Here is a 57,671-nt window from a genome sequence, read left to right on the forward strand (position 1 = left end):
AGGATCTTTGATATATTCAGACTTTTCGGGAAGAATTGACGTAAAAAATTGCCTAAGACTTTTACTATTCAGGGAATCGATCTTTTCTGATGTTTCGACATTCATCAACAGGTGGCCTTTCGATTCAAGGACATCGCTGATTCGGACTTGTTTATCTACGATTTCGCACATAGGTATGTGGAGAATATAATAGCCAATAACCGGATGGATCTTTATGGCGTATCCCAAACATTTACCCCTCTGTTCCAATTCAAGGGCACCCTCTGAAAATAGACCGGAAATATAGAGTTTGTTCGTGGTAGCCCATGTGTTGTCGTAATTGACAATCCTGTTCTTAAAACTGTTTCCCATATAAAGATTCAGAACGAGATCCCCGCTACGCGGAAAAATACTTTTGTGCGTACCAAAAATATGCATACCAACAAGGCCGTAAGGTATCCGGTAGTCCCTTACTTTAAACAATCCAAAATGGAAATCTAAATCAGGTGTGGAAGACACTATGGTTTTTTCGTCTCGAGGGTTCATATAACCTAACTATTTGAAACCGTTATTCAACTTCGATTGAAGGCAAATCCAAGGATTCAATGCCATTCGTTTATTTAAGATACGCTTTTAATTCGAATTGGAACTTTTCGGCGGTAATCCAATATCCGAAAACCCTACCTTATCATACAGTTCTTTGTATCTGGCATCGTTTCTTATCGGGGTCAAAAGAGGTTCTTCCCGTAGCCAAGTCATTTCTACTTCGTGTCTGTCGTACGACTTTTGTAGCCACTCAAAAGCTTTTTCGTAATCTTTTATATGAGAATAGTAAAGTGCGATGAACCAAGCTGGACTGCCCGAAGTGCCCTTTACATACCTTTGGTGTAGTTCGGCCAAATGATCTGCGGCTTCATCATGATTTCCATCCATCTTGGCGTATATCGCATTAAACCAAACTAAAATGGGAGGATAATCGGGGAATCTGGTCAATATTCTATTCAGTTGTTGTCTTGATTTTTGATACTCTGCTAGATAGTAATACAATTTTACGGATTCTCTCAAATAGAACCAGTTATCGCTATACAAGGGATCCACGCTTTCCAACAAGTCTTTTATTTCGTCTGTTTTACCAAGTAACATGAGAGCCTCTGCCTTAAACAGAAAATAAATTCCTACGGTAGGGTCAGCCGAAATTTGTGTGTCCAATGCCGCTATGGCCTCTTTATATCTTCCCGTTTTGATGGGATAGTCTGCTTTGATTGCAGGTGTTTTATCGACATAAGATTGCTTTGATATTCTTTGGTAGTAAGGCTCCACCAATTCAAAATTCCAGTCATAATAAAAATAGCCCGTATATAATTCTTCTTCAATACCTAGGTTGGTGCTATCGATTGTTAAGGCCTTTTTCAATAGTTTTTTGGCTTTTTCCCAGGCTTCTTGTTCGTCATGGATGCCCCAAACCAATCCGCCAAAACTCCAAATACTAGCCAAACCAACATAGGCTTCCACAAAATTGGAATCTTGTGCAATGGCTTTTTCATACAAGGGAATTGCGTGTGCATAGGCCGTTTTGCTGGCCTTGTTTCTTTGAAATTCTGCTTGTAGATAAAGGGTATAGGCATGTTTGTTCGCGGTGGGCACTTTTTGTATGGCGTCAAATTCGTTATCCGAAATGGCCACATTCATATTATTGGCGATACCCTCGACCACATCGGCCTGTATCTTGAAAATCTCGTCGCTTTTCCATTCTTTGATGTACTCTTCCGACCAGAGATGGTCGTTCGAGTGGCCATCGATCAGTTGTAGGTTTATTTTGATTTGGTTGCCTGAAATTTGAAGATTGCCCTGCAACATTCTTGCTACCCCTAATTCAGTTGCAATTTCTTTAGTCGTATTATCGGTTTCCTTATAGTTTAGTATAGACATGAATGGAATTACCTTTTCTAGTGAACTGATTTTGGCAAGCCTTGAAATAATGGCATCCGTCATACCATCAGAGATATAATCCAAATCAGGATTTCCCGTCAAGTTTTTAAGGGGCATTACGGCAATCGACTTCTCGCCTTCAGTGGGTTGGATCTGGCCTATCTGTTCATTTTCCTTAAAAGTTGTGCTGTACAAATATGCGGCTACAGATATCATTGCTATAATAACCAAGGCAATCCAAAGCGTTCTTTTTTTTGTTCCCGTTTTTTCGGTCGCAGCACTTGCACCTTGTATAAGCCCTTCGATTTCCACGTTATTTCTCAATTTGACTTCCCCTGGAGTAAAGCCATAAAATTTATGGAAACAAGTATTGAAATAGGTGGGGCTACTGAAGCCCACCCGATAGGCCGTTTCGGATGCCGTTACCTCCTCTCGCTTAAGAATATCCAAAGCTCTTTTTAATCGGTATTCCCTTATAAATTGGCTTGTAGAAATGCCAAGGTGTTTGTGTAGTTTCCGATGAAGGCTCGATCGGCTCATTCCCATCGATTGGGCAAGACTGTCGATCCCGAATTGTTCATTGTTCAGATTAGCCTCGATTTCATCCTTTAGCTTTTCGACCAACATATCTTGAGAGGATTTTTCCTTAAATCTTATAGATAAATTGCTGCCCGTACTCATAACCGTGTAGAATTGTATTATTGGGGACAGTTCAAGGTAAGAAAATTAATTTTATAGTTCGGCAAAAGACAGTTGAGTGCCACAAAAATCAAATGCCATTACCAAATTTTAATTCATCGATAATTAGAAATGTATCAATGTAAATTTGTGAAGTCCTTCGAGAAGTATGTGCGAAAATTGACCCTGCCAAGTAGGTTCGCGGTAGAAATGAAAAGAAGTTTTTTGTTGCTTTATAGGAGAAAGCCAGCATGGCAAGAGAAATTGTGGGTTTCTACGTACCCACCTCATGCTCTGGGCAATCAATGCGTATGTCTTTGGAATAAAGCGGCTTTTTAAGCAAACCGCAGTGATCACTGTCAGGGCCCTCTTGGTAAAACCTGCAGGAAAAACACATCCGCTGCACCGTAATAATACCTGCCTTGTTCAATTTCTCGATAAGCTCCAATAAGCTTTGGAACATTATTTCTTTTTGTTCTTTGGAAAAGGTATGGATCGGTTTTTCTATGGCGCCGGCAAACGAACTGGTCTTAGATACGATTTCTCTTCCTTTTTCGGTGAGATAAATGGAATAGCTTCGGGTATCGGAAGCATCCGTTTCCTTAAAAATGAGCTGTTTTTTGGTCAAGAGGCGTACCGTCTCACTGATGGTGGCCTTGTTGACATTGAACTCACGGGCTAAATAGTTCACCTTGCATTGTTCAGGGGAATGAAATTTTAAGAACAGCAAAAGTTGCAATTGCAGAGGGGTAAGGGCATTCTCCTTGCCTTCTTGCCAAAGGAGTACCCTGAAAGCTTCTGAAATGCGTTCGAGGGCGACTACGATCTTGCCTTCTATGCTCTTACTTTGGTAACCAGGGTCAAAGGTGTCCATAATTCAAAATTAACCCCAAACGATTAGTTTACCTAACTATTTGGGGTAAAAAATAGATTGTAATTAAGGGCAGGGTGTAATTAGCCTTTAACTTGCTCCATGGTCGCTCCGTGGTTGATATGCAAGACACTGCCATTGTCCAATACCAATGCGGGGACAGATTTAACTCCGGCATTTTCTGCGTTGGAAATACGATCGGACTGTTCACCTAAATGAACGATTTCAACGTTTACTTTTGAGGTGTCCACTAAATTTAATAATTCTTGTTCGGCGTTTACACATACAGGGCAACCTGCATGATAGAATGTTGCTTTTTTCATAATTGTCTAATTTATTTCTATTCTCGTCTTGACGAGAATCAGATGGATTATGGCACTATTGCCTAAACAAATATAGTTAGTTTAACTAACTATATAAAATATAGAGGTATATTTTTTAATTTATCAGGCAAAATCATGGGGTGGGATTATCTATTGGAAACCTTGAACCTTAAAACTGTCTTTAGTTTTTCGGGCGCTACTTTACGAAAATCCGAGAGGTAAATTTCACGATGTATTTTTGATGGTCTGCAAAGGGATTCCTTTGCTGCAAAAGCTTCCATGACTTTAAAACTATCAGCTTCATTGTCGTAGCTTCCCAGATGCAGCATTTGAATACAATTGCCATCGGTTATTTTTTCAAACTTGATTTTCTCCAGTAGGTTGTGAGGTTTCTTTTTCTTTGTCAAGACCATCATTTCTTCGACAAAGGATTCATTTACAAAATCAGGTTGTCGGATCATTAATTTAAAGACCAGGTCATTTTTGTCGATGGTTCCTTGATATCGTTTCTTGGCTTCTTCGGTAATGTCCCAAATACCTTCAAGGGGGTAGACTGTATAGTCCATATAATCTGCAACCTTGTTCCCTTTCTTTAATGTCATTTTAATGGCATACGACAAGGCATACAAAACACCGATGTATTCTGGAAAAAATTTACTGTTGGGGTTGCCCTCGCCTTCAATAGTCAAAAATTGTTGTTCCGGAACATTGATAAGTTCGGGTTTGTTTTTAGGCAGATATAGTTTTTTTTCCTTCTTTCGCCATTCGTGTTTCATGTCTAGGTTCCTTTAATGATGATATTTAGGATTAAAGGTACGGGGTAGTGCTGACAACCTTGTGTCAGCATGAACCTTAATTTTTCTTTTCATGAAATGAGTTGCACCAATCGGCACATAGCATTTCACACCGAAAGGCTTTTATGGCCTTTAAGAATTAAAGTAGTGTATTCTTTGAAGCCCCATTTTTCAACAGGAGCATAGTGTCATGTTTCAGTTAGGATCTTTTAATTTACTGCACTGCTACCGTTATCGGCCAACCCTCAAATTGCTCGGCATTTTCTTTGGTTACATCGGCATTTCTTGGCCAACATTCGAAAGTAGCTTCTTTTGCATTCTTGTTAAAGCGAATCAATCCATAACCTCCACCTTTTGACGGACTTTCAGGATTCACGTAGGCCATCATGGTAATTTTGTTATTAAAACCGTCGAGATAATCCCCGGTCCAGGGCAAGGTCGTATTCTTATTCGAATGTGGTCCCGCCTTTTCATCTTCTGGCCACCACCAACGGCTGTAATAATCATTAACAATGGCCGGTACAATAAACGACCAGGGTCCGTCTCCGAAAGTATCGATTCCTTGTTTGATTACTGTGGCCAAATGTTGGTCGCCGGCAATATGTACGGCTCCGGCTTTTTTGATAAGTTTCAAAGCCTTGTTACGCCCGGTTTGAGGCCAACCGTTGGAGTCGAGGTCGGCATGCAGACGATTTTCTTTTTGCCCATGTATGTGTGCTCCACCGCAAAACCCGGTTTGAGAGAGCACAACTTTAAGTGCATCGGTATTGGTGCTGCCCCAAGTTTCTAAAAAGGTGAGTTGGCGGTCTCCTAGAAGTTTTAGCCCTGGTAAATCAATGGAATTGGGGTCGTATTCAGGATTGCGAATGTGGTCTGGGCGCGGCCCTTGTTGCGGAATTTTTCCGTTCGGTCCAGATTTGAATTTTCGGTCTTCAAGGATTGCAAAGTCCACTCCTCCTAGCTCAAGATTGGTGTAATAGACACCGATGCCCTGTTCAACCGGTGTAGGGTCGAAAGGGTCGGGCAAATTCGCCGTTTGACAGCGCTCGACCATTTTAACATATTCTGGGTGATAGGTGTAGCCACCATCGTTGGAGCCCTTTTCTATCGATTTTTTACCGTTTTCGCCCCATAGGTTGCCTTGACCGATATCATGATCATCAGGAATTGAAATGGCAGGACGGTTTCTAAAGGTCTCTTTAAATTGTAGACCGAATTTGAGCCAAGCTGCAGTGTGTTCTGTATGATCGTACGACTGGTCACCTGCAAAGAACATAAGGTCGGGGTCTTGAAAGTTAATATTACGTACGTAATTCTCTCGAAGTCCGCGATCTTGGTTCGAGTTGCAAGAGAGTGCCGCCAAGACGATTTGGTCTTTTTCTTTCGGGTTTTTTCTAATCAACCCTTCGAAACTCGCTTTTTCACCATGCAAGATTCGGTATTTCGTATCTTGGGTATCATCCCAATTTTTTATTCGAAAGAGGGCCGACCAGCCCAGGTCGTTTACATTTTGTCGTTGTACTTCTTCCCAGTTACCGTTTTTTTCGATTTCCAAGCGCACTTCGCGAGTTTCTTCCGGGTAGAGTGGGTATAACTGCGCACTTAATTTTAGTGTTTGGTTTGATACGGTGTAAATGCCGAAGGCGACAACGCTATCTCTGCTCACTTTTAAATTGATGATTGGATTGTCATTGCGATTCCACCAATCGTTGACCGCCAATGTGTCAAGATTGGTAAAGGGGGCGATTACCGGCGGTACGCGTTCCGTAATCTTATCTTTTTTATTTTCTTCACATCCGATAAACACTAGGCATAGCCATAGAAACGCAACTATTCTCTTCATTTTTGATAAATAAATAAAATGTAAATATTATTAACTGTAAGTGAAGGTCTGGTTTACAGACTAAACACAAACTTTAAAAGTACTATTTTGCAGTTGTTATGAAAAATGGAAATCCACAAAAATTAGTTTTTATCTACAATGCGAACTCGGGCCTTCGTAATAGCGTAATGGATATCGCGCATAAACTATTAAGTCCGAATACCTATGAATGTAGTCTTTGCGACCTTACTCATGGTGTATTTAAAGAGCATCAGTTATGGAAGTCTTTTCGGGAGGGGAGTACAACGGAAATGGAGTTTTTCCATAAAGACGAGTTTGAAAAACTGTATGGCTCTAAATTTGGCCACAAATTTACTTTTCCGGTGATATTGTCAGCAGAAAATCAAGAACTACAGCTAATGGTATCTACTCAAGAATTGAATGGTTTGGTGGCGTTGGAGGAATTGATTGCCCTTTTGCAAAATCGCTTGCTAAAGTTGGAGTCTAAGTAATAGTATCGGTTCGGTGCTTATGCCTTTTGTTGTTCAAAGAAGCCCAGGTTAATATTGTCGATATAATGCAAAACCTCGTCTCTACCGATGCCATGCGCTGATGATGTAATAAAATAAGGAGGTACTTCTTCCCACATATCGTCCAACAGTTTTTGAACATACACGTCGACCTGGCGCTCTATAACTTTTGGTTTTAATTTGTCTGCTTTTGTAAATATGATGCTAAAAGGAATACCGTTTTCACCCATCCATTGCATGAACTCGAGGTCTATTTTTTGGGGTTCGTGACGAATGTCGACCAGAATAAATGCCGAAAGCAACTGTTCACGTTTCAAAAAATAATTTGTGATGTATTTTTGAAAAGTCCGCTTGTCTTTTTTAGAGGTTCGGGCATAACCGTACCCGGGTAAATCGACCAAGAACCAGTTGCCGTTAATCTTGAAATGATTGATAAGTTGCGTCTTTCCAGGTCTCCCAGAAGTCTTGGCAAGGCTTTTTCGTTCGGTAAGCATATTGATCAATGTCGATTTACCTACATTTGAACGGCCAATAAATGCATATTCGGGCAAGGGCTCATTAGGGCATTTGTCCACATCTGAATTGCTTATTACAAAGTTGGCAGTTTTGATTTTCACTAGTTGTGTTTAAAAGTGCAAGCGCACATGATGATGATTTTTTATAATTGTATACCACGAGTGCACCGATGGGTGCATGGGAATGAAGGGGTCTTTTGTTCGGGCTATCCCAATTAAAAAGGAAATGGTCGTTTATAATTTCTCAATTTCCTCCTTTTTGAGAATTAAAATCCTCGTTTTTCCAACCACGTAGCCAATACCTGATTGAATTCTTCAGGGTGTTCCATCATGGGCGCATGGCCACATTCCTTAATCCAAAAAAGATCTGAATCAGGAAGTAATTCGTGGAATAATTTTGCTACATCAGGAGGTGTCACACCATCATTTTCACCCCAAATAATACATGTGGGCGTGCGCATTTTTGGTAGGTCTTTTGACATATTGTGACGAATGGCGCTTTTGGCAATGGCTAAGGTTTTTACAATTTTATTACGGTCATTGACCGTTGCGAAAACCTCGTCTACGATTTCTTTGGTAGCTATAGCTGGATCATAGAAAACGTTCTCGGCCTTCTTTTTGATAAACTCGTAATCTCCACGTCTGGGATACCCGTCACCCATGGCGCTTTCGTAAAGTCCTGAACTTCCCGTAATAACCAGGGCGCGTACCATTTCAGGGTATAATTTGGTGTGTAAAAGTCCAATATGGCCACCCAATGAATTGCCTAAAAGAATGACATCGGTTAGTCCTTTGAACTCGATAAATCGCTCTAAAAACTTTGCGAACTGCTTTACATTCGTCTTTAACATGGGTAGGGAATAGATAGGGAGTTCGGGAACCAATACCTTGTAACCCTTTTTCGGAAAATAATTGGTCACACCCTGAAAGTTGCTCAACCCGCCCATAAGACCATGTAAAATAATAATGGGAGTACCCTCCCCAATCTCGATATACCTAAATTTTCCTTCGGTAATAATCTGTTTTTCCATTCAAAATACTTCTGGTCTTCACTGACAAATATAGGCATTTACTTATTACACAATGGAGACTGTTCAAAGTTGCGTGAAAATATCGCTGAAGTTTTTCTGTATATAGAAAACGTGCCTATGTATGTGCCCTTATTGTTTATCGGCGCAAATGGGTGTTTTGACCCCGAAACGGACGGAATTTATTAACAATGTGGTAATTTGTGGTAAATAGTGGTAATAAATTTGATATATTTGAGTTATTAAAAGAAAAACCAGCCAGTTACGTGATTAATTTCATTGGAACATATGATTGTAAGGCAGATACCAAAGGTAGGGTAATGTTACCCGTTGCCTTAAAAAATCAGATGTCGCCCATTTTGAACGATGGTTTTGTAATTAAGCGATCGGTTTTTCAACCTTGTTTGGAATTATATCCCATGGCAGAGTGGAATCTGTTAATGCAGAAAATGAACAAGAAAAATCGCTTTGTGAAAAAGAACAACGACTTTATTCGCCGTTTTTCGGCAGGGGTGAAGGTGGTGGAAATTGATTCTACCGGAAGACTGTTGATTCCTAAAAACTTGGTGTCTATCGCTGGGATTTCAAAGGAAGTGGTGCTGAGTTCGGCAATTAACATTGTTGAAATCTGGGATAAGGACAGTTATGAAAATGTGTTGGACGAGACTGCGGAAGATTTTGCGGCCTTGGCGGAAGAAGTAATGGGTGATGATGGGGACGATGTATCATAATCCGGTGTTGCTGCAGGAGTCCGTGAAAGGGCTGGTCATCAAGGAAGATGGCGTATATGTAGATGTTACCTTCGGTGGAGGTGGGCATTCTAAGGAAATACTCAAGCACTTGGGCGATAAAGGCAAATTATTCGCTTTTGATCAAGATGAAGATGCGATAGGTAATGTAATCGATGATAAGCGGTTTTCGTTGATCAATGAGAATTTTCGTTACATCAAGCAGTTTTTGAAGTTCTATGGCATTCGGAAGGTAGATGGTATACTCGCAGATTTCGGTGTTTCCTCGCATCAGTTCGATAAAGCGGAACGTGGGTTTTCAACCCGCTTCGATGCAGATCTTGATATGCGTATGAGTCGGCGTAATGCAATATCTGCCTATGAGGTGGTCAATGATTATGTGTATGATGATTTGAGACGGGTCTTGTTCCAGTATGGTGATTTGCGAAATGCGAATGCCATGGCAAAAACGATTTTGGAGCAGCGAGAACTGGCGCCCATACGAACAACGGATCGTTTGAAGGAAGTCTTGCGTCAATTTCTTCCCAAAGGAAGGGAGCATAAGATATTGGCACAGATTTATCAGGCCATTCGTATTGAGGTGAACCAAGAGATTCAGGTTATTAAGGAGTTTTTGGAGCAAACCTCTGATTTATTGGATGAGGGAGGCCGGCTGAGTATTATTAGTTATCATTCTTTGGAGGATCGACTGGTTAAACGCTTTATTCGCGCAGGTCAATTTGAAGGGGAGCCGGAAAAGGATTTCTATGGGAATATCGACGTTCCCTTTAAAAAAGTAGGACCGTTGATCGTTCCGTCGAGAGAAGAAATAAAAAAGAACAATAGGGCACGTAGTGCCAAGTTGCGAATTGCCGCGCGAATTTGATGAAGATAAAGCAGTAGTTGTGAGAAAAGGGTTGTTAGACATACTAAAAGGAAAATTTTTGGTCAGTGGTGATGCGCCGAAGAATTGGTTGTTCATCATATTTGCTTCCTTTTTGGCAACGGTGATGATCGGTAGTTCGCATAGTGCCGATAGAAAAGTGCATCAAATTGCAGCATTAAACGAAAAGATAAAGGAGTTGAGAAGTGAGTTTGTAGATGTGCGATCGAGCGTTCAGCGTTTGAAATTAGAATCTAAGATTGCCCAGTCGCTTGAGGTGCGAGGATTATATCCCTCGGAAACACCTCCAAAAAAAATCATGGTAAAAGCATCCGAAAAGGAATGATCGAATGGCCGTAACGGACAAAAACATATTGACCCGATTGTATGTCGTAGCAGGTTTTCTCTTCTTGTTCGCAGCTACTGTATTGTTCAAGCTGGTGAGCATTCAGCTGATAGATGGGGAGAAGTACCAAAAGTTGGCGTTAAAGCGAACGGAAAAGATGTTTACGATCGAGCCCAACCGTGGCGATTTGATATCTGACGATGGAAGCTTATTGGCTACTTCGGTGTCTCGATATACTATTCGTTTCGATGCGGTGACGGTCAGTGATCGCAACTTCAAAGAGAATATCAGACCCCTATCGGAAGCATTGTCGAAATTGTTGGGAAAATCTTCTTCGCACTACCAACAATTGTTGCGCAAGGCAAAAACGAATAAGAATAGGTATGCCTTGGTAGCCCGAAATCTTGATTATTCCGATTACATGGCGGTCAAAGATTTTCCATTGTTTAATAAAGGGCCATATAAAGGTGGTTTAATTGTCGAGCAGAAAACAGTTCGCGAGCATCCGCTAGGTAAGATTGCCGAGCGCAGTGTGGGTTATGAACGAGTCGATGAAAACGGATACTATACCCGTGTGGGGCTTGAAGGTGCTTTTGGCGAGTATTTACGTGGAGTTGAGGGAAAGCGCCTAAAACAGAAAATAGCCAATGGCCAATGGAAGCCGATAGGGTTGGACAATATTGTTGAGCCTAAAGATGGGTACGATGTTATTTCGACCATCGACATTAATATTCAAGACATCGCGCATCACGGTCTTTTGGCACAACTTGAAAAGTATAAGGCCGACCATGGATGTGTTATTGTGATGGAGACCAAAACAGGAGAGGTCAAAGCCATTTCCAATCTAGGTAGAACTCCCGAAGGTAAATATTATGAACGTTTGAATTATGCTATCGGCGAGTCTCATGAGCCAGGATCTACTTTTAAGTTGATGAGTATGGTGGCTGCCTTGGAAGATAAGGTTATTGATACCAGTAGCGTTTTCGATACCGAAAAAGGAACTTGGCGCATTTATAAGAATACCGTTAGAGACTCTAAATATGGTGGATATGGGAAAATTACTGCAGCAAAAGCTTTTGAGGTTTCTTCCAATACGGCATTTGCCAAAATGATCCATAACAATTATAAGGATAACCCAGAGCGTTTTGTGAATCGGTTGATGAGTATGGGGTTGAATAAAGAACTAGGTCTTCCTGTAAAAGGAGAGGGCAAACCTGTAATTAGGTACCCCGGCGACAAAGGTTGGTCTGGCATATCATTGGCATGGATGTCACATGGATATGAAGTTTCTTTGACTCCCTTACAAACCCTCACCTTTTATAACGCTATCGCCAATGATGGTGAAATGGTAAAGCCAAGGTTGATCAAAGAAGTTAGGGAGCTCAATACAACCATTCAAAAATTTGACAAAGAAGTGATGAATTCGGCTATCTGCTCAAAGGAGACCGCACTGCAAATGAAGACTTTGTTGAAAAATGTAGTAGAGCAACCCTGGGGTACAGGGAATCGGTTGTATTCCCCAAATTTTTCGATGGCCGGAAAAACGGGTACTGCGCAGAAGAATTATGTTTCCAAAGACCCTGACAAGCTCAAATATATTTCAACTTTTGCAGGGTATTTTCCGGCAGATGAGCCTAAATATTCTTGTATAGTGGTCATTCACGAGCCTGATCGAAATGTGGGATTTTATGGAGCCGATGTTTCGGGGCCCGTTTTTAAATCCATAGCCCAAAAAATTTATGCGACCTCGCCATTGGTCGATGAGGTCGATATGCGCGAGGCAAAAGATATGGATGCTGACCGTTCCTTTCAGAAGTATTATGCCCAAGCACAAAAAAAGTACAATAAGGTTCCCAATGTAAAAGGCATGAGCGGAATGGATGCCATTTCCATATTGGAAAATCTAGGTTTAGAGGTAGAGGTAAGGGGTAATGGAAGCGTAAAGCGACAATCCATTTCCCAAGGAACCGATTTGAAACAAGTGAAAAAAATAGTATTGGAACTTTCATGAAGCTACTCAAAGACATATTATATGGAGTGGGGCTTACAGCGGTAAGCGGAACGACTTCGGTTATGGTAAACGCCATCTGTTTCGACTCGAGAAAGGTACGTCTTGATGATGTCTTTGTGGCTATCAGGGGAACAATTACCGATGGGCACCAGTATATTGAGAAAGCCGTTGATTTGGGGGCAAGGGCTATTGTTTGTGAAGAACTGCCCAAGCAGATGGTAGATGGTGTCACTTATTTGGAGGTCAAGAACGGCCATGCCGCATTGGCGATAATGGCATCTAACTTTTATGAAAATCCATCAAAAAATTTGAAGCTTGTCGGAGTGACCGGTACGAATGGCAAAACTACTATTACTAGCCTATTGTACCAGTTGTTTAAAAAGGCAGGCTATAAGGTAGGTTTGATTTCTACCATTAAGATTATGGTCGATAATAAGAAATATGCTACCAGTCATACCACTCCCGATGCCTTGACAATCAATGAACATTTGGCCCTGATGAACGATGAAGGAGTTGAATTTTGTTTTATGGAGGTAAGTTCCCACGGTATCGCCCAAAAGAGAACGGAAGGGTTGGTGTTCGAAGGAGCGGTGTTCACTAATCTCTCACACGATCATTTAGATTATCACAAGACGTTTGCCGAATATCGAGATATCAAAAAAGAGCTTTTTGACAACCTTTCAAAAAAGGCCTTTGCTTTGACCAATATTGATGATAAGAACGGGCTCGTGATGCTACAGAATACGAAGGCAAGAAAGTACACGTATGCCCTCCGGACATTTGCCAATTACAGGGCTCAAATTTTGGAAAACCAGTTTGATGGACAGCTACTGAAAATTGACGACAATGACTTGTGGTCTAAGTTGATCGGGCATTTCAATGCCTATAATATGTTGTCTATTTACGCTACGGCAGATTTATTGGGGCTAGAGAAGTTGGAGACTTTACGTCTGATGAGTGAACTTGAAAATGTCGATGGTCGGTTTCAATACTATATTTCCAAAGATAAAATCACAGCGATTGTTGACTACGCCCATACCCCGGATGCACTAAAAAATGTTCTTGAGACTATCAAGTCATTGCGAACTGGAAATGAAAGCGTCATTACCGTTGTGGGATGTGGTGGCGACAGAGACAGGTCAAAGCGCCCGGTGATGGGCTCCATCGCTTCTGAAATGAGTGATAAGGTCATTTTTACATCCGATAACCCGCGCTCTGAATCTCCGACCACCATCATAGAAGAGATGGAGAAAGGGGTTGGGCCTCAAAATACGAGAAAGATTTTAGCGATAGAAAATCGCGGGCAGGCCATAAAGGCGGCCTGTCAATTGGCTTCGGCCAATGATATTATTCTAATTGCCGGAAAAGGACATGAGACCTATCAAGAAACCAATGGCGTACGCATTGATTTTGACGATTTTGAAATTGTCACAAATGTGTTGAAAGACTTGAACAAATAAGAAAACTAATTAACACACCACAAAATGTTGTATTACCTGTTTGATTTTTTGGAAAAAGAATACCAATTGCCCGGGGCTGGTCTGTTTCAGTTTATAACCTTTAGGGCTGTTATGGCAATTCTTTTTGCGTTGGTCTTGGCCACAGCATATGGAAAGCGGGTAATTCTTTTTCTACAACGTAAGCAAATCGGGGAATCCATTCGGGACTTGGGTCTAGAAGGGCAGAAGCAAAAGGCGGGTACCCCGACCATGGGAGGGTTGATTATAATTCTGTCAACGTTGATTCCTGTTTTACTTTTCGCACGATGGTTAGATAATATTTATGTGATTTTATTGATTATCACTACGATTTGGATGGGACTGATCGGCTTCGCGGATGATTATATCAAAATTTTCAAAAAAGATAAAAAGGGACTTAAAGGGCGGTTTAAGATAATGGGCCAGGTTATTTTGGGGCTTTTTGTCGGATCGGTGCTGTATTTTCATCCTGATGTGACCATGAAGGAAGAAGGACGGACTATAATTACCGAATCTTTTACAGTTGAGAAAGTAGAAGGAAAAGAAATTAAGTCGACGATGACAACCGTGCCCTTCTTTAAGAACAATGAATTCGACTATAGTAGTTTCATTACTTGGGCCGGTGGGGAAGCGGAAAAATATGCTTGGTTGATTTTTATTCCTGTGGTTATTTTGATAGTCACGGCCGTTTCGAACGGGGCCAATCTTACAGATGGCATTGACGGACTCGCTGCGGGTACCTCGGCTATAATCGTTTTCACACTGGGTATTTTTACGTGGGTTTCGGGTAATTATATTTTCTCCAATTACCTCGATATCATGTTTATTCCCTTGGCCGGTGAACTTGTAGTTTTCATTACTGCATTTCTTGGGGCGCTGGTCGGGTTCTTGTGGTACAATACGTTTCCTGCACAAGTATTTATGGGAGATACCGGAAGTCTAACTATTGGAGGTATCATTGCCGTAATTGCCATAATTATCCGTAAAGAATTATTGATTCCCGTGCTCTGCGGAATCTTCTTTGCAGAATCGCTCTCGGTAATGATGCAGGTAAGCTACTTTAAATATACGAAACGAAAACTCGGTGAAGGAAAACGCATTTTTTTAATGGCGCCACTACATCATCATTATCAGAAAAAAGGTTATCACGAAAGTAAGATTGTGACCCGTTTCTGGATTATAGGAATTCTATTGGCCATTGTAACTATAGTTACTTTAAAAGTACGATAACGATGAAGCGATTGGTGGCGTTGGGTGGAGGTGAAAGTGGTGTAGGTACGGCCATTTTGGCAAAACAAAAGGGATACGATGTATTTGTATCGGATAAGGGTTCGATTCAACAGAAGTATAAAGACGTTCTTGAAAATTTTGGGATTGATTGGGAAGAGAACAAGCACACGGAGCGACTTATTCTAAATGCTGATGTCGTTATGAAGAGTCCTGGAATACCCGATACGGTAGCTTTGGTGGTCAAGTTACGTGAACAAGGTATCGCTGTTATTTCTGAAATCGAATTTGCGGCACGATATACCGATGCCACGATAATTGGTATTACCGGAAGTAACGGGAAGACCACGACGACCATGCTTGTATATCAGCTGTTGAAACAGGGCGGGTTGCACGTGGGCGTGGCAGGAAATATCGGTGATAGCTTCGCAAGAATGGTGGCGGAGCATCATTTTGATTACTACGTATTGGAAATCAGTAGTTTTCAATTGGACGGTATTCAGGGTTTTAGGCCACATATAGCGATACTAACGAATATTACCCCAGATCATTTGGATCGATATGCCTATACGTTTGAGAATTACATCGCATCAAAATTTCGAATAGTCGAAAATCAAACGCCTGAGGATTACCTGATTTATGATGCCGATGATGAAGTCGTGGTAGCATGGTTAAAAGATCATCCGGTCAAATCCAAGGCATTGCCTTTTTCAATAGAAAAAATCGTTGAGGAAGGCGCATATATTGAAAATGAAGAAATAAAAATTAACACTCATAACAAAGAAATTACAATGAAATCGAACACTCTGGCATTGGAAGGAAAGCATAATCTTAAAAACACCATGGCAGCGTCGACTGCTGCCAAATTGGTAAGCATACGAAAGGAGACGATCCGCAATTGCATCGAGAATTTTCAAGGAGCACCACATCGATTGGAGAAAGTACTTAAAATTCATCATGTTCAATATATAAACGACTCAAAGGCAACGAATATCAATGCTACCTATTATGCACTTGATAGTATGAGTTCGCCTACCGTGTGGATCGTAGGAGGCACTGATAAGGGCAACGATTATAGGGCGTTGATGCCTTTGGTTAGGGAGAAGGTAAAGGCTATTGTTTGTTTAGGACTTGATAATTCCAAAATAAAGGATGCTTTTGGTAATGTTGTGGATCTTATGGTAGAGACTTTCGCTATGGATGAAGCGGTTAAAGTGGCCTATAAAATTGCAGAGCGCGGTGATACAGTTTTGCTGTCGCCCGCCTGCGCCAGTTTTGACCTTTTCGAAAATTATGAAGATCGAGGGAATCAATTTAAAGAAGCCATCAAAAACCTGTAAGTGAGAACAGTATTTGAAAATATAAAAGGAGATAAAGCTATTTGGGCCGTTGTGGCCCTTTTGGCCCTTTTTTCATTTTTACCGGTTTATAGTGCCAGTAGCAATTTAGAGTATGTTGTCGGCACAGGAACCACTATGGGGCATTTGGTCAAACACGCCATGTTGCTGATTTTGGGTTTTGGAATTATTTACGGTGTTCATCGTATTCCGACTCATTTTTTTAAGGGGTTGTCTTTGATTGCATTGCCAATTGTTTTGGTTTTGTTAGGCTTTACCTTGGCGCAGGGCACAACGAGTGAAGGTGCAAATGCGAGTAGGTGGATTCAGTTGCCGTTGGTCGGAATAAAATTTCAGACCTCCAACTTGGCTGCGGTAGTATTGATGGTGTACGTGGCGAGATATTTGACCAAGATCAAGGATAAAAAAATCACGTTCTCTGAGAGTATTCTTCCCCTTTGGTTGCCCGTATTTCTTGTTGTTGTTTTGATATTGCCAGCCAACTTGTCAACGGCCGCGATTATTTTTTCGATGGTTTTGATGTTGTGTTTTTTGGGAGGATACCCTATCAAATATTTATTAGGTATTGTGGGTAGCGGAATTTTATGCCTTACACTATTCGTTCTCTTGGCCAAAGCCGTACCCAATATTTTTCCACACCGTGTCGATACATGGATGAGTAGGATTGAAAATTTTAGAAACCCAGCGGATACCGAAGCCGATTATCAGATAGAAAAGGCGAAAATTGCGATTGCTACTGGAGGAATCGTCGGTAAAGGTGCAGGGAAAAGTATACAAAAGAACTTTCTGCCAGAGAGTTATTCTGACTTTATCTATGCAATTATTATTGAGGAATACGGCCTGATTGGCGGTTTTACTTTGATGTTTTTTTACTTGCTGCTTTTGTTTCGTATTGTGGTGGTCGCCAATGGTAACCAAACGATTTTTGGAAAATTACTGGTACTTGGGGTCGGACTCCCGATTGTGTTTCAGGCTTTGGTCAATATGGCGGTCGCGGTCGAACTTTTTCCTGTAACTGGGCAAACACTTCCTTTAATAAGTAGGGGGGGGACCTCTAGCTGGATGACCTGTCTGGCCATTGGTATAATTTTAAGTGCGAGTGTGAAAGAACAAGTGAAGAAAACAAGCAGGTCGAAAATTGATGATACGAACCCTTTAGAAGTGTTGAGTGGGCAGTTATAGATTTATATTATCTGGAGGTGGTACCGGGGGGCATATTTACCCTGCGATTGCTATTGCGAACGAATTAAAAAGAAGACATCCAGATGCGGAATTTTTGTTCGTTGGCGCCAAAGATCGTATGGAAATGGAGAAAGTTCCCCAAGCGGGATACCGAATAGAAGGTTTATGGATTTCGGGGTTACAACGGAAACTGACCCTTAAAAATTTGATGTTTCCTTTTAAATTGATAAATAGTTTGTTGAAAGCGGGTAAAATAGTAACGAAGTTTAAACCTGATGCCGTTGTGGGCACTGGGGGGTTTGCTAGTGGCCCACTTTTAAAGGTGGCTTCTAGTCGCGGTATCCCATGTGTATTACAAGAACAAAATTCCTTTGCCGGAATTACGAATAAGCTATTAAAAAATAAAGTCGCAAAAATCTGTGTCGCCTATGATGGTATGGAGCGGTTTTTCCCAAAAGAAAAAATCGTAAAGACGGGTAACCCGGTAAGGGGTGATCTAGTTGAAGCCCATAGCAGTCGTGGTGAAGCTATTAATTTTTTTGGATTGAAAAACGATAGCCCTGTCATCTTGGTGTTGGGCGGAAGTCTGGGCGCTAGGCGTATCAATCAATTGATTGAACAGCACTTGCCTTTTTTTAAAGCGTTGGGGGCCCAAGTGATTTGGCAGTGTGGTAAGCTCTATTTTGATGAATATAAAAAGTATGAATCGGAAGATGTGAAGGTGTTTGATTTCTTGAATAACATGAATTACGCCTATTCGGCTGCCGATATAATCATATCAAGGGCCGGAGCGGGATCGGTATCTGAATTGTGTATTGTGGGGAAGCCCGTAGTTTTTATACCATCGCCGAATGTAGCGGAAGATCACCAAACCAAAAATGCCGAGGCTTTATTGGCCGAAGATGCCGCTTTGATGATAAAGGAAAAAGGTCTTGATGCCCAATTTGAACCGATTTTCAAGGAATTGTACGAGTCAAAAGAAAAGCAGTTACAATTGGGAGAAAACATAAAACGCATGGCCTTGCCACATGCTACCAGTCAAATTGTGGATGAGATTGAAAAGTTGCTGATAAAAAAATAATCCAAAAGGTGTTGAGCAGTTGAAATGAATTTAGAAAAGATACATAACGTTTATTTTATTGGAATCGGAGGCATAGGTATGTCTGCTTTGGCCCGATATTTTAAACTGATCGGAAAAAATGTATCGGGATACGACAAAACCGAAAGTCCCCTTACCAAGGAATTGGTTGCTGCCGGCATCGAAATTCATTATGAAGACGATTTGAAAATGGTTTCTGAAACGTATTTTGATTCAGAAAGCACATTAATTGTCTATACGCCTGCCGTACCGACAGATCACTCGGAATATCAATATTTTTTGTCAAACGATTTTGAAGTGAAAAAGCGGTCCGAAGTATTAGGGCTTATTACCAAAGATACATTTTGCCTGGCCGTTGCGGGAACTCATGGTAAAACAACAACCTCTAGCATATTGGCGCATTTGTTAAAAGAGGCGGAAGTTCCGATGACTGCTTTTTTAGGTGGAATATCTGAAGACTTTAATAGTAACTTTTTCTTCCAGGGGAATGAGTACTCTGTTGTAGAGGCCGATGAGTTCGATCGTTCTTTTTTACGTTTGTATCCCGATGTAGCCTGCGTTACCTCTATGGATGCCGACCATTTGGATATTTATGGGGATACGAATGAACTTCAAAAATCATTTAAATCATTTGCAGATAAAATCAAGCCCGAAGGAACGTTGTTTGTCCGCAACGGCCTGCCTTTGAAGGGGCTGACTTATGGTATTGACGACGATGCTGATTATTGTATTCGAAACGTTCGAGTCGAGCAGGGGGCTTATGTGTTTGATTTGCATACGCCAAAAACTACTTTGTTAGATGCGAAATTTAATAAACCGGGCCGGCACAATTTGCTGAATGCTTTGGTGGCTTTTGCCATGGCAGAACAAACGGGAGCCTCGATAGATAGCTTGGTAGGTGCCTTAAACACTTTTAAAGGAGTACAACGTCGATTTTCCTATAAGATAAAATCAGATGATTTTGTATTTATTGATGACTATGCGCATCATCCTACAGAAATTAATGCGGTCTATGAAGCTGTTCTAGAAATGCATCCGAATAAAAAAACTTTGGCTGTTTTTCAACCGCATTTGTTTTCACGAACTAAAGATTTTGCCGATGATTTTGCCGAAAGTCTATCTAAATTCGATAGCGTACTCTTGCTGCCGATTTATCCCGCGCGGGAAGAACCGATGGTGGGCATCACCGCACAATGGTTGTCTGATAAAATTAAAAATCCGAATAAAAAAGTAATCGATAAAATAGCGATTATTAAAGAAATAAAAGAGCAAAAACCGGAGGTGGTCATCACTATGGGGGCAGGCGATATCGGTCTGGAAGTATCTGCTATACAAAAAGAATTTGAATATGCGAATTAATTGGAACTACATAAAGTTCGTGGTTTTGCTGCTGATTTTGGTGGGGATTTTCGCATTTTCGAACCACAGAAACAAGTTGAAAATGGTCAATGTGGCGAATATTGAATTCGTTGGAGATCAGAACCTTTACATAACAGAAAGCACGGTTAATAAATTGTTAATACAAAAATATGGGGGGCTTACAAATGTGCCCAAAGAAAAATTAGCTTTGAATACGATAGAGAAGGTCATTGAGGCCAATGAAATGGTCAAAGAAGCCCAAGTTTATCTTTCAATTGATGGTGAGCTTACGTCCAAAATAGTGCAACGCAAACCAATTGGACGTATTGAGGGTAATCCGAAATTTTATTTAGATGATGAAGGAAAGCGCATGCCGCTATCCAAAAGTCACTCGGCTCGGGTGCCTATAATCACAGGTAAGATTTCAGGAAAGGGCTTAAACGATATATATGAAATTTTAAAATATATCAATAAAGATGATTTTCTCTATAAGAATGTGATTGGAATCGATATTGAAGATGGGCAGAAATACCAATTGAAGTTTCGCACTGAACAGTTTGTAGTGAATTTAGGAAGGGTTGATAATCTCGAAAAGAAGTTTAGCAATTTGAAAGCATTCTACGTCAAAGCACACAGAGATAAAACTTTGGATGATTTTACGGTAGTAAGTTTAGAATTCAACAATCAAGTAGTGTGTACGAAAATTTAAATTAAAGCAATGGAACAAGGTAATTATTCAGTTGGGCTAGATATAGGAACCACAAAGATCGTGGCTATCATCGGAAAGGAAAACGAATATGGTAAAATCGAGGTCAAAGGTATTGGTAGGTCCAAAAGCTTGGGCGTACACCGTGGCGTGGTCAACAATATTACCCAAACCATAAAATCGATTCAGCAGGCTGTTGAAGAGGCAGAGGCCAATGCGGGATTAAAAATCAGTTCCGTCGTGGTCGGTATCGCAGGTCAGCACATTCGAAGTTTACAACACAGCGATTATATTATTAGATCAGATTCTGAGGAAGTGATCAATGAAGAAGATCTTGATAAATTATGTAATCAAGTGTATAAGTTGATTATGTTGCCGGGCGAAGAGATTATTCATGTTTTGCCCCAAGAATATAAAGTTGACGGGCAAGCAGAAGTAAAAGAACCTATGGGCATGTATGGTGGTCGGTTGGAAGCTAATTTTCATGTGGTTGTAGGCCAGGTGACTTCGATCAAGAATGTCGGGAAGTGTATTAAGAGTGCAGGATTGGATTTGGGCAATATTACTTTAGAGCCATTGGCTTCTTCCGATGCGGTGCTTAGTCAAGAAGAAAAAGAGGCTGGTGTGGCCCTTATCGATATAGGAGGCGGTACGACAGATCTTGCCATTTTTAAAGATGGAATCATACGGCATACGGCGGTCATTCCTTTTGGTGGTGGTGTGATTACCGAAGATATTAAAGAAGGCTGTTCTATAATTGAAAAGCAAGCCGAACTTTTAAAAATAAAGTTCGGCTCTGCATGGCCAGGTGAAAACCGGGACAACGAAATTGTTTCTATTCCCGGGTTACGTGGAAGAGAGCCTAAAGAGATAACCCTGAAGAACCTTTCAAAGATCATTCATGCACGGGTCGTTGAAATCATAGAACAGGTATACGTAGAGATAAAAAACTACGGTCATGAAGAACAGAAGAAGAAATTGATTGCGGGTATTGTGCTTACAGGTGGCGGTAGCCAATTGAAACACTTAAAACAGTTAACGGAATACATAACAGGTATGGATACGCGAATAGGGTACCCCAATGAGCATCTGGCCGGTGATTCCGACGATGAAATTGCAAGTCCTTTATATGCGACTGCCGTAGGTCTATTGATGAATGCAGTGAAAAACGAAGGCAAAAAGATAACAGAAAAGGAAAAGGAAAAGGAGCGGACTCCAACGGAAGAGGAACTTGTCATGGCTGGCGATGAAAAGCAAGCAGTTGGAGAAGGGGCCCCGAGAAGAGAGCGAAGATCCGTATTTGACAAATGGTCTGAGAAGTTGAAAGACTTTTTAGACAATGCGGAGTAATTTAAATTGAAAACATTAACCAGTAAATATAGAGTATGAGCAGCAACAGCGAATTTGAAAGTATAGGTTTTGATTTGCCTAAGAATCAAAGCAATGTGATAAAGGTCATCGGCGTGGGAGGCGGTGGCAGTAACGCGATTAATCACATGTTCCAGGCCGGAATAAATGGGGTCGATTTCGTAATTCTTAATACCGATCAACAGGCTTTGGATAATAGTCCGGTACCACATAAGATCCAATTGGGTGTATCCCTTACCGAAGGTCTAGGGGCGGGCGCAAATCCTGAAGTCGGTGAGCAGGCTGCCTTAGAGAGCATGGAGGAAATAAAGGCTATGCTTAATACCACAACAAAAATGATTTTTATCACCGCTGGTATGGGTGGGGGAACAGGTACTGGTGCTGCCCCTATTATAGCCAAACAAGCAAAGGAAATGGATGTTCTGACCGTAGGAATCGTGACCATGCCCTTTCTTTTTGAAGGTAAAATGAGATGCCAACAGGCTCAGTTGGGTATCGAAAAATTACGTTCCAATGTTGATTCGCTGATCGTTATAAATAATAATAAACTTAGGGAAGTTTATGGAAACTTAGGCTTTAAAGCAGGTTTCTCAAAGGCAGATGAAGTCTTGGCTACTGCTGCTCGAGGTATTGCAGAGGTAATTACCCATCACTATACACAAAATATTGACTTACGCGATGCGAAGACGGTGCTTTCGAATAGTGGCACAGCTATTATGGGTTCTTCGATTGCTACGGGTTCCGCGAGAGCGAACGAGGCGATAATGAAAGCGTTAGATTCCCCATTATTGAACGATAACAAAATAAAAGGTGCCAAAAACGTATTGTTGCTTATCGTTTCTGGTTCACAAGAAATTACTATTGATGAGATTGGTGAGATCAATGATCATATTCAAGCTGAAGCGGGTCATGGTGCCAATATTATTATGGGTGTTGGTGAAGATGAAGATTTAGGCGAGGCTATTGCAGTCACGGTGATCGCCACTGGTTTTAATGTAGACCAACAAGATAATATCGTAAATACTGAATCCAAGAAAATTATCCATACGCTTGAAGATGGTCAAAAGGCAGAACAAGACCTGACACCTAAAAACGTAGTGCACCAGTTAACGGAAGAGGAACCACCCGCGAAGCCTACGCCAAAAAGTGATTTTTTAAACAATGATGAAGAATTGGGTATGGACTTGATTCCGACATCTACATACATCAAGAACTTCAACGTATTTTATGAAGAAGTGGTAGATGAAGTAGTTGCCAAAGATGTTAAAGAAGAAGATTTTATAATCATCGACTCACGTGATACCTTGAGCGATATTGAAGTGGTGGATCCGCAAGTGGTTTCTTCAAAAAGTTTTGAAGATGATCAGTTTGCCATGAGTTTTGACCTTCCCCTTGCCAATATAGACGAAGAGGAGGAAGAAAAAGAGAATGTTATAACTTTTAGTCTAGACGAAGATGTAAAGGATATTGATGTCAACGAACATATTGAGGTTATTCCCGTATTGGAATATAATAAAGAAGGAGAAACCCGCTATAGTTTGGATGATTACATGGAATTGGAAAAGAAATTGACCGGCGCCAAGTCAAAAGGGGAAAATTATGAGCAAAAAGTAGCCGAGGAAGAGTTGGTTTTTGAAAGAAAGCGAGTAGAACGCGAAACGGAAACGATTCAAGAAAAAACTAAGGAAGAAGAGGCGAAGAGGGTTGACCCTATGGATAGCCCAATAGAAGAATTGTTGAAAGAAAGGGCCGATGAACGCAGAAGAAAATTAAAGGATTTTAATTATAAGTTTCAAAACAACACTATTGCCAACATCGACGAAATAGAAAAAGAACCAGCGTATAAACGTCAAAGAATCGATTTGAATGAAAATAATAATGAAGGTCGAATTTCAAGAACTACGTTGAGTGAAGATAGTAATGACGAAATGCGATTGCGATCGAACAATTCTTTTTTACATGATAATGTAGATTAGCAAGAATTTGGTATAGTGCGTTTCTTTAATAATTTTAAACCCGAAAATAGGTGATATTTTCGGGTTTATATTTATATTCGCAGTCCAAAATAAAATCGATGGCCTTACAGGACAAAGTGATGGAACAAATGAAAGTGGCGATGAAGGCCAAGGACAAAGTTGCCTTGGAATCTCTTCGTGCCATTAAGTCCGCACTTTTGTTGGCCCAAACAGAGGCTAGTTCAGATAATGGGTTGAATGAAGCTTCAGAAATACAACTGGTACAGAAGTTGGTTAAACAACGTAAAGATAGTGCCGCTATATTTCAAGAGCAAGGTAGAGACGATTTGGCCGAACCCGAGTTGGCACAAGTCGCTATTATCGAGCAATTTTTACCTGAGCAATTAAGCGAAGAAGAAATTGAGAAAGTTGTTGTTCAGACCATTGAAGCCATAGGTGCTTCAGGAATGAAGGACATGGGTAAAGTAATGGGAATGGTTTCTAAGGAATTGGCGGGTCAGGCCGACGGAAAGACCATTTCCACAATAGTAAAAAATAAACTGGCATAATATTAGGCCGCGTGGCGCAACTGAATAGCGCATCAGATTTCGGCTCTGAGGGTTGCAGGTTTGAATCCTGCCGCGGTCACGAATAAACCACAAAAAGTGGAAATGCAAGCGAGTTTCGAAATGAAGCTCGCTTCTTTTTTGAAACAAAGTGAAGTGTTTTCTTTTGTGGTTTTCAAAGCGGAGCTTTGTCAGGAAAGGCGAGGCCAATCCTGCCGCGGTCACTAAAGGGGATTTTCTGCAAATCGAGCAGGAAGTCTCCTTTTTTTGTTTCCTTCAAATTTTCGGAAAATGAACAGATCGCACTAAATATCTCATTGATTCGAAAAGTTTGAACTAGCTTGTTTTTGAAGTCATACCCAATCCCGTCGGGGAATACCATATATTGCATGGCCTTTTTAGTTTCCTAATCACCTTTATCAATGAAGCATTGCATTCGCAAACAACGATGCAGGCGGTCTGTTTTGATGCCATTTCCATATTCTCCGGCGATGATGCCTCGTCGATCGTGTTGGAAAAGCTTTGGTGTCTTGGCGTAGGGTACATTAGCTTGCGTTCACCAGGTTACAATAACATCCGCCTTAAGAGGCCGCTTGGAATTTGATAAGGTAGCGAATGCGTCTGAATATTCCACACATGCGATTGCCGAAGACTCTGTAGCCCTTTTACAGACATTCAACCGAAAGATCATAAAATTTTCTATCGACTTCCGACATATATATCTTTTGTAGTCTCAGATACTGCCGTGTCTGTTCAACATACTTTTCTTTTCGAAGGTATTCTGAGCTTATTATCTCTAGCTAATTTATATAGTATTTTATACATCAGCTTACTGTAAGTGTTTGTAAGAAATATTTTGCTACAAATTATCGTAATATATTACTTTATGATTTAGGTACAATTCATATCAAATTAATTCTTATATTAGTTTATTCCCTCAAGAAACTTCAAATCACGATCATGCCCGGAGAGATACCGATACTTACAGCTATGCCTGAAACCGTAGGAATTGTGGAGCATGACCTTGTCTACAACAATTTTGGTGTACGGGTAATCGCGAACATTTCTAGAAAACAAATAGCGTATTGTAGTGCGACCATCGAACAACTTACAGGCTATACGCAGGCTTTTGTGATGCGTACTAGTTTGCACAAGCTCTTCCAGATAATCCATCCTAAAGATAGGTTCGATTACCAACTTTATCTACACCGGTTTTGTAAGCATACCGACGAACAATCACATGAGCGCAACATTGGTAAGCGGTTTAAAATTGTACTTAAAAACGGACGCCATCTAAAATTGTGGCAAATGACCGAGGTTTTTAAGCATGAAGGTCAGAATATGCTTTTGATTCATCTTAAAGAAAATAAGCCAAGGCTAAATTCGGCTACAAGACATAGGGCTTCTGTTTCAGAAAGGGAATTGGAGGTCTTACGCCTTTTAGGCTCGGGGTTTTCTTCAAAAGAGATTGCCGATAAGCTTTGCATAAGTGATCATACCGCCGTTTCGCACCGTAAGAATTTGATTGAAAAATTTCGTGCTCGTAATACCGCTCATTTGATTCGCGAGGCATCAAGGCTTTTGGAGCTTTAAACTCCACTGTTTTTAAATATCCCCTAAAAAGGGGATTGAGATTTATTTGTACCTACAGTAATTTCATAGACTAACAATCAGGTAAGTTATGAAAGATTAAATATTTGTTCCTGAAAGAACAACCTATGATCGAACTGGGCGCAGTTTATTTTTGAACCGGCATGCTTTTTAATAAGTATTGCAAACGATCCATGATAATATGAAATCAATAGTATTAGTGGTGATTACTTTTTCTATTGCCATTAATATTTGGCAATGCAAAACGGCAGAGAATAGTTTTTGTGAAATTTTTGGTAAATCTCAAGAAGACCTACGAACAAATGCAAATCACCTATTCAATCAATTTAATAGCATTCAAGATAACGAAATGCGTTTTTTGAAAATTAAGGATTTTTTGTACCAACAAGATTGTGTAGATAATGTAGAAATCGGTAAAGGTTACTTAAGAACACAGCCTCCAATGAAACAGATTTTCATTACAACCTTTGTTAATGAAACATTAAGTAGATACATAATAAATGTGTCTTTAGGTACAAATCGAGGTTTAGTAGTTGAAAGTATGTCTAAACAAGAAGAGCAATGAAAACACGGGCTGAACGTCTTAAAATTCAAAACAAATTGTCAGCACTTTTAGAAGAAGCTAAGGTCGAGGTGGGGCATCTACCAAATGTTGTTGATGTTGCAATAGGCTTAAAGGAGACCTCGGGGGAATTGACTGAAGAGATCGTGTTTCAAATATTTGTTAAAGAGAAGTTGGGTGATAGTGATCTAAAGGCTTCTGAAGTAATTCCGAAAACTATTAAAGGGCATAAAACAGATGTTGTAATAGTTCCAAAAGCTAAGAAAAGAGACGATACGAGTGAGCATAGACCTATAAAAGGTGGTATACAAATTTCAAACGGAAAAGGTCATGTAGGAACCTTGGGATGTTTTGGTCGTTTAAAATCAGATAACTCACTTGTATTATTAAGTAACGAGCATGTTTTATATAGTGATGGTGCGGTAGCGGGTGAAAAGATCGGTCAACCCAATGTAGTTAAAAATTGTTGCTGCTGTTGTGCTTATGTAGAAGGAGAGATAGGTACTATTTTAAGTCCATCATTTAATAATTCAACTGTAGATTGTGCTATTGCAAGTATTGATGCTGGCATTGCTACAGATATTATCTTGAATAACAGTATGACTACCACCGAAATAGAAATGGATGGCACGGACACCGCTGTAGTAGGAGATCTGGTTCGTAAAATAGGCAGAACATCAGGGTTCACAAATGGTATTGTTAATTCAATAAATGGCGTGACCAGTAGTATGACCGGACAAATATTTATTCGCCCTGTTGCTTCAGAAACGTTTACTGAAGGCACAAATGGTAAACGAGCCTTTTCAGATGGAGGCGATTCAGGGTCAATTATTGTCGATGAATCTAATAACATCATTGGATTGCTTTGGGGTGGGGATCCTAATTCTTTTACCGTTGATGAAACCTATGCCTGTCATATAAATGATGTTTTAAATGCTTTTAGAAATGGCGGTTCGGAGATAGACCTTGTATTTACACCTGCTGATAGAACTAAAACTGCATTGAGGGAATCATTTAAACCCAGAAAGTTGAATATAGACCTAAGAGATCAGCTTCTTGAATCTGAAAGAGGAAAAGAATTGGTGTTTCTTTTTGAAATGCACCAAAAAGAGGTGCTGCAACTAATCAATACGAATCGAGAGGTTAAGGTTACATGGCATAGAAACCAGGGGCCAGCGTATGTAGCGCATATTGCTAATAGTTATAAAGATAAAAATTATCGTATTCCTACTCAAGTCAAAAGCATTGCTTTGCAGGAATTACTCATAAAAATGACAAGAATACTCAAAGAAAACGGAAGTATTGGCTTGCAACAAGCTATAGAGCAGCAAGCCCTAGATATTATCCATGATAGTTATGGAATAGATAGGTTACAAACGTTTATAGATAAAATGAAAATGGCAGCAGTTTTCGACTAATTCCAAAATAAGATAAACGAAAATCTCAAAAATGGGGAGAGAGCAATATACAGATCAAGAATTAAACCAGCTTTACAGAAAAGCCGAATCTCATTTTAAGAAGATTCCTGGTGTAATAGGTGTTGGTTTTGGTCTCAAAGAAACAAATGGTAAGCTTACCGATGAGTTATCGTTTAGGGTTTATGTTGCGCAAAAGATTGCTCTTTCCGACTTGCCTACTGAACAGAAAATCCCTTCAAGCTTCAAAGGTATTAAAACAGATGTAATTCTTTCTTTTAACGATGACCCATTGGATTGCCAAGATACTACTCACTATGACCCGATTGTAGGGGGCATTACCATAACAATGGATAGTCTATTTATAGACGGAGGCACCTTGGGTTGTTTAACAACATTAAATGGTACTAGCACTAAAGATAATGTAGGACTGTTGAGTAACAGGCATGTACTTACAGGTGCTCTAAATAGACCAATTTACCATCCATTTTTCAATGAATCAGGAACTTCTATTTTAGACGTTAAAAGTAGCAATGAAGGCGTAATAGCAAATTTACACCATATCGGTACCCAGAGTAATACCAATTTTCATTACCCCGAAGATTTAGATCCTACTGCGCATCCTTATTACTTAGACTGTGCTCTAGGAAAGGTTACCACTAGTCATTCATCATGTTGTCCTACCAACTGCGGTACAAAATATAATGCCATAATTCAAGATTTAGGACCTATTAGTGGTGTAAGACGTATACAAGCAAGCGATATAGATCCTGCAACTCCTATGATTGTTAGAAAAAGAGGCAGAAGAACGGGACTAACCCAAGGCAGGGTGGTAGAGGCCAATGCTACATACGATACAAATAACCCTAAACACGGTGCTATACTTATTGCACCTATCGAAGATAATTGTGAAGGTTTAAGAAAATTTGCAGACCATGGAGATTCTGGTTCTGTTATAATGAATGCCCAAGATGAGGTCATTGGATTATTGTTCAGTATGCCCGATGTACCAGCTTCATCTCCTTTTTTTGGTTATGGAATTGCTTGCCATATTCACCCAGTATTAGATTTACTCAATACCAGTATAATAACCACACCCCTACCCAATGCGGATCAGCGTAAAATTAATATTGCCGCAGAAAAAGAAAATCGATTAAAGTCTCTGGAAAATTTAAAAAATACCTTCAAAAGCACAAGTGAATACAATAAGAAATTGTACCAGATTTTCGAAAGATATAGAGGTGAAATAGTCCGTTTAGTCAACAATGTTCGGCCAGTAACGGTCACTTGGCACAGATACAAAGGACCAGTATTTGTAGCACAATTTGTAAAGAATTTTAATGACCCTGATTATAAGGTACCCTTAATAATAAATCGCGTTTCTCTCAAAGAATTATTTATGGCAATGAAGTTAGTCTTGCAAGAGCATGGCTCTGAACGACTCAAAGAGGTGCTTGATAAATACGCAGATACCATCATCAATAAAACTGAGGATTGCGCAGATCTCGAAACAATGCTATCAAGATTATCAAAAAACGAACACCAGACATCATATCATGGAAGGAACGATTGAGATTATAGCACAGGAGCTAACCAAGCTCATAAGGCCTCTTAAAGATGATTTGCACCCAAAACGTGCAAGATTTCTTTTTGCAGAGTTAGGGTTCAATCTATCCGAGAGTCAGGTAAATAGTCTAAGTGCACCATTTAATACAACAATAACGAACACAGAAACCCTTATTGATGAATCCCAAGCATTAGTTGCGGCTATAGAAGCAGAAGACTTAAACGAGATTATCCAAAAAGGAACAAAAGTAGTGAATGCGGCCAAAGTTACCATAGATGGGTTTATCGACCTAAAGAATGGAATTAATGGGCTAGGGCTCTCTGGGGTATCTTCACAAATGATTAATGCTATTCCAGAAAAATTATTCAATTATCTATTTGTTAGGTATTTGGATCGTCTAAAGGGCATCACGCCAATCATTTCCTTTTTGGGAATACTTGAACAGATTGAAGAAAATGTTGGGTCTGCCAACCCCGATCAACCACAATTTACACGTTCTGAATTTCATTTTGATAAAATAACCAATTGGTTGAGTAATCCAGGGGAAGAGTTAAAAACTCTTTACAAGTGGAACGATAATGCTTTTAATGGGCTCGATCTATTTAGAAAATTAGAAGATATACTCTCACGGCAAGGTTTACCGGTAATATTAGACGAATCTGGACCTCTGCCTAAACTCGATTTAATCTTAATACAAGCTGAACCCAATGTAAACGTTACGCCCAAAGGCGTTCTTTTAAAGTTAAAGCATGAATGGGATACAGCTTTTAATATTTCTGGGGATAATTTTGATATGGGATTTGATGTGGATTTCAATATGCCATTGAACACAGAATTATTAATCCAGCCCAATGGTATTTCAATAACACCGCCGCCTTCAAGCCCCAATATTTCGGGTAAAGCCTTAATGAATCTAGTAGTAAAAGAAAAAATATCACCTGCTCCTTTCGTTATATTAGGTCAGGCGGGAGGAAGCCGATTCGAGGTAGAAGAATTTATTTTAAAAGTGGGGTCCGAACTTTCTTGGAATACAAATAAGGCCGAAGGTGAATTCTTTTTTGATTCGGAGCTAAACGGCGGTAAAATCGTCATAGAACTTGGAGAAGCTGACGGTTTCTTACAAAATATTATGCCCGAAGGTGGCATTGAGGGTAATTTTGATCTTGCGATCGGGTGGTCGTCAGAGCATGGGGTCTATTTTAAAGGAGGTGGCGGCCTAGAAATTGATTTGTCCACACATATTACTTTGGGTCCGGTTGAAATTAATGGTCTTCAAATTGGTATAAACCTTTCATCGGAAGGTATTCCTATAAATCTCAGTACAAGCATAACAGCAAATTTAGGACCGTTTGTAGCAGTGATAGAAAAAATGGGAATTACGGCTAATTTCGATTTTGCTGAAAGTAATAATGGAAATCTTGGTCCAATTGATTTTGGTATGGGCTTCAAACCACCCAATGGGATAGGGCTCTCTTTAGATGCCGGTGTCGTTAAAGGTGGCGGTTACCTCTATTTCGATTTTGAAAAAGAAGAGTATGCAGGAGCTCTAGAGCTCGCTATTCAAGATACATTGGTGGTCACCGCAATTGGTGTAGTGACCACACGCATGCCTGATGGTTCAAAAGGATTCTCCCTTCTTTTAATGATAAGTGTACAGTTTTCTCCCGGCATTGCTTTGGGCTTTGGTTTCTTCTTAACAGGCCTTGGAGGTCTCATTGGTTTAAACCGTACTGTAAATGTAGAAGCTTTGCGTCTTGGTGTGAAATCAGGTACACTTGATAATATTCTTTTCCCAGAGGATGTCGTTAAGAATATCAGTAAAATTATCAGTGACATCCGGGAAATATTCCCACCTAAACAAGATCAATTTATATTGGGTCTGATGGCCCAGATCACTTGGGGTGTTCCTAAACTCATAACTGTTGAGTTCGGTGTTCTTATCGAGTTTCAAAGCCCTGTTCGCATTGCCATTCTTGGTGTGCTAAAATGTATTTTGCCAACGGAAGATCAAGATCTCATCCGTATTCAGGTCGCCTTCTTGGGTATCATCGATTTTGACAATAAATACCTGTCTTTCGACGCCAGCATTTTCAATTCGAAAATATTGACCTTTACTTTAGAAGGTGATATGGCGCTTCGCATCAATTGGGGAGACAAACCAGACTTCTTAATGTCAGTAGGTGGTTTTCACCCTAGCTTCAAACCTGAAGCTAGTTTGGGCGTATCGAACATGAAACGGCTTACGCTCAATTTGCTTAGTGGAAATCCACGTTTGACCCTGACCACCTATTTTGCCATTACATCGAACACGGTTCAATTTGGCGCCAACATTGACTTCTTGTTCAAGGTTTCCAAATTTAAGGTAATCGGTTATTTTGGTTTTGATGTGCTGTTTCAGTTCTCACCATTCAAATTCATTGCCAACATTCGTGCGGGTATCGAAATCAAACTGGGCAGTACTACGCTCTTCTCTATCAGTCTTGAATTCGAGTTGCAAGGTCCGACGCCATGGATTGCCAGTGGTACCGCATCCTTCAAAATTCTATTCTTTACCATTAAGGTGAAGTTCAAAAAGACTTTCGGAGAAAAGAAAAATTCAACATTACCCGCAGTTGCGGTCATGCCGCAGGTGCTCGAAGCACTAAATGCCCAACCCAACTGGATTTCGGTAATTCCAAAAAACCGATACTCACTTGTCAGCATGAGAGAAGATGGCGAACTGGAAGGCGAAATCGTGCTCAATCCGTTCGGGACACTTACGGTAAGCCAAAGTGTGTTGCCGCTGGGTCTTGATATTTCTAAATTTGGTAATTTCAGACCACAAGACCTCTCTAAACTTAGCGTGGCCGAAGCGCGAATAGGATCATTGTCAGTACCCTTTACCTCGGTCAAGGATAATTTCGCACCTGCGAACTTCAAAGAAATGGAAGACAATGACAAACTAAAATCTCCCTCGTTTGTCAAAGAAGATAGCGGAGTCAAATTGACGGGCACCGAAGAGTTGCATATGAATTACCATATCAACCGCCCTGTGCAATATGAGGTGATCACCTCGGATCACAAACCAGAGTCTGCGACCCCATTCACTTTCATACGGTTCGATCAGTTATTGGGTGCCAATATGGATGCCTTTAAACTTTCGGCTAAAGGAGGTGCAATCGCACATGCCGCACTTTCCCAAGAAAACAAGCTTAAGCAGAGCATCAAAAAGTCGAAACCCGTCAGCTTAGTGGAGGATGAATTCAAAGTGGTCAGCGCTGTAGATCTTACGCAAATTGCAGGTATTGATTTTGCAGGAGGAAGCAAAGCACAGGCAACCGATGCCTTACGTAGTTTCGTTAAAGCGAATCCTGAGATGAAAGATAAAGTACAAATGGTACCCAGTTACCAATTACAAGACTAGATATTATGGCAGGTGAGTTAGCAAATTATTCGTTTTTACCTTGGCTGCGCCAAGGTGTTGCCTCGCAAATTGTGGAGAAAGACACCCTGGGCGCTAATGACGGAACCGTGAAAGAACGGGCCGAATTATTGGTGACCTTAGCGTTGGAACAAACGGACGCTGGGGAGAATCCTCTGGTATCGGAAACAAACGTTACCAAAACGGTCAAAATATTGGGCCCGGGAGATGTCATTGGGGTTAGTGATCGTGCGATTGTAACCATCGAACCTAAAAAGGGAGTTCACAATTATGAGTCCAATGGGCTCCCGTATATCGAATTTTATGAAGAGGATTTCCCTTGGAGATACACGCCGGCAAGTCCCGCAAATAGTGGTCAAAATTCAAGAAGATTACGTCCTTGGCTTGCCCTCGTTGTGCTCAAAGCCGGTGAATATACGGTAACAGAAGCCAAACAGGGTTTGGCCAGTGTCAAAATAGATGAAAACCAGATAGAAGCGGCACTACATGATGAGAAAAATACGTGGGCATGGGCACATGTTCATATGAACCATAAAATGGCGGCTACTACGGCCGAGGCCAGAGTCAATGAGGTGACCTCAGAACTCGAGAGCGAACCCGATGAAGGTGTCTCGCGATTGCTGTGCCCAAGAAAACTTTTGAAGGAGACCAACTATGAGGCTTTTTTGATTCCCGCATTCGAAACAGGCAGGTTAGCCGGACTGGGTGAAGATCCAGCGGGGGTTGACGCACAAAAACCATCATGGAAAAAAGGTAGCATACATGACGGAGTTCCACGGCCTTTTGAGTTTCCGGTTTATTTCCGATGGAAATTCAGCACGGGGCGATTCGGTGATTTTGAGAGTCTGGTCGCCATGCTGAAACCGGTAATCACAAAACCGGAATTAGGTAAACGAGCCATGGATATTCAATCTCCTGGGTTTGGACTCAATGGTGTCGCCCAATCCAAAACACTAGGTATGGAAGGTGCTCTTAAACCGCCTTCGTTCGAACCTGACCCCTGGCCTGCAACCAATACCGGAGGAGATGCAACCTTTAAAGAAAAGTTACGTGAGGTACTCAATCTTTCACATGATATGCAAGATGAGGCCACCCCGGTAGATGCCACTCCCAACCCTTTCTTTAATGCAAATATTGGAAAAGATCCTATCGTCACCCCACCACTTTACGGCCAATGGCATGCATTGGTCAATCACTTGGCGGCTACTGGCGGTAGAAAGTGGTTGCGCAGTCTCAATCTCGATCCGCGAAATAGGGGTGCTGCTGGTCTTGGAACTAAATCTGTTCAGAAACATCAGGAAAAATTAATGCACAAAGCTTGGTTGCAAGTGGGAGAAATCAACGCTGCAAACCAAAAAATTCGTGAGGCACAACTGGCAAAACGCATAAATAAATGTGTTTTTGTCAAGCATTTGTCACGAGCCAATGCTGATTTTCTGGTCAACAAAACAGCAGCAATGCATGGCATATTGAAATTAGGAAGTCCACAGACCCTGAAGCAGAACATCCTAAAATCACGAGTTCCCCTGGCTGCTAATAGTGCTGCTTTTCAACGTGTAGTCAGGCCCGGAAAGAAATCAAACAAAGCTATAAACCGTCAGGGTGCAGCTAATAAAAAAATCCAGAATCAACTGTTGACAAATTTCAATTTAGATGGAACCCTACCTTTAACAGCGGCCAAATTGAAAAAACCGCCCATCGCAGCGGTAGGTTTTGGTGATGCAACCGCCTCACTTGACAATATCATAAGTGAATATTCGGCTGATCCCATACATGTTGCCAAGGAAGTATTCTTCACTATTCTTCAGCCGAATGCAGGGGCTACATCGGTTCCAAACGATACCCAACTAAAGAACAAAGTCAACGCAACACAATTTAACGGGGCACCCATAACCGCAGCTGCTAAGACTAAAGCTAATGAACTGGTAGATGCCATTACAGCACGCCAAATCGCAAATGGCAAAGTTGAGGTAACAATCAACGAAGGTAAATTCGTGGAGTTTTTCGGTAGTGTTCCCAGAAAGTTTCTGGGCAATGTTACTTTGATAAATGGAGGAACCGTGCCTGCTGACGTAGCAGACGCACCGACGGTGACGTTATCGGCATTACAAGGATTAAAGACGAATTTTGAGGCATTTACCTTAGTTACGTCCAAACCTAGCTTTGTTACACCAACATTTAAGCCAACGTTACAATCTATAAATACTGTAGCTAGCAATTTAGCAGTAAAACTGGATCCATTGGTTACCATAAAAGCAAGGGCCTTGCACAACATCAAAATATGGAATCCTCAATCATTACAGATGGAGGCAATCCAAATATTGAAACCCATAATGGCCTATCCGAAATTCGCCGAACCCGTTTTTCGTTATTTGAAGAAAATCTCTCAAGATTACATATTACCCAATATTGATAAGGTTGAGAAAAACAGTATTACCATAGTCCAAACGAATCAAAAGTTCATAGAATCGTACATGGCTGGCCTCAACCATGAAATGTCTCGAGAATTGTTGTGGAGAGAATACCCGACAGATCAACGGGGTACCTACTTCAGGCAGTTTTGGGATGTTACCGACAACATTCTAGAAGATGATCCTGAAAAAAAACTGGATATTAAGGAAATGCATACTTGGAACAAAGATCTAGGTCAACACCATAACCGAAAGGCAGCGACCAATGCCACGGAAGATGATGACGGTTATCTTGTGTTACTCATCAGGGGAGATGTCTTTAAAAAATACCCCAATACCATGGTATATGCACAAAAGGCTATTTATGACCCAGCGAACAAAACCGCACAACGTTTGCTGCCCAAAGATTTGGACAAAGATGTGATGTATCCTATTTTTCAGGCCGAATTAGAGCCTGACGTGTATCTCTTCGGTTTTGATCTGGACATTGATACCGCTAGAGGCCATCGAGGTGATGAGAATCCCGCTACTAATCCTGGTTATTTCTTTGTGCTTAGAGAACGTCCGGGGCAAATCCGTTTTGGTCTAGACGATTATACTGATGACCTGGGAAATACGGATTTGATGCCTCCCTCAGGTCCGTTGGACTCATGGAACGATCTTTCTTGGGAACACACGGTAAACAGCAAAGCGGCCTTGCAGAGCTATCACCTCGATTTTAAAAAGAATTTAACCACTGTTGCACCTCCCCCGGGTGAACCGAATGCAGCGTGGAAATCAAATGCGGCCGATATGGCGTGGATTCTCTATCAGAATCCCGTGATTTTTGCCCGTCACGCGGGAGAGATGTTACCAGAGGATTAAAAAAGAAGGCATATGGCACCAATTACAGCGATAAAACAAGACAATGCACTGGCAACAATACGCTCCATGACCGGAGCCAAGAAAGACGGAATTCCCTTTCTGCTTTTCCCTGTTCGGGTAGAGACCCGATTTATGCAGGTAGCCCGCAGTGTACATACTGGAGGAGTACAAATCTCAACAACCCTCAAAGCTGTAGCAGAAGCACAAAAGGGATATCTGACCCCCACTAAAACATTATCCTTTGCCAAAGCCGAACAAATTGCGACACAGGGCATTGCTGAACTTGCAAGATTACGTACAGGTCAACTAAAGAACATCAAGACAATAACGCCTATGGAACGGTCTTGGATCCGCAATGAGGTGAGCGATCTACTATCCAAAGGAGAAAGATTCTATAAAGCACTCGCCTCTAAAAGATTCAATGCAAGCCAGCTCAAACAATTGAATTTGTTGAATAAGAAGTTCCAGAGTGATCTTAGAAGACTTAATACTGCGGTAATTAGTCTAGAGGCAACCCCTGACATTACCAATATAGAAGCTTCAGGTTTAATAGAAGAAATGCGGCTTTTAGAAAGACGCGCCAGAACGCTTGCAGGGAATGACTTGCCCAACACCTCGCGAGGTAAGAAAAAGAAACTTGTTGCTTTTGTCGAGAGCGCACTAAAAGCATTTGCGAATTTCTACGGTAGAGATCTCGACTACTACAACACGATTACCGCCATGGAATCTACGCAATTAAAACGTATTGAAGAACTTCATAAAAGTATGATGCGGGGCATACAAAGAGCGCCGGCAAATCTTCTCAGGGTTCACAGTGATCCGAAATGGAAAGAATACGTTGAACAATTCAAAAAGAGCAGGGTAAACCCCATGAAAATTCCCTTTGCGCATTTTGAAAATCACGTTTTGGGTAAATTTCGGGAGTTGGGCAAATTAAAAACCGTCACTGGGACTAAGCTCTTTTATGACAGTTTGAGAACATGGAAGGCCTTACAAGAATTCAACCTCTTAAAAACGGATAGTTTCGGTACGGTCAAAAAACAAAAAACAAAGATTTTAGAGTACCTAAAAAAAAATGCCTTAGAGGGGCAACATGTAATAAAAGCAGATGATAAAGAGGCTATACAACTTGAAAGACTATGGGTAGATATCGATAAAGAGGTAGTTGCCTTTACCAAAAAATTAGATCGCTTTAATGTAGCAAATCCGAGTCAGCGTTTTAGCCTTAAATCGGGGGTTGAAATTGTAAAGGACATTTCAAGGGATAAGCTGAAAACCTTTCGTAACATTTCGGGTGGGGCTTTCAAAAGTGTAACCCCAGAGGCTTTGGCAACAAGTGCGGCCAACTTTACCAAGACTGCAGGTAAGCTTGATACTATAAATTCCCAGCTCAAAAAAATAAAATCAGGGACCGGACGGGTAACAGAAAAACAGAAACAAGTTCTCCTTCAAGATATAAGAACGGTTTCGCTGACACTTAAAAATGCCGAAAGCAACAATTTGGTCCTTCCTGAAGACAAGCGCAAAGAACTTGATAAGAAGGCGAACCAAATGGCCAAGCAACTTAAGAGTGTCAAAACCGTAGAAACCAAAGAAGGTACTTTTGATGCTCGTACTTTGGGCACCCGTCTCACCGGGTTACTCGCTGAAAGGGAAATTACCACGACTACGGGAGCTGAAAGTCTGGATGGAAATTTCAAGGCGGATGGCGTGTTCATAGCGAACAAGAAGCTGATGAATGAATTGTGGGTGCGCATCTATCCCGATGATATTGCTATCCATACCCATGAAGAAGCATTGACCCAACTCGAAATAACCACGGGTAAAGACTACTGGAAAGAGATTTGGATCGCTAGCGGAGACCGCGAAATGGAACTAGGTGCTTGGAGAGTGTTATGCGAATTTCATGGTAGCGAACGTGCTGCCTATATCGCCAAATTGTTAGACCCCTCAAACGTAAGCGTCGCAAACAAGAAAAAATTTGATACAAAGCCGGATCAAGGGCTTATTGATTGTCAAATACACCTCTCAGATGCCGTGGAGGATATGCGAAAGATCAGTACCCGCGATACCATAGCAAAAATAAAAGTAAAACTTCAGGGAAATAGCATTCTTAAGAGTCTTAAAGATGCGAATAAAGCGATTAAAGACGAAGATGTCGCCCATGAATATGCTTATAACAAGATGGTGAACGAAATCCGTCGTGTTCAAGGGCGTTTTACGATTATCGTTAATACAATTAACAAAAGTCCAGGTGCCACATCAAATGAAGTACAGGCCATTATGAACCCCATGTTCACTGAGTTTAATTTACTTCAAGAAAGGGCAGTTGCCTTGAAAGTACTTCCAGGGCTTGAATTTTCGATGACCACGGCACTGACGTTTACCTTCCCAAATGTCCCACAAAAAAGTGACGATTGGACTCAGGCCCCACATAGTAAAGTGATGCCCGACCGCTTTGTGGTTATTCTCAAAAATGGCCATACCTACCACCACATAAAAGTTGGCAAACCCCTTCCGTCTTCAGGAATCAAGGTCGGACTCAATCCAGATAAATTCGACTTAGACGACGTGTACTCGTACACCAGCAATGGTGATTTAAACGTTGACCCAGACATCAAATGGTTAACAGACTACGCTTCGGCCGAAACGGTAGGAATGGGAATCACCGTGACCCTATCGGCATCTGAATTTGCAAATGGGTTTGATCAAGTTTTCGTACTGGGGGTAAATGAAGGTACCGCGACACAGAGCAAAGAAGAACTGGAAACACTTTTAAACAACCACCATTTTACCCCTGGAGGCATGGAATTATTGCCCTTGGGCACTCCAACCAACAATACAGAAGGAAGCAAGGCAGCCTATAGCAGTACGGTGACTGATTTTGATACCACCTACGATTTAGAAATGGGTGATAATAATTTTAAGGAAAGTGTTCCTAGCAGTGAGATTCCCGCCGATGGAAAACTCTTATGTGAAGCCTTGGGTATATCTTATGATATCTTACAACATATAAAAGGTAGCGGCAAAGAAGAAATGGAGCTGCCCAAGTTAATGAACAGGGCTTTATTTCCTGCAACTATGGGCTACTATATGGATGAGATGATGGATAACCTCTTAAAAGAAGAGGATACCGAAAACACCCGTAATTTCATGATCAATCACGTGTCCGCTCGCGGACACCTTCCTTCCATTCGTGTAGATAGCCAGCCTTACGGTATTTTATTGACCACTGCCTTTACAAAGTTCGAACACCAAACAGGAAATAGCTACAAAGAAAAGCTTCAACAAGTTTTAAAGGTCTTTCATACAGAATGGAGCAAAATACGTGAAAAGTATGTGGCGCACGCGTACAATTCGGGAGAAAATCCTCAAGATCATTTTATGGAAATTTTAGGGTTGCAACCCGCATCGATGGAATATTACACCCGATTTGCCGCCAACACCTTTTTAACGTTTCCTACGGATGAGTTTCCATCCCAAGTAACTGCAAGTACGGCGAGTCTAATGGAGATTCTCGGACATTTGATTCCATCTGAAACCATTGTTACTGATGAAGTAACAGAACAGCATGCTTACTGGGAGAAACGCCTCAAACTTGACCTTTCAAAAAACTTCAGTGCTGTTTCCTTTGCAGAAAATTCGAAATACAACGGTGTACAGGTTCAAGAGGGGGAGCTAAGTACTACAGAGCCCCTTGAAGGTGGTAATCAAAATTACATCAACTGGTTGCTCGAGCATAACTTGTTCGACATTCTTGCTGATAACGATGTGGAACAATTCCCTTCGAAATCGCTCTTGTTCCTAATGCTACGACAGTCCGTACTTTGGACCTACGCCCAAGCTTCGCTTGAGATTCTAAGACGTGAGCACTTCATAAGCTTTTTCGATAAATTCAGAATTGGCGGTACCGGTTTCATGGAAATTCCCACCTCGGAACATAATCCGGACGGGTTGGATAAGAGGATTACCAAATGGAGTTTTCTGTTCCGTAGTTTGAACAGACTCGATGGTGGGGAAGAGCACTTTACCAATGGTGGTTTTAAAATCGACGATAGTAGATTTTTATATAACCATATCGTAAAAGGTTCAAGCAATGGAAATAATGAAGCCTGGACGATGGCAAAATATCTGGATCCCATCGACAAGTCGCTGTTCAACAGCTTCTTGGGAAATAGTAGGCACACCACCGCACTATCTCCTGCCGCACAGTTGAGAACTGCTATGGGCAAGATTGCACAACTGCCATCGGCATCACTTGATCAATTATTCGCAGAACATTTAGATCTCTGCAGTTATCGCCTAGATTCTTGGTTGGTGGGCTTGGCACACGAGCGCTTGCGCAAACAACGTAGTACAACCAAACAAGGAATACACTTGGGTTGTTGGGGCTATCTTGAAGACCTACGCCCTGGTGGGGCCCGTACACCGGTAGACCCTGATGAGGTACCTGACAGCTTGAAAAACGGAAGCACACCTATTTATACCGATGCCGATAATCAAGGGCATATACACACGCCCTCTATAAACCATGCGATCACAGCAGCGATCCTGAGAGCAGGATATAAGTCTAATGAGGACACGACCGAAGATATCGAAAATCAAATGGCGGTAAACCTTTCTTCCGCCAGGGTGCGTATGGCACTACAACTCATTGAGGGTGTAAAAAATGGTCAGGAAATTGCCGCGGTATTAGGGTATCAATTAGAGCGAGGTCTACATGAACGCTATAAAGATGCCGAGATGGATCGCTTCATTTATCCGTTGCGACGTAAATTCCCCTTACGACCCGATATTCAGGTGGTGGGCACTGACGATAACTATAACCCCAACGTAATTCATGGTAATGATCTGCTTGACTTGATCGATGATCACCTAGAAAATTTAAGTTTCCCACCAAATCAAAGTTTATTCGAAGTCCTATATAATGGAGGAACTTTTAGTCGCACCCCTCAGGTGCTTAAAAATATCATTACCAATAATGGTGGTGGCAATCCTGAATTAAAAATATTGCTCCAAGAAATCGATCGCATTGCAGATGCCTTTGATGCCTTGGGAGATCTTGCACTCTCTGAAAGTGTGTACCAGATTGCGCAAGGCAATCACGTTCGTGCAGGTGCAATGTTAGAGGCCTTAGCCGAAGGTAAGAACATGCCCGAACCGCAAATCGTGACTACGCCTAGAACAGGCACCGTAGTGACCCAACGCGTGGTATGGGCACTAGAAACAGTTGTCGCTCCAGTAGCCCCTAACGCGGCGGCATCAAAACCTGCAGGTTGGTCTTCCAAACTTACGCCAAGAGCCTTAGCAGAACCTTCTTTGAATAAAATGCTGGGTAAACTTCTTGGGCCAGCTACGAATATTCGTTGTTTGGTGCGTTTCAATCGCAATGATGCAATAGAAACTATAGAGGTGAACATGGCAGAGCTCGGATTGCATCCTATGGATCTGATGGCGGGATTAGAAACCGGTCGTGATGGTAACAACGATTTCAATAAACGTATTGCATTTTTGGTGCGGGCCAAAGCAAGTCCGAAACTAACGGTCGATATTCCCTTGAACATTTCTATAAAAGATAGAGATGCGGCTTGGGGAGATGAAATTCGAACACTATACGCATTGATGCCTATGATCAGTCAACTTCAAAAAATACTAGGAGATGTACGCCCGGCACATGCCGATGATTTAAGAATACCCCTAGAAGATGTAGTACCCCTTTCCGTTATGCGTCATCAAGATGTCGCCGAACTTGATTTTCGTAGAAAAGAGGCGGAGGGCCTTTTCTTTGGTGTACGAGATGATATTGATGCTTTCTTTGCATCCCAAATTAATAGTGAAGAGCTTGATACAGCGACTTTCAATACAACTCAAATCAACGAAATGCGGGCTATGTTGTTTTCACTTAATGATTTGGGAATTCCTGATACTGTTCCAGATGCGGTTATTGAAGTGACGGATGAAATAGGTCGTGATCTTGCAAGACAGTTAATAGTTGCCCGTGCCACCATAACCAAAAAGGAAACTGCTATCAAGAAATTGAACGACACCTATACTTTAGAAAAAAACGAAGATAACAAGTGCGGACATTTAATAGGAATATTACGTAAGATTTTTGGTCGTTCGTTCACTGTAGTGCCGCTCTTTAAGCTTCAAAACCGTACCGAGGTCAAGAATATTCTAGAACTTCCGGAAGCAGTTGGTCTTTTGCGACACAATCCGCTTGCTATGGAAGACTGGTTGCAAAGTATCGGCCATATTCGAGAAAAACTATATGCCCTTGAAATGGTAGGAATGCTGAGTGAAGTTTGGGAGCATGAATTTCCACAAGTACAACCTGTACAGCTACCCTACCGTACTGCTTCTACCGACTTGCCTGCAGATTACTGGCTTGGCGCGGAATACCCCGAAACCTATAGCCCCGATGATGACAAGCTATCACTGGTACTTTTAAATGGTGGCGCATTGGTCGATAATACGAAATCTAAAGCTGTACTAATATTGGATGAGTGGTTGGAAATCATTCCTAATAAAGAGGAAACCACTGGGCTCACCTTCAATTACGATCAGCCCGATGCAGCTCCTCCTCAAAGTCTATTGCTCGCGGTAACTCCGAAAGTCACGGGCAGTTGGAATTGGGACGATCTTGTGCATACCCTTGAAGACACAATTGAATTAGCTAAAAATCGAGCTGTTGAGCCAGATCATATCGAAAAGAGTGTCTTTGCTAGGGTGTTGCCCGCAATAAGCAGTGAGTTGCTTGCTCCCAACGAAGAGCTCCCCCTAGAACCCAAAACACAAGTTCCCTTAGATTATTTGACATTAAATAAGGAAGAAACACCGTAGTCATGGCTAACGAGAGAAAATATTTGAGTTTTAAAACCTGCGACCCGCTCAGGACATACAATACCTTAGAGCCCCGTCCGAGGCAGGTTGACTTTGAACGTTCACTGCAAGCAGAAATCTACGACCCGTTGTGGATGCTAACACGACAATGGCAGTTCGGTGAATTGAAAGGGGAAGATACGGGTTCGGCAATTTTTGCCAAGGTATGTTTGGAAACTACCAATCTTACAAAATTCAAAGTAGGTAATGAGGCGCCAAAAGTCTTTGATAATTCACACTTATTAGAAGATATTGTAGAAAGCGAACTACCCAGTATGGATTATAAAACCCGCTTACAAAGTGGTCAACAATTCATTCGGATGCTTGTACGGGCCGGAATATCAAATGTCAACACCATAAAGGCAACTCTAAAGACGCAGTACCCTATTGAAGTACCCGATGCAGTTGATATGGAAAACGATTCGAATGCCCTTATCATTGAAAAAGCGAGAATTGAGGCGAATAAAGAGCTGCATAGATTTTTGCATGCAGTGGGTGGCAAGGCGATGGATGGGGTGCTTTTTTATGAAGACCTGCAATCTCAGAATCCGTTCAAACTACCCCCTACTTTGAATTTGACCTTACCGGCAAGTCAAAGAACACCAGTTAAAAACGTTGCTATTGCATATATGGCTTGGTTTGAAAAATCATATGGTTTGCCAGCACAGAAAAAACAATCGGCTTGGGTCGATGAACAATTAGAGTATCAGTTTGCCTGCGCCCTTCCGAATAAAGATGGTGACAACACCGTACTCACTGCTACGGAATATTATAATGGAAACTTAGATTGGTATTCTTTTGACGTTTCCGCCGAGCCCAAAAAAGATGCTCGGCTAAAGACTTTGGCAAAGCGCGAGCAAACCATATCTGAAAATACCATTACCGAAAAAACACTGACGGTGATTCCTACAGAAGCAAGATTTGGTGGTATGCCGAATGCCAGATGGTGGGAATTTGAAGATGGAAATGTAGATTTAGGAAACGTAAATGCTGATACGACCGATATAGCAAAAATTATCCTGACCCAGTTTGCATTGGTATTCAGCAATGATTGGTTTGTTGTACCCTATACTGTACCCGTGGGAAGCATGTCAAGCGTAAAGGGAATCGTAGTGACCGATGTTTTTGGGCAAAAAACTTTTGTAGAAGCTGCCAATCAAGGCGAAACCGATGATTGGATGTCTTGGGGCATGTACAATTTGAGCACAGAACAGAAAGATAAAGCTGCACCTTTACCAAGCGACACCCGATTGTTCTTCCCTCCTGTTGTTACTAAAATACAAGAGAGCGATCCCATTTCTTCAGTTAACCTGTTACGAGATGAAATGGCAAATACCGTTTGGGGAGTTGAAGATGCGGTACCTAGTTTACTGGGTTCAGGTCGAGATGGTCATGCCGCAGCCATAGAGTTGGTTGAACTACTGAATTCCTATGCTCCTCCAGTTACTGCCGTTGAACCTGATGAAAGTGCGTTGTTGAGCTATCAATTGGGCAACACCGTTCCGGAAAATTGGATTCCTTTTGTTCCTAGACATATTCCCGACCAGAATAGGGCCATCACATTACAACGTGCTTCGATGCCTCGCCTGTTCAATGGAGAATTCAGTGCAGTGCGGCCTCAAACCGATATTATGAGATTCGGAATCAAAAGAGCCAAGAGTAAAGAATTGTGGCCCTTTGTAAATTCGGATGGAGACAAACAACCTACTTCCTATTTCGTAAATGAAGAGGAAGTGCCAAGGGCAGGAGCTATCGTAACTTCAAGATTTCAGCGAGCACGATGGTATAATGGAGCTGTTCATAGCTGGTATGGAAGACGAAAAATAGTAGGTCGTGGAGAAGGTTCAAGTGGACTTCAGTATGATACGGTAGAACCTGTTAAAAAATAGCTTAATATATTAAAAAACAGATTATTAATCGTATCTTGATACAAGAATTGGAATAACGCTATTGCCTCTTTAACAAATGGATTCTATTTAGGTGGAATGGCGATAAAATTATAAAAAAATTATGTGTACTTGTCTAGCTTAAAAGCGGTGAAATTTGAATTCATGAAGTGTCACGCCTCGAAAAAGTAGTTGGTTTTCTTCTTTAGTTATAGAGTAAAGTGCGTTTCAGGCTCAACCTAGTTGTCTTGATTGTGCTATCTGTTATGAAGTGTCTTTCTTACCTAAGGGGTTTTTTTATGCTTTATTGATATGAATACGGTAAGTTGGAAAAAATTTGAGCAACTAGAAACCTTAGTGGACATAAGGCTTGCACACGAATATGCGAAGTCGCATGTTCCACGCGCTATTTCACTCCCCTTTCCCATTAATCTAAAAAAATTGAAAAAGGACTACGGCACTTCTTGCCATCGGCTGGCTGTTGACCAATTACAACTGTACGTTACGGATTATAAAGATTACATGGAGTCATTAAAATCCCATGGTTCCTCTTTAGGGTTATATGGCCAAGGGAGGTTGCGAAGTTATCTACTGTCAAAAATCATAGCGTATCCGGTTGCGACTATTCAGCTACAATGTGGCATGGGAAATCGGAAAGCACTTTCGGGAAGTCTAAGAAATGTACAATTTTTGGAAGGAGGTTTCAACAGCTACTTGGATAACTTCTATGCTAGGTTTGAAACCCATCTCCGATTCATCAAGATTTGTGGTCTTACCGGAAGTGGAAAAACACATATTTTACGGGAGATTCGCAACCAAGGAGGGCAGGTTGTTGATCTAGAGCAACTTGCAAAGCATTCTGGAAGCACCTTTGGCGGAATCGCTAAAGAAAAGCAACCGTATCAATGGAAGTTTGAGCAAGAACTGCTACTATCCTTAGAAGCTTTCAATGCTAATCGACCTGTTTTTATAGAAGAAAAGGGTACTGGTATCGGATCATTACATATTCCATTACAACTTTCCTGTAAAACAGATAAAGCACAAAGAATTTTTCTGGAAGTTCCCACGCCTCAAAGAATCAATAATCTTGTTAAAACTTATGGAGGGTTACCAAAAAAAGATTTGGAAAAGGCGATAACCAATATCATTCCCCGGCTAGGTAAAAGTAGAGGTGAAAGGGCTATCGCAGCTTTAAAACTCGGAAACCTCCAGGCGTGCGCTGCCGAACTATTGGATTACTACGATCGAACTTCGGTCTATTCGCAACAGAGTGGACAAATCATTAAGTTTACCAACATGGCTGAGACCGCTCAAGCTATACTACATACTTTTGAGAAATTTCCTATTGTGGTTTAAGCTAAAAGCAAAAAAAGCCCCAAACCAAAGTTTTGTTTGGGGCTTTAAAACTGTAAGATTTTTTTATGTAGGCACTTTCATATATTGTTCAACTCTCAAATTGAGGAGTTCGATTTATTTTACGATTGTTTTTTTTTGAAGGTGACCTGGGCAAAATCCATGCTGCCGTTCCTTGAGACACTTTGGTCGGTACTTCTGGTTTGGCCGATTCTAAAAAAGGCACGGCATCGTTGTTCCCGCCCTAGGGAAAACTGGCGTTGATGTTCATGTAGCACGCCACCACCCTTGAAATCGGTAGGCGCATCTACAGCACCTCACTCTAAAAAGTGGCCTGAACCAAAAAGTCAAAGAAATCCTAGGGATACCTGGCCCCAAGAAGTACCCAAATCGGAACTCGGGGCTAAAAAACACTTAAATCGTAAAGGCTGAACATAGAAAATGTCAATGAACAGATGAATTTCTTTAACGATTGAATTTTAACGCATCAGTACTATTTTTAACTTCATCAATCAGTTCAAAATCAACTATTTTAAGACCCTTGGGCAACTAAAGCTAAGTTGTAGACATTAAGGAAATTTTTTAGGGAAATTTATCAGCGGGTCAAATTTCAGATCAAGTATTTTTAATTTGAAATGATTTACTCATAATAATTTCAGTATCCTCCTTCAAAAAAGTAAGCACTCTGTCTTGCCGCGGTCACTACACGAAACCACGTCTTTAAGACGTGGTTTTTTTATTTATATAAGTTATTATATCCTTTCTTTTAAATAGTAAATTATCCAATTTTTTTTAATTCATGGAAGAACTTCCACTATAATAGACCTGGTCTTTTTATAGGAAAATGAGTATCAGGTCTACGGATAATATCGTGTTCTGGTCTTTGAAATTACTTTTTCGCGGCTGTTCCATTTTTTGTTTGCACGATAGGGTTTTGATTGATTTTCATTAAGTTTACGTAAAGTATTTTCCATAAATGAAAAGTAACCTGAGACTATTTTTCACCACCTTTATTATGTTCTGCTTCTTATTTTCCTGTAAAGAGGGAAGTAATGAAGATCGGATACGTATCGGCTTTTCCCAGGCAATGGCTAAAGATGATTGGCGACGTTCAATGAACAATTCAATGCAGCTACAGGCATCTTTAAATCCGAATATTATGTTAACTATTCGAGATGCCAATTATGAGGTGCAAAAGCAAATCGATCAGATTGATGCATTTATAGCCGATAGTGTCGATATATTGATTATCTCGCCCATTCAATCAAAGCCCATTACACCCGTGGTTCGAAAAGCGCTGGATGCGGGTATTCCGGTATTGGTTGTGGATCGAAAAACAGAGAATGAAAATTATACTGCTTATTTGGGGGCTGATAATATCGAGGTGGGGAGAAATGCTGCTAAAGAAATTATTGCCTCAAATACCCAAGAGCGTTTAAGAATAGTTGAGATACAGGGAATGCTGGGATCCTCTCCGGCAGAAGAACGGACTATTGGATTTAATCAGGTAATAGGGCAGTACAAAAATGTTTCTATCGTTGAACGTATTGAAGGGGATTGGGAGAAAGAGTCCATCTTGGAAAAGTTCAGAACATTTTTAAAAAATGGGGGTCGCACTGATTATGTTTTTGCCCACAATGATAGAATGGCAGCTGGAGCATGGGAAGTGGCTCGTGAACTTGGACTCGAAAACACAATAGCTTTTGTCGGTGTAGATGGTCTCAACGGTCTTGATGGGGGTATTCAAATGGTTGAAGACGGTATTTTGAAAGCAACTGTATTGTATCCTACGGGAGGCGATGAGGCAATAAAATTTGCTTTGCGAATTTTAAATAATGAACCGGTATCGAAGAACAATATCCTATCTACAACGGTCATTAATGAAGTGAACGCCGATATAATGAAAAATCAATTCGATAAAATCAACGAACAACGCATTGAAATTGAGGCACAGTTAGCGGCTATTCGAGAACAACAAGAATTGTACTATTCACAAAGCAACCTCCTTAAAGTTACTATGGCACTTTTGGCGATTATCTTAAGTCTTGCCATTTATAGCGTGTATTCCATTTTTGCGATTCAGAAAAAGAATAGACAACTAGAATTGACAAATAAAAAAATTACAGTACAGCGCAACCAGATTGAAAAGATAGCCGTCGAAGTCAAAGAGAGCAACGAAGCAAAACTTAATTTCTTTACAGGACTTTCCCACGAATTCAAAACCCCACTTACACTAATTATGAGCTCTGTGGAGTCGATGGGAGATAATACCCGAGAAAGCGGGTCCAAAATGATGAACGAGATCGAACTGATTCACAATAACAGCAACCGTTTACTTCGATTGATCAATAATTTGCTCGATTTTAGAAGGGTGGAAGATAAGAATTTTAATATTCGCGCTTCGAAAACAAATATGTACAGCTTTTCAAAAAATATTTATAACGATTTCGCAAGAGAGGCAAAAAAAAGAAATATTGATTTTAAGGTACATGCCAACAACGAGCAGTTAGAATTATTTATTGACCGAAACTTAATGGATAAGGTGTATTTCAACCTTTTGTCCAATGCATTTAAATTCACTCCTGATAATGGTAAAATTGAAATATATATTGCTGATAATTTGGAAGGAAATGGTGCCGAAATACAAATTAAGGATAATGGAATAGGTATTCCCGCCAAAGAAATCGACAGCGTTTTTGAACCCTTTTTTAAGGGATCGAACAATAGAAAGAACAGTTCAGGAATAGGTCTGCATTTGAGCAAGCAGTTTGTAGAGTTGCACTTGGGAGAAATAAAGGTATCGTCATTTAAGGGAACGGAATTTACCATAAAACTGTTTAAAGGTAAAACCCATTTCAATGAAGATCAAGTTATTGATGAACCTGAATTGGTTGACGCCCAATTGATTGATTTGTCCTCCGAAATAGTTCTTGAAAAGCCTTTCTTTATTGAAAAAACAAATTCCGATGCCGATAGATTTTCAATCTTAATAATTGAAGACAATAAAGATTTATCGTTCTTTCTAAGAAGTAAGCTACAATCAGAATATGAAATTCTATTGTCAGACGGTACAGATGCTATGGAATGTGCTTTTGATGCAATTCCGGATCTTATTCTTTGTGATGTCAACCTGCCAGATAAAAGCGGATTTGAAATCTGTGAACTGTTAAAGAAAGATTTACGAACTTCCCACATTCCCGTGGTTATTCTAACCGCTTTGGAGAACAAGGAATCTTATTTAAAGGGGCTGCAATCCGGAGCCGATTTGTATTTGACCAAACCTTTTAGTTTTTCCATATTGAATCAGTCGCTTAAATCATTACTGTACAATAGGGAAAAGTTACGGTTCTATTATACAAACAACATTTATAAAATTGAGCAGACCGATGCTTTCGGAAATCTAGAACAGCAGTTTGTTAATAAACTGAACGAACTAGTCAAAGAGAATTTGAACAATGATGATTTTTCAGTAGAAAATCTTGCTGAAAACCTGAACATTTCACGTGTACAGCTCTACCGTAAAGTAAAGGCAATAATGGGTATTAGTGTGAGTGACTATATAAGCAACTTTCGATTGGAGAAAGCTAAGGCAATGCTTGAAAATACATCGTTGAGTATTTCGGAGATAGCATACGCCAACGGTTTTTCTTCACCTAACTATTTCTCCACTTCCTTTAAAAACAGGTTTGGTACTTCTCCCGTCACTTATAGGAAAAGCATATAAGCCAAATTTTTCTTTCCGTTTTCTATTTTACTTTCTACACATGTATCAATTTTAAACTTCATGTAACCTCAGTGTAACCACAAGGCAATCTAATTGTTAAATAAATATCATAAATCACTGAAAAACAGTTAAATGAGTTTTATTTAAGATTTCTTAACAAAACCATAAGAGATTGCAACATCAGTAAAATTAGCTATTGATTTATAAGAATACTTTAGCTGTGTTATCCAATAATTGAGGATTATGAAAAAAATATGGGTTTGGTCTATTACGGCGGCGTTAGCGGGTTTTCTTTTCGGTTTTGATACCGTAGTCATATCGGGAGCTGATAAAAAACTACAGTTATTATGGAATTCATCTGACGTATTTCATGGCACTATAGTAATGGCGATGGCCTTGTGGGGTACAGTAGTCGGTGCACTACTTGGCGGTATACCGACCAATAGAATTGGCCGAAAAAAAACCTTAATATGGATTGGTGTATTGTATACTGTTTCTGCCCTAGGTTCCGCAATGGCAAATGACCCGATTACCTTTGCAGTTTTTAGATTTATTGGGGGGCTTGGTGTTGGGGCATCAACTATTGCCGCCCCTGCTTACATATCTGAAATAGCACCTGCCAAAGACAGGGGTAAATTGGTAGGCCTATACCAATTCAATATAGTCTTCGGAATCTTGCTAGCTTTTTTCTCAAATTATCTATTGAATGGTATCGGAGAGAATGCCTGGCGGTGGATGGTTGGGGTCGAGGCCATTCCTGCAGCCATTTATACCATATTCGCCCTTACCATTCCTAAAAGTCCAAGATGGTTGCTTACCAAGCTCAGAAATGATGAGGCCAAAACTGTGCTTGGCCTAATCAACCCTGATCAAGATGTCGAAAAATTGATGTTGGAAATGAAGACTGAAAATGAAAACACGGTTTCGGGCGAGAATATTTTTATAAAGAAGTATCGGTTCCCTTTACTACTGGCTTTTTTAATCGCTTTTTTTAACCAACTCTCGGGCATAAATGCATTTCTTTACTACGCCCCGCGCATTTTGGAAGAAGCAGGTCTAGGCGAGAGCACTGCATTACTCAGCAGTATCGGTATTGGCGCGACCAACATGGCCTTTACACTTTTAGGTATTTATCTGATAGATCGATTAGGTCGAAAGCAACTGATGTATATAGGTTCGGTGGGCTATATCGTTTCTCTTTCCTTGGTGGCTTGCGCTTTTTTCTTTGGATGGGAAGGTATGGCGGTGCCAATTTTCCTGTTCCTTTTTATAGCATCACATGCTGTGGGGCAAGGTACGGTCATTTGGGTATTCATATCCGAGATTTTTCCGAACCACTTAAGGGGTTCTGGGCAGTCGTTCGGGAGTTCCGTTCACTGGATCTTGGCCGCAATCGTTCCTTCATTAATACCCATATTGTTTACGACCATTGGTCCTGGTGTAGTATTCTCTTTTTTCACCTTTATGATGGTGCTGCAGTTATTGTTCGTCTTTTTCATCATGCCAGAGACCAAAGGAATATCCTTGGAGCAACTGAGTAAAATGTTGACTAAAAGGAAAGATTTGAACAGTAAGATTATCGATGTCAAGAAATAAATTACTAGAATTTTTAAATCAGCAAAATGAAAAACAGGGTACAAAAATTATTAATGGCTTTAATAGTTGTGGCTTTTGCAACTTCATGTAAAGAGGCAAAGGAAAAAACAAATTCCGATGTTGAAAATGAGAATGTTATCGTGAATGCTGACGAAGAGATGTACAGGCCAAATTTCCACTTCACTCCGGAAAAGAATTGGATGAACGACCCCAATGGTATGTTCTTTTACAATGAGTATTATCATCTTTATTTCCAATACTACCCGGAAGGGAACAAATGGGGGCCGATGCATTGGGGGCACGCGATTAGTACCGATATGATCAGTTGGAAAGAGCAACCTATTGCTCTTTACCCCGACGAATTAGGCTATATTTTTTCGGGTAGCGCCGTAGTCGATCACAACAATTCTTCTGGTTTCGGAAAAGACGGTTCCATACCCATTGTAGCCATGTTCACCAGTCATGACCCAAAAAAGGCGAAAGAAAATAAGACCGATGTCGAAAGCCAGAGCATAGCTTATTCGTTGGATGAAGGACTCACTTGGACAAAATATAAGGGAAATCCGGTTATTGAAAACCAAGGAGATAGAGATTTTAGAGATCCTAAGGTTATATGGGACGATCTTCGGGAACAATGGGTGATGGTATTGGCCGCAGGTCAAAAAACGTTGTTTTATGCCTCTTCCGATCTTAAGGACTGGCAGTTGCTCTCCGAATTTGGCAAAGGTGTAGGTAACCATGACGGGGTATGGGAATGTCCCGATCTCTTTCCACTGCCGGTCGATGGTTCCGATGAAGTAAAATGGGTGCATTTGGTGAGTATCAATCCTGGTGGTCCGAATGGGGGAAGCGCCACACAATATTTTATTGGCGATTTTGATGGAAAACAATTTACAATGGACCCCGCTTTTGAAAAAGCGATAAATAAAAGTCATGATTTTTGGGTCGATTTTGGGCGTGACAATTACGCTGGTGTGACCTGGTCGAACGTAACCACCGCAGATGGGGGAAAACTTTTTATGGGTTGGATGTCAAATTGGGACTATGCGCAAGATGTTCCTACAGAAACATGGCGTAGTGCCATGACCATTGCACGAGAACTAAAACTGCAAAAGAACACCGACGGTTATGTGCTAACGTCCTTACCTGTGAACGAACTCGATCAGTATCGCGCTAAAAAATATAAGAAGGAGACTATTTCGGTCAATGGAGAAGTGAAATTGACCGATTCGAAAACACTTGATTTGACAAAATCGGAAATAAACTTTGCGATAGCTAATGTTGAAAATGTCGGTTTCAAGTTTACGCTTTCGAACAGTGTAGGTAACGAATTGGTGTTTGGTTATGACCCCACGGAAGAGGATTTCTTCATTGACCGTACTAAAGCAGGAAAAACTGATTTCTCTGAAAAATTTGCAAACAAAACAACTAAGGCCCCCAGAACTTCAAATAGTCCTGGACTCAGGGGAACCATACTATTGGACAAAACATCGATAGAGTTGTTTTTTGATGATGGACAGACAGTGATGACTGAAATATTTTTTCCAAATGCACCATTTGACACACTCTCGATCGAATCGAAAGACGACGGATTTATACTCGATTACTTTGAAATACATGAATTAAACTTTTAATTAAAACTCAACTATTATGAAATGGAAACTCTTATTTTATTTTTTGATCCTTGCTCCTTTTGGCCTAATGGCACAAGAAGAGGTAAAAGGCACAGTTACCTCTGCCGATGATGGCATGCCTTTGCCCGGTGCATCGGTTATAGTGGTAGGCACAACCACAGGTACTATCACTGATTTTGATGGTATCTATACCTTAGAGGATGTTCCTGACGATGCGGTACTGGTCTTTAGCTACGTTGGCTTTACGACAGTAGAAATTCCGGTAAATGGGCAATCTAAAATCGATGTAGCCTTAGCCGCCGATGCCCAACAACTGGAAGAAGTAGTATTGACAGGATATGTTACCGAGCGTAAAGTAGATTTGACAGGAGCGATAACAGTAGTTGAAATGGGTCCAGTTGAAGGTCAGAGTATGAGCTCGGGTAGCCCTGTTCAAGCGTTACAAGGAAGGGTTCCCGGACTTTTTATCGAAAAATCGGGTAATCCCTCGGGTTCGGCAAGTATACTTATTAGGGGTGCCACGACTTTAGGGGATAATAATCCCTTGTTTGTCATCGATGGGGTGCCAACAGTACGGCCTGAGGTTTTTCAAAGTATCAACCCTAGCGTAATTGAATCGGTTCAGGTATTAAAAGATGCTTCGGCATCATCGTTGTATGGGGCCCGTGCAGGTAATGGGGTTATTATCGTTACTACTAAAAATAGGGCAAAAGCTGCAGGCGGCGAGAAATTTCAGGTAAGTATTAACTCCAACCTCTCGGTTTTGTCGGAAAGACAACAGCGCTATGATATGTTGAATTCCGTACAGCGGGGCGAGGCTTTGTGGCGTGCTTCGGTAAACGATGGTGCCGACCCGAATGGTGGCTATGGTGAAATCTATAATTTTGATTGGAACAATGATTTTACCAATCCGGTACTTAATAGTGTAACCGTTCAGCCATTTGTCGGAGGTGATTCGACTGTGCCTGCCGGCGATACTGATTGGCAAGATGAAACGTATCAAGCAGGTTATGTTTACAACAACGAACTCACAGTTTCTGGAGGAACGGATAATTCCTTTCACCTGATTAACATAGGTCATCTCAAAAATACGGGAATATTAAAGAATACGGAGTATGAGAGATTTACCGCCAAATTGAATTCCAACTTTAATTTATTTGACAATAGGGTAAGGTTCGGGATCAATACGCAAATTTCTACATCCGATGAACGATTCGCTTCCCGCGATGTGGGGAGTGCCTTTGTACCCAGTTTAGCCGTTACCTTGGCGCCGACGTTGCCCGTTTATGATACCAATGGTGAGTTTGCAGGTCCCCTTGGTGCTGGATACTCCGACCGTAACAATCCAGTTTTAATGCAGTATTTGAACCGATGGGATAATACGGGCCGTACAACGATTTTTGGAAATGTGTATGGGGAGTTCGACATCAGTGACAACTTGACCTTTAGGAGTAGTGTGGGGCTCGACTACGGAGATTTTAAAAGAAGGGATATAGAACCTAAAGTTAACAATGGTTTTATTACGCGGGGAAACAACAGACTAATTGAAGACACCAACAAATTTACCAGTGTGGTATTTACCAATACGCTAAATTATAATGTTGAACTTGGTGAACATAGAATCGGTGTTCTAGTAGGTGCGGAATCTATAAAAGACGATTTTGCAAGTGTGGCGGCCCAGGCTGATGGTTTTGCGGTTGAAACGGAGTCCTTCTTTCAATTAGATGCAGCAACTGGGGCAAGAACAAATTCCGGTTCATCCACAGGAAGCCGTCTTTTATCGCAGTTCGGAAAAATTAATTATGCATTCTCAGATCGATACTTAGCTTCTTTTACACTTCGAAGGGATGGTTCTTCAAGATTCGGTGCCGATAATAGATATGGTCTATTTCCAGCGGGTACACTTGGTTGGAGAGTGAGCAATGAAGAATTTTGGCCTGAAAATGAAGTCGTCACCGACTTTAAGTTAAGGGCGGGTTATGGAGAAGTTGGCAACCAGTCCATAGGGGATGTTGCCCGTTTCGGGTTGTTTGAATCCAGATATGGACAAAATCAATTGGAAGCTACGGGAGACGATTTCTTTTTTAACACATTTTATAATGTAGGTACCGCTTATGATCTTAACGGTGGGGATACTGGAAATCTCCCATCAGGATTTGTTTCCATACAGGCAGCGAATCCGGAGTTGAAATGGGAGACCACAAAAGAGATAAACCTAGGTGTAGATTTTAGCCTTTTTAATGATCAGATTGCCGGTTCTTTCGATTACTTCACACGTGAAACAAGTGATATCCTGACCATTCCACCTATAGCCTCGGTTATTGGGGAGGGACAATTAAGAACATTGAACGGTGCTACGACCGAAACGAAAGGATGGGAGCTGGCCCTGGGGTACTCCAAAACTTTTGAGAATGGATTTTCCATAGGGGTATCAACGAATTTCGGTTCGTTTAAAGATGAGATAACGGCATTGCCAGACGAAGTGGTTTCCTCGTTTCCCGGAACATTGGAGAATTCAATAATTGGCCGATCTCAATTCTCCATTTTTGGCTACCGAACAGATGGGCTTTTTCAAAGCCAAGCAGAAGTTGACAGTCATCCAACAGGCGGCATTCAAACAGGTAATGCACGACCCGGAGGGATACGAATTGTCGATCGTGATAACAATGGAGTCATTGATGGGTCCGATAGAGATTTCTTGGGCACAACCTTGCCTGATTTGGAGTACGGTATCCGTATAGATCTATCTTACAAAAGCTTCGATTTCTCAGCTTTTGGGTCAGGGGTGGCCGGGAGAATAGGGCTTGATCCGTATATAAACTATAATAACTTCGTTCAAGGCAGGGAAAATGCCGGTTTAGGAGTTTTGAATTCTTGGACTCCCAACAATACGAATACCGATGTTCCATCATTGACATTGGTGAACAACCTACCTAATAATACCGATTACCACTATAGGAAGAACAATTATTTTAAGTTGCGAAACTTACAATTGGGGTATTCACTCCCAGGAGAGTTACTTGAAAAGTGGGGAGCACTTACAGGTTTTAGAATTTATCTACAGGGAGAGAATCTATTTTGGATGACCCCCAAGGATTACATTGGTGCAGACCCCGAACGAACCAGTATTGATGGAATACCTGTGCCAACGGTCTATTCTATAGGACTTAACTTGAACTTTTAAAAAATGAAAATCATGAAAAGCAATAAAATATATATACTAGGAATGATAGCGTCATTTCTTCTAGTTTCCTGTGGTGAGGACTTTCTCGAGTACGAGCCCGAAGGAGTGCTGTCAAACGAGAATGTGGCTACTGCAGAAAATGCCGAGTCATTGGTTGTAGCTGCTTATGCAGGTATAACAAATGATGATATGGTTGGGCCATTAACCCATATGTGGGCTTTTGGTAGTGTGCGTTCTGACGATGCCTACAAAGGTGGTGGGGGTAGAGGCGACGTAGATATCGTTGACCGATATGAGCAGTACAATTTGACTGTGGCCGATGACCCCCTAGATTGGTTCGGACCGCGAACATGGACAAACTATTATAAGGCGATTTCAAGAGCAAACTTTGCTTTGTCCGTAATCAATGAAATTCCAGATGGAGAGTATGCCGACAAGACCTTAAGGCAGGCAGAATTACGTTTTTTACGTGCACATTCACATTTTATATTGAAGTTGTTATTTAAGAAAATTCCTTATATCACAGAAGAACTGACTCAAGAAGAAGCGGCTGAGGTCAGTAATGATATAGACAATGACGCCTTATGGAATATGATAGCGGAAGACTTTCTTTTTGCGTACAATAACTTGCCCCAATCGCAAGATCAGGTGGGAAGAGCCGATAAAAATGCAGCTACGGCTTACTTGGCAAAATTACGGTTATATCAGGCGTATGAGCAGAATGACGATCATCAGGTCACCGCCATCAATTCTGGGCGGTTACAAGAGGTTATCGATTTAGCCGATGAGGTGACAGCTAGTTTAGAGCCTGATTTTGGAAATAATT

The 57,671-nt window shown here is 41.0% G+C and carries 37 protein-coding genes and 1 tRNA gene (2 of these 38 only partly in view); 30 read left to right on the plus strand and 8 right to left on the minus strand.

Features of this window, described 5'->3' with window-relative positions:
* From AACZ88_RS15195 to AACZ88_RS15220, 6 genes are all read right to left on the minus strand, one after another.
* Nucleotides 1-525, minus strand: partial view of a helix-turn-helix domain-containing protein gene (locus tag AACZ88_RS15195; RefSeq protein WP_339711861.1) — the 5' portion only. Its footprint begins 351 nt before the window's first position; the window shows 525 of its 876 coding nt (coding positions 1-525); the start codon lies at nt 523-525; the stop codon falls past the left edge of the window.
* 87 nt (nt 526-612) lie between these two features.
* Entirely contained in the window at nt 613-2,589 is a 1,977-nt protein-coding gene (locus AACZ88_RS15200) for a helix-turn-helix domain-containing protein (RefSeq protein WP_339711863.1), read from the minus strand.
* A 271-nt stretch (nt 2,590-2,860) separates the two neighbouring features.
* Complete coding sequence (locus AACZ88_RS15205) at nt 2,861-3,460, minus strand: MarR family winged helix-turn-helix transcriptional regulator (protein ID WP_339711865.1); 600 nt, start codon at nt 3,458-3,460, stop codon at nt 2,861-2,863.
* A gap of 80 nt (nt 3,461-3,540) precedes the next feature.
* The gene (locus tag AACZ88_RS15210; RefSeq protein WP_339711867.1) at nt 3,541-3,780 is read right to left on the minus strand and encodes a thioredoxin family protein; all 240 of its coding nucleotides are present in this window, start codon (nt 3,778-3,780) and stop codon (nt 3,541-3,543) included.
* Nucleotides 3,781-3,926: 146 nt separating this feature from the next.
* Nucleotides 3,927-4,556, minus strand: a complete 630-nt coding sequence (locus AACZ88_RS15215; protein ID WP_339711869.1) for a GyrI-like domain-containing protein — start codon at nt 4,554-4,556, stop codon at nt 3,927-3,929.
* A gap of 232 nt (nt 4,557-4,788) precedes the next feature.
* Nucleotides 4,789-6,417, minus strand: coding sequence for an alkaline phosphatase D family protein (locus AACZ88_RS15220; protein WP_339711871.1), 1,629 nt, complete (start codon nt 6,415-6,417; stop codon nt 4,789-4,791).
* A gap of 98 nt (nt 6,418-6,515) precedes the next feature.
* On the opposite strand from AACZ88_RS15220, the gene AACZ88_RS15225 reads away from it, so the two are divergent.
* Nucleotides 6,516-6,908, plus strand: coding sequence for a GTPase (locus AACZ88_RS15225; protein ID WP_339711873.1), 393 nt, complete (start codon nt 6,516-6,518; stop codon nt 6,906-6,908).
* A gap of 17 nt (nt 6,909-6,925) precedes the next feature.
* On the opposite strand, the gene yihA is transcribed toward AACZ88_RS15225, so the two are convergent.
* Together yihA and AACZ88_RS15235 are read right to left on the minus strand one after the other, a co-directional pair.
* Nucleotides 6,926-7,543, minus strand: coding sequence for a ribosome biogenesis GTP-binding protein YihA/YsxC (gene yihA, locus AACZ88_RS15230; protein ID WP_339711875.1), 618 nt, complete (start codon nt 7,541-7,543; stop codon nt 6,926-6,928).
* Between the two features lie 164 nt (nt 7,544-7,707).
* Nucleotides 7,708-8,472: an alpha/beta hydrolase gene (locus tag AACZ88_RS15235; protein ID WP_339711877.1), complete on the minus strand. Its 765-nt coding sequence runs from the start codon at nt 8,470-8,472 to the stop codon at nt 7,708-7,710.
* Nucleotides 8,473-8,735: 263 nt separating this feature from the next.
* Here AACZ88_RS15235 and mraZ point away from each other — a divergent pair, with 263 nt between their 5' ends.
* From mraZ to AACZ88_RS15380, 29 genes are all read left to right on the plus strand, one after another.
* A complete protein-coding gene (gene mraZ, locus AACZ88_RS15240; RefSeq protein WP_339711879.1) occupies nt 8,736-9,200 on the plus strand; it encodes a division/cell wall cluster transcriptional repressor MraZ in 465 nt (154 codons plus the stop codon).
* On the plus strand, nt 9,181-10,083 hold the full coding sequence (gene rsmH / locus AACZ88_RS15245; protein WP_339712020.1) for a 16S rRNA (cytosine(1402)-N(4))-methyltransferase RsmH: 903 nt from the start codon (nt 9,181-9,183) through the stop codon (nt 10,081-10,083). Before mraZ ends, rsmH begins: the two co-directional genes overlap by 20 nt.
* Nucleotides 10,084-10,102: 19 nt before the next feature.
* Nucleotides 10,103-10,426, plus strand: a complete 324-nt coding sequence (locus AACZ88_RS15250; protein ID WP_339711881.1) for an FtsL-like putative cell division protein — start codon at nt 10,103-10,105, stop codon at nt 10,424-10,426.
* A 4-nt stretch (nt 10,427-10,430) separates the two neighbouring features.
* Nucleotides 10,431-12,437, plus strand: a complete 2,007-nt coding sequence (locus AACZ88_RS15255) for a penicillin-binding protein (RefSeq protein WP_339711883.1) — start codon at nt 10,431-10,433, stop codon at nt 12,435-12,437.
* Nucleotides 12,434-13,897 (plus strand): UDP-N-acetylmuramoyl-L-alanyl-D-glutamate--2,6-diaminopimelate ligase, encoded by a 1,464-nt coding sequence (locus AACZ88_RS15260; RefSeq protein WP_339711885.1) that lies wholly within the window; start codon nt 12,434-12,436, stop codon nt 13,895-13,897. The genes AACZ88_RS15255 and AACZ88_RS15260 overlap by 4 nt, the downstream gene beginning before the upstream one ends.
* 24 nt (nt 13,898-13,921) lie before the next feature.
* Nucleotides 13,922-15,145, plus strand: coding sequence for a phospho-N-acetylmuramoyl-pentapeptide-transferase (gene mraY / locus AACZ88_RS15265; RefSeq protein ID WP_339711887.1), 1,224 nt, complete (start codon nt 13,922-13,924; stop codon nt 15,143-15,145).
* 2 nt (nt 15,146-15,147) lie between these two features.
* Nucleotides 15,148-16,482: a UDP-N-acetylmuramoyl-L-alanine--D-glutamate ligase gene (gene murD / locus AACZ88_RS15270; RefSeq protein ID WP_339711889.1), complete on the plus strand. Its 1,335-nt coding sequence runs from the start codon at nt 15,148-15,150 to the stop codon at nt 16,480-16,482.
* Nucleotides 16,483-17,682 carry an FtsW/RodA/SpoVE family cell cycle protein gene (locus AACZ88_RS15275; protein WP_339711891.1) on the plus strand — a complete coding sequence of 400 codons (1,200 nt, stop codon included), beginning with the start codon at nt 16,483-16,485 and terminating at the stop codon, nt 17,680-17,682.
* Nucleotides 17,669-18,763: an undecaprenyldiphospho-muramoylpentapeptide beta-N-acetylglucosaminyltransferase gene (gene murG, locus AACZ88_RS15280; protein ID WP_339711893.1), complete on the plus strand. Its 1,095-nt coding sequence runs from the start codon at nt 17,669-17,671 to the stop codon at nt 18,761-18,763. The genes AACZ88_RS15275 and murG overlap by 14 nt, the downstream gene beginning before the upstream one ends.
* A gap of 24 nt (nt 18,764-18,787) precedes the next feature.
* Nucleotides 18,788-20,140: a UDP-N-acetylmuramate--L-alanine ligase gene (gene murC / locus AACZ88_RS15285; RefSeq protein WP_339711895.1), complete on the plus strand. Its 1,353-nt coding sequence runs from the start codon at nt 18,788-18,790 to the stop codon at nt 20,138-20,140.
* Entirely contained in the window at nt 20,130-20,849 is a 720-nt protein-coding gene (locus AACZ88_RS15290; RefSeq protein ID WP_339711897.1) for a hypothetical protein, read from the plus strand. The genes murC and AACZ88_RS15290 overlap by 11 nt, the downstream gene beginning before the upstream one ends.
* A gap of 9 nt (nt 20,850-20,858) precedes the next feature.
* A complete protein-coding gene (gene ftsA, locus AACZ88_RS15295) occupies nt 20,859-22,196 on the plus strand; it encodes a cell division protein FtsA (protein ID WP_339711899.1) in 1,338 nt (445 codons plus the stop codon).
* Nucleotides 22,197-22,231: 35 nt separating this feature from the next.
* On the plus strand, nt 22,232-24,190 hold the full coding sequence (gene ftsZ, locus AACZ88_RS15300; RefSeq protein WP_339711901.1) for a cell division protein FtsZ: 1,959 nt from the start codon (nt 22,232-22,234) through the stop codon (nt 24,188-24,190).
* A gap of 98 nt (nt 24,191-24,288) precedes the next feature.
* Nucleotides 24,289-24,738: a GatB/YqeY domain-containing protein gene (locus tag AACZ88_RS15305; protein WP_339711903.1), complete on the plus strand. Its 450-nt coding sequence runs from the start codon at nt 24,289-24,291 to the stop codon at nt 24,736-24,738.
* Nucleotides 24,739-24,743: 5 nt separating this feature from the next.
* Nucleotides 24,744-24,817, plus strand: a tRNA-Arg gene (locus AACZ88_RS15310).
* An 878-nt stretch (nt 24,818-25,695) separates the two neighbouring features.
* Nucleotides 25,696-26,328, plus strand: a complete 633-nt coding sequence (locus tag AACZ88_RS15315) for a helix-turn-helix transcriptional regulator (protein WP_339711905.1) — start codon at nt 25,696-25,698, stop codon at nt 26,326-26,328.
* Between the two features lie 199 nt (nt 26,329-26,527).
* Entirely contained in the window at nt 26,528-26,911 is a 384-nt protein-coding gene (locus AACZ88_RS15320; protein WP_339711907.1) for a hypothetical protein, read from the plus strand.
* The gene (locus AACZ88_RS15325; RefSeq protein WP_339711909.1) at nt 26,908-28,326 is read left to right on the plus strand and encodes a hypothetical protein; all 1,419 of its coding nucleotides are present in this window, start codon (nt 26,908-26,910) and stop codon (nt 28,324-28,326) included. Before AACZ88_RS15320 ends, AACZ88_RS15325 begins: the two co-directional genes overlap by 4 nt.
* 31 nt (nt 28,327-28,357) lie before the next feature.
* On the plus strand, nt 28,358-29,896 hold the full coding sequence (locus AACZ88_RS15330; RefSeq protein WP_339711910.1) for a hypothetical protein: 1,539 nt from the start codon (nt 28,358-28,360) through the stop codon (nt 29,894-29,896).
* The gene (locus AACZ88_RS15335; protein ID WP_339711912.1) at nt 29,880-33,293 is read left to right on the plus strand and encodes a DUF6603 domain-containing protein; all 3,414 of its coding nucleotides are present in this window, start codon (nt 29,880-29,882) and stop codon (nt 33,291-33,293) included. The genes AACZ88_RS15330 and AACZ88_RS15335 overlap by 17 nt, the downstream gene beginning before the upstream one ends.
* 5 nt (nt 33,294-33,298) lie before the next feature.
* On the plus strand, nt 33,299-36,586 hold the full coding sequence (locus AACZ88_RS15340) for a hypothetical protein (RefSeq protein WP_339711914.1): 3,288 nt from the start codon (nt 33,299-33,301) through the stop codon (nt 36,584-36,586).
* 12 nt (nt 36,587-36,598) lie between these two features.
* On the plus strand, nt 36,599-43,429 hold the full coding sequence (locus tag AACZ88_RS15345; protein ID WP_339711916.1) for a hypothetical protein: 6,831 nt from the start codon (nt 36,599-36,601) through the stop codon (nt 43,427-43,429).
* Between the two features lie 2 nt (nt 43,430-43,431).
* Nucleotides 43,432-45,357 (plus strand): hypothetical protein, encoded by a 1,926-nt coding sequence (locus AACZ88_RS15350; protein WP_339711918.1) that lies wholly within the window; start codon nt 43,432-43,434, stop codon nt 45,355-45,357.
* 309 nt (nt 45,358-45,666) lie between these two features.
* Entirely contained in the window at nt 45,667-46,710 is a 1,044-nt protein-coding gene (locus tag AACZ88_RS15355; protein ID WP_339711920.1) for a rhodanese-like domain-containing protein, read from the plus strand.
* Nucleotides 46,711-47,683: 973 nt separating this feature from the next.
* Nucleotides 47,684-50,431 carry a substrate-binding domain-containing protein gene (locus tag AACZ88_RS15360; protein ID WP_339711922.1) on the plus strand — a complete coding sequence of 916 codons (2,748 nt, stop codon included), beginning with the start codon at nt 47,684-47,686 and terminating at the stop codon, nt 50,429-50,431.
* A gap of 243 nt (nt 50,432-50,674) precedes the next feature.
* On the plus strand, nt 50,675-52,027 hold the full coding sequence (locus AACZ88_RS15365) for a sugar porter family MFS transporter (protein ID WP_339711924.1): 1,353 nt from the start codon (nt 50,675-50,677) through the stop codon (nt 52,025-52,027).
* A 26-nt stretch (nt 52,028-52,053) separates the two neighbouring features.
* Nucleotides 52,054-53,661, plus strand: coding sequence for a glycoside hydrolase family 32 protein (locus AACZ88_RS15370; protein WP_339711926.1), 1,608 nt, complete (start codon nt 52,054-52,056; stop codon nt 53,659-53,661).
* Nucleotides 53,662-53,677: 16 nt separating this feature from the next.
* On the plus strand, nt 53,678-56,845 hold the full coding sequence (locus AACZ88_RS15375; protein WP_339711928.1) for a TonB-dependent receptor: 3,168 nt from the start codon (nt 53,678-53,680) through the stop codon (nt 56,843-56,845).
* A gap of 12 nt (nt 56,846-56,857) precedes the next feature.
* Nucleotides 56,858-57,671: the 5' end (the start) of a RagB/SusD family nutrient uptake outer membrane protein gene (locus AACZ88_RS15380; protein ID WP_339711930.1), read on the plus strand. It continues 932 nt past the right edge of the window; the window shows 814 of its 1,746 coding nt (coding positions 1-814); it begins with the start codon at nt 56,858-56,860; its stop codon lies off the right edge, out of view.

Source organism: uncultured Kriegella sp. (genome assembly GCF_963975415.1).
In the GTDB taxonomy this organism is placed as follows: domain Bacteria; phylum Bacteroidota; class Bacteroidia; order Flavobacteriales; family Flavobacteriaceae; genus Kriegella.

What these genes read in the sequence shown, in the direction of transcription:
- AACZ88_RS15220 (WP_339711871.1), bottom strand. Translation starts at nt 6,417, where the DNA reads ATGAAGAGAATAGTTGCGTTTCTATGGCTATGCCTAGTGTTTATCGGA.
- AACZ88_RS15355 (WP_339711920.1), top strand. Translation starts at nt 45,667, where the DNA reads ATGAATACGGTAAGTTGGAAAAAATTTGAGCAACTAGAAACCTTAGTG.
- AACZ88_RS15365 (WP_339711924.1), top strand. Translation starts at nt 50,675, where the DNA reads ATGAAAAAAATATGGGTTTGGTCTATTACGGCGGCGTTAGCGGGTTTT.
- AACZ88_RS15320 (WP_339711907.1), top strand. Translation starts at nt 26,528, where the DNA reads ATGAAATCAATAGTATTAGTGGTGATTACTTTTTCTATTGCCATTAAT.
- AACZ88_RS15200 (WP_339711863.1), bottom strand. Translation starts at nt 2,589, where the DNA reads ATGAGTACGGGCAGCAATTTATCTATAAGATTTAAGGAAAAATCCTCT.
- AACZ88_RS15225 (WP_339711873.1), top strand. Translation starts at nt 6,516, where the DNA reads ATGAAAAATGGAAATCCACAAAAATTAGTTTTTATCTACAATGCGAAC.
- AACZ88_RS15375 (WP_339711928.1), top strand. Translation starts at nt 53,678, where the DNA reads ATGAAATGGAAACTCTTATTTTATTTTTTGATCCTTGCTCCTTTTGGC.
- AACZ88_RS15330 (WP_339711910.1), top strand. Translation starts at nt 28,358, where the DNA reads ATGGGGAGAGAGCAATATACAGATCAAGAATTAAACCAGCTTTACAGA.
- AACZ88_RS15315 (WP_339711905.1), top strand. Translation starts at nt 25,696, where the DNA reads ATGCCCGGAGAGATACCGATACTTACAGCTATGCCTGAAACCGTAGGA.
- AACZ88_RS15215 (WP_339711869.1), bottom strand. Translation starts at nt 4,556, where the DNA reads ATGAAACACGAATGGCGAAAGAAGGAAAAAAAACTATATCTGCCTAAA.
- AACZ88_RS15360 (WP_339711922.1), top strand. Translation starts at nt 47,684, where the DNA reads ATGAAAAGTAACCTGAGACTATTTTTCACCACCTTTATTATGTTCTGC.
- mraY (WP_339711887.1), top strand. Translation starts at nt 13,922, where the DNA reads ATGTTGTATTACCTGTTTGATTTTTTGGAAAAAGAATACCAATTGCCC.
- AACZ88_RS15205 (WP_339711865.1), bottom strand. Translation starts at nt 3,460, where the DNA reads ATGGACACCTTTGACCCTGGTTACCAAAGTAAGAGCATAGAAGGCAAG.
- murD (WP_339711889.1), top strand. Translation starts at nt 15,148, where the DNA reads ATGAAGCGATTGGTGGCGTTGGGTGGAGGTGAAAGTGGTGTAGGTACG.
- AACZ88_RS15235 (WP_339711877.1), bottom strand. Translation starts at nt 8,472, where the DNA reads ATGGAAAAACAGATTATTACCGAAGGAAAATTTAGGTATATCGAGATT.
- AACZ88_RS15290 (WP_339711897.1), top strand. Translation starts at nt 20,130, where the DNA reads ATGCGAATTAATTGGAACTACATAAAGTTCGTGGTTTTGCTGCTGATT.
- rsmH (WP_339712020.1), top strand. Translation starts at nt 9,181, where the DNA reads ATGGGGACGATGTATCATAATCCGGTGTTGCTGCAGGAGTCCGTGAAA.
- AACZ88_RS15305 (WP_339711903.1), top strand. Translation starts at nt 24,289, where the DNA reads ATGGCCTTACAGGACAAAGTGATGGAACAAATGAAAGTGGCGATGAAG.
- AACZ88_RS15255 (WP_339711883.1), top strand. Translation starts at nt 10,431, where the DNA reads ATGGCCGTAACGGACAAAAACATATTGACCCGATTGTATGTCGTAGCA.
- AACZ88_RS15260 (WP_339711885.1), top strand. Translation starts at nt 12,434, where the DNA reads ATGAAGCTACTCAAAGACATATTATATGGAGTGGGGCTTACAGCGGTA.
- AACZ88_RS15340 (WP_339711914.1), top strand. Translation starts at nt 33,299, where the DNA reads ATGGCAGGTGAGTTAGCAAATTATTCGTTTTTACCTTGGCTGCGCCAA.
- AACZ88_RS15210 (WP_339711867.1), bottom strand. Translation starts at nt 3,780, where the DNA reads ATGAAAAAAGCAACATTCTATCATGCAGGTTGCCCTGTATGTGTAAAC.
- AACZ88_RS15325 (WP_339711909.1), top strand. Translation starts at nt 26,908, where the DNA reads ATGAAAACACGGGCTGAACGTCTTAAAATTCAAAACAAATTGTCAGCA.
- ftsZ (WP_339711901.1), top strand. Translation starts at nt 22,232, where the DNA reads ATGAGCAGCAACAGCGAATTTGAAAGTATAGGTTTTGATTTGCCTAAG.
- murC (WP_339711895.1), top strand. Translation starts at nt 18,788, where the DNA reads ATGAATTTAGAAAAGATACATAACGTTTATTTTATTGGAATCGGAGGC.
- AACZ88_RS15370 (WP_339711926.1), top strand. Translation starts at nt 52,054, where the DNA reads ATGAAAAACAGGGTACAAAAATTATTAATGGCTTTAATAGTTGTGGCT.
- ftsA (WP_339711899.1), top strand. Translation starts at nt 20,859, where the DNA reads ATGGAACAAGGTAATTATTCAGTTGGGCTAGATATAGGAACCACAAAG.
- AACZ88_RS15350 (WP_339711918.1), top strand. Translation starts at nt 43,432, where the DNA reads ATGGCTAACGAGAGAAAATATTTGAGTTTTAAAACCTGCGACCCGCTC.
- AACZ88_RS15335 (WP_339711912.1), top strand. Translation starts at nt 29,880, where the DNA reads ATGGAAGGAACGATTGAGATTATAGCACAGGAGCTAACCAAGCTCATA.
- AACZ88_RS15345 (WP_339711916.1), top strand. Translation starts at nt 36,599, where the DNA reads ATGGCACCAATTACAGCGATAAAACAAGACAATGCACTGGCAACAATA.